Source organism: Paraburkholderia dipogonis, assembly GCF_046027395.1.
Taxonomy (GTDB): Bacteria; Pseudomonadota; Gammaproteobacteria; order Burkholderiales; family Burkholderiaceae; genus Paraburkholderia; species Paraburkholderia dipogonis_A.
In genome coordinates, this window is sequence record NZ_JAQQEG010000047.1 from 1 (window position 1) to 57,444 (window position 57,444).

At 64.1% G+C, this 57,444-nt stretch carries 53 protein-coding genes (1 of these 53 only partly in view); 39 read left to right on the top strand and 14 right to left on the bottom strand.

The genetic code is table 11. The annotated features are described in order from the left end of the window. The first annotated feature begins 149 nt into the window (after positions 1-149). Positions 150-1,913 (top strand): MOSC domain-containing protein, encoded by a 1,764-nt coding sequence (locus PQR32_RS35020; protein WP_408238285.1) that lies wholly within the window; start codon positions 150-152, stop codon positions 1,911-1,913. Between the two features lie 65 nt (positions 1,914-1,978). Here PQR32_RS35020 and PQR32_RS35025 read toward each other — a convergent pair whose 3' ends face one another. After that, complete coding sequence (locus PQR32_RS35025) at positions 1,979-2,563, bottom strand: TMEM175 family protein (protein WP_408238288.1); 585 nt, start codon at positions 2,561-2,563, stop codon at positions 1,979-1,981. After that, positions 2,556-3,635, bottom strand: coding sequence for a PRC-barrel domain-containing protein (locus PQR32_RS35030; RefSeq protein ID WP_408238469.1), 1,080 nt, complete (start codon positions 3,633-3,635; stop codon positions 2,556-2,558). The genes PQR32_RS35025 and PQR32_RS35030 overlap by 8 nt, the downstream gene beginning before the upstream one ends. A gap of 454 nt (positions 3,636-4,089) precedes the next feature. Between PQR32_RS35030 and PQR32_RS35035 the strand changes: the two genes are divergently transcribed. The 4 genes from PQR32_RS35035 (at position 4,090) to PQR32_RS35050 (ending at position 7,288) form a co-directional block, all read left to right on the top strand. Next, positions 4,090-5,472 carry an NCS2 family permease gene (locus PQR32_RS35035; protein ID WP_408238291.1) on the top strand — a complete coding sequence of 461 codons (1,383 nt, stop codon included), beginning with the start codon at positions 4,090-4,092 and terminating at the stop codon, positions 5,470-5,472. A gap of 117 nt (positions 5,473-5,589) precedes the next feature. Continuing rightward, entirely contained in the window at positions 5,590-6,168 is a 579-nt protein-coding gene (locus PQR32_RS35040; protein ID WP_408238294.1) for an ArsR/SmtB family transcription factor, read from the top strand. Next, positions 6,165-6,503, top strand: coding sequence for an SRPBCC family protein (locus PQR32_RS35045; protein WP_408238297.1), 339 nt, complete (start codon positions 6,165-6,167; stop codon positions 6,501-6,503). The genes PQR32_RS35040 and PQR32_RS35045 overlap by 4 nt, the downstream gene beginning before the upstream one ends. Before the next feature lie 47 nt (positions 6,504-6,550). Then, positions 6,551-7,288 (top strand): DUF899 domain-containing protein, encoded by a 738-nt coding sequence (locus PQR32_RS35050; RefSeq protein WP_408238300.1) that lies wholly within the window; start codon positions 6,551-6,553, stop codon positions 7,286-7,288. Between the two features lie 47 nt (positions 7,289-7,335). On the opposite strand, the gene PQR32_RS35055 is transcribed toward PQR32_RS35050, so the two are convergent. Continuing rightward, on the bottom strand, positions 7,336-8,187 hold the full coding sequence (locus PQR32_RS35055) for a helix-turn-helix transcriptional regulator (protein ID WP_408238303.1): 852 nt from the start codon (positions 8,185-8,187) through the stop codon (positions 7,336-7,338). A 194-nt stretch (positions 8,188-8,381) separates the two neighbouring features. Here PQR32_RS35055 and PQR32_RS35060 point away from each other — a divergent pair, with 194 nt between their 5' ends. Together PQR32_RS35060 and PQR32_RS35065 are read left to right on the top strand one after the other, a co-directional pair. Beyond that, positions 8,382-9,218, top strand: a complete 837-nt coding sequence (locus PQR32_RS35060; RefSeq protein ID WP_408238306.1) for a carbon-nitrogen hydrolase family protein — start codon at positions 8,382-8,384, stop codon at positions 9,216-9,218. 195 nt (positions 9,219-9,413) lie between these two features. Further along, positions 9,414-10,772 (top strand): APC family permease, encoded by a 1,359-nt coding sequence (locus tag PQR32_RS35065; RefSeq protein ID WP_408238309.1) that lies wholly within the window; start codon positions 9,414-9,416, stop codon positions 10,770-10,772. A gap of 84 nt (positions 10,773-10,856) precedes the next feature. Here the strand turns inward: PQR32_RS35065 and PQR32_RS35070 are convergent, their stop codons facing one another. Further along, a complete protein-coding gene (locus PQR32_RS35070) occupies positions 10,857-11,039 on the bottom strand; it encodes a hypothetical protein (protein WP_012432554.1) in 183 nt (60 codons plus the stop codon). A gap of 222 nt (positions 11,040-11,261) precedes the next feature. After that, on the bottom strand, positions 11,262-12,185 hold the full coding sequence (locus tag PQR32_RS35075) for an NAD-dependent epimerase/dehydratase family protein (protein WP_408238312.1): 924 nt from the start codon (positions 12,183-12,185) through the stop codon (positions 11,262-11,264). A gap of 106 nt (positions 12,186-12,291) precedes the next feature. On the opposite strand from PQR32_RS35075, the gene PQR32_RS35080 reads away from it, so the two are divergent. From PQR32_RS35080 to hutG, 8 genes are all read left to right on the top strand, one after another. Next, positions 12,292-13,188, top strand: a complete 897-nt coding sequence (locus tag PQR32_RS35080) for a LysR substrate-binding domain-containing protein (RefSeq protein WP_408238315.1) — start codon at positions 12,292-12,294, stop codon at positions 13,186-13,188. Between the two features lie 367 nt (positions 13,189-13,555). Continuing rightward, positions 13,556-15,079 carry a histidine ammonia-lyase gene (gene hutH, locus PQR32_RS35085; protein ID WP_207915640.1) on the top strand — a complete coding sequence of 508 codons (1,524 nt, stop codon included), beginning with the start codon at positions 13,556-13,558 and terminating at the stop codon, positions 15,077-15,079. 25 nt (positions 15,080-15,104) lie between these two features. After that, positions 15,105-15,800 carry a histidine utilization transcriptional repressor HutC gene (hutC, locus tag PQR32_RS35090; RefSeq protein ID WP_012432558.1) on the top strand — a complete coding sequence of 232 codons (696 nt, stop codon included), beginning with the start codon at positions 15,105-15,107 and terminating at the stop codon, positions 15,798-15,800. Positions 15,801-15,862: 62 nt separating this feature from the next. Beyond that, complete coding sequence (gene hutU / locus PQR32_RS35095; RefSeq protein WP_408238318.1) at positions 15,863-17,551, top strand: urocanate hydratase; 1,689 nt, start codon at positions 15,863-15,865, stop codon at positions 17,549-17,551. Between the two features lie 2 nt (positions 17,552-17,553). Further along, positions 17,554-18,192, top strand: a complete 639-nt coding sequence (locus PQR32_RS35100; protein ID WP_408238321.1) for a HutD/Ves family protein — start codon at positions 17,554-17,556, stop codon at positions 18,190-18,192. Between the two features lie 97 nt (positions 18,193-18,289). Further along, entirely contained in the window at positions 18,290-19,513 is a 1,224-nt protein-coding gene (gene hutI / locus PQR32_RS35105; protein ID WP_408238324.1) for an imidazolonepropionase, read from the top strand. An 8-nt stretch (positions 19,514-19,521) separates the two neighbouring features. Then, positions 19,522-20,928, top strand: coding sequence for a formimidoylglutamate deiminase (locus tag PQR32_RS35110; RefSeq protein ID WP_408238327.1), 1,407 nt, complete (start codon positions 19,522-19,524; stop codon positions 20,926-20,928). Positions 20,929-20,984: 56 nt separating this feature from the next. Next, the gene (gene hutG, locus PQR32_RS35115) at positions 20,985-21,800 is read left to right on the top strand and encodes an N-formylglutamate deformylase (protein WP_408238330.1); all 816 of its coding nucleotides are present in this window, start codon (positions 20,985-20,987) and stop codon (positions 21,798-21,800) included. 269 nt (positions 21,801-22,069) lie between these two features. Here hutG and PQR32_RS35120 read toward each other — a convergent pair whose 3' ends face one another. Beyond that, positions 22,070-22,207 (bottom strand): hypothetical protein, encoded by a 138-nt coding sequence (locus PQR32_RS35120; protein ID WP_408238333.1) that lies wholly within the window; start codon positions 22,205-22,207, stop codon positions 22,070-22,072. A gap of 335 nt (positions 22,208-22,542) precedes the next feature. Here PQR32_RS35120 and PQR32_RS35125 point away from each other — a divergent pair, with 335 nt between their 5' ends. Beyond that, positions 22,543-23,208 (top strand): hypothetical protein, encoded by a 666-nt coding sequence (locus PQR32_RS35125; protein ID WP_408238336.1) that lies wholly within the window; start codon positions 22,543-22,545, stop codon positions 23,206-23,208. Between the two features lie 27 nt (positions 23,209-23,235). Here PQR32_RS35125 and PQR32_RS35130 read toward each other — a convergent pair whose 3' ends face one another. After that, positions 23,236-23,796: a hypothetical protein gene (locus PQR32_RS35130; protein WP_408238339.1), complete on the bottom strand. Its 561-nt coding sequence runs from the start codon at positions 23,794-23,796 to the stop codon at positions 23,236-23,238. 108 nt (positions 23,797-23,904) lie between these two features. Between PQR32_RS35130 and PQR32_RS35135 the strand changes: the two genes are divergently transcribed. Both PQR32_RS35135 and PQR32_RS35140 read left to right on the top strand, forming a co-directional pair. Then, the gene (locus PQR32_RS35135; protein WP_408238342.1) at positions 23,905-24,816 is read left to right on the top strand and encodes a helix-turn-helix domain-containing protein; all 912 of its coding nucleotides are present in this window, start codon (positions 23,905-23,907) and stop codon (positions 24,814-24,816) included. After that, positions 24,813-26,726 (top strand): DUF3857 domain-containing transglutaminase family protein, encoded by a 1,914-nt coding sequence (locus PQR32_RS35140; RefSeq protein WP_408238345.1) that lies wholly within the window; start codon positions 24,813-24,815, stop codon positions 26,724-26,726. Before PQR32_RS35135 ends, PQR32_RS35140 begins: the two co-directional genes overlap by 4 nt. 55 nt (positions 26,727-26,781) lie before the next feature. Here PQR32_RS35140 and PQR32_RS35145 read toward each other — a convergent pair whose 3' ends face one another. From PQR32_RS35145 to glgC, 5 genes are all read right to left on the bottom strand, one after another. After that, a complete protein-coding gene (locus PQR32_RS35145) occupies positions 26,782-27,933 on the bottom strand; it encodes a branched-chain amino acid ABC transporter substrate-binding protein (protein WP_408238348.1) in 1,152 nt (383 codons plus the stop codon). 418 nt (positions 27,934-28,351) lie between these two features. Further along, positions 28,352-28,813, bottom strand: a complete 462-nt coding sequence (locus PQR32_RS35150) for a hypothetical protein (RefSeq protein ID WP_408238351.1) — start codon at positions 28,811-28,813, stop codon at positions 28,352-28,354. Between the two features lie 281 nt (positions 28,814-29,094). Then, a complete protein-coding gene (pdxY, locus tag PQR32_RS35155; RefSeq protein WP_408238354.1) occupies positions 29,095-29,961 on the bottom strand; it encodes a pyridoxal kinase PdxY in 867 nt (288 codons plus the stop codon). A gap of 292 nt (positions 29,962-30,253) precedes the next feature. After that, the gene (gene glgA, locus PQR32_RS35160; protein WP_408238357.1) at positions 30,254-31,714 is read right to left on the bottom strand and encodes a glycogen synthase GlgA; all 1,461 of its coding nucleotides are present in this window, start codon (positions 31,712-31,714) and stop codon (positions 30,254-30,256) included. Positions 31,715-31,775: 61 nt separating this feature from the next. Beyond that, entirely contained in the window at positions 31,776-33,038 is a 1,263-nt protein-coding gene (glgC, locus tag PQR32_RS35165) for a glucose-1-phosphate adenylyltransferase (RefSeq protein ID WP_408238360.1), read from the bottom strand. A gap of 406 nt (positions 33,039-33,444) precedes the next feature. On the opposite strand from glgC, the gene PQR32_RS35170 reads away from it, so the two are divergent. Together PQR32_RS35170 and PQR32_RS35175 are read left to right on the top strand one after the other, a co-directional pair. Next, complete coding sequence (locus PQR32_RS35170; RefSeq protein WP_408238363.1) at positions 33,445-34,596, top strand: alpha/beta fold hydrolase; 1,152 nt, start codon at positions 33,445-33,447, stop codon at positions 34,594-34,596. Between the two features lie 110 nt (positions 34,597-34,706). After that, positions 34,707-35,078 (top strand): hypothetical protein, encoded by a 372-nt coding sequence (locus PQR32_RS35175; RefSeq protein ID WP_408238366.1) that lies wholly within the window; start codon positions 34,707-34,709, stop codon positions 35,076-35,078. A 53-nt stretch (positions 35,079-35,131) separates the two neighbouring features. On the opposite strand, the gene PQR32_RS35180 is transcribed toward PQR32_RS35175, so the two are convergent. Beyond that, the gene (locus PQR32_RS35180) at positions 35,132-36,127 is read right to left on the bottom strand and encodes an LLM class flavin-dependent oxidoreductase (protein ID WP_408238369.1); all 996 of its coding nucleotides are present in this window, start codon (positions 36,125-36,127) and stop codon (positions 35,132-35,134) included. 307 nt (positions 36,128-36,434) lie between these two features. Between PQR32_RS35180 and PQR32_RS35185 the strand changes: the two genes are divergently transcribed. Genes PQR32_RS35185 through PQR32_RS35205 form a run of 5 tightly spaced genes read left to right on the top strand, consistent with a single transcriptional unit; the run spans position 36,435 to position 41,675 of the window. Continuing rightward, positions 36,435-37,514, top strand: a complete 1,080-nt coding sequence (locus PQR32_RS35185) for an LLM class flavin-dependent oxidoreductase (RefSeq protein WP_408238372.1) — start codon at positions 36,435-36,437, stop codon at positions 37,512-37,514. Between the two features lie 11 nt (positions 37,515-37,525). Next, positions 37,526-38,350, top strand: a complete 825-nt coding sequence (locus PQR32_RS35190; RefSeq protein WP_408238375.1) for a class II aldolase/adducin family protein — start codon at positions 37,526-37,528, stop codon at positions 38,348-38,350. Between the two features lie 13 nt (positions 38,351-38,363). Further along, on the top strand, positions 38,364-39,434 hold the full coding sequence (locus PQR32_RS35195) for an ABC transporter substrate-binding protein (protein ID WP_408238378.1): 1,071 nt from the start codon (positions 38,364-38,366) through the stop codon (positions 39,432-39,434). A gap of 34 nt (positions 39,435-39,468) precedes the next feature. After that, positions 39,469-40,077: a cysteine dioxygenase family protein gene (locus PQR32_RS35200; RefSeq protein WP_408238381.1), complete on the top strand. Its 609-nt coding sequence runs from the start codon at positions 39,469-39,471 to the stop codon at positions 40,075-40,077. Next, positions 40,074-41,675 carry a rhodanese-related sulfurtransferase gene (locus PQR32_RS35205; RefSeq protein ID WP_408238384.1) on the top strand — a complete coding sequence of 534 codons (1,602 nt, stop codon included), beginning with the start codon at positions 40,074-40,076 and terminating at the stop codon, positions 41,673-41,675. The genes PQR32_RS35200 and PQR32_RS35205 overlap by 4 nt, the downstream gene beginning before the upstream one ends. An 81-nt stretch (positions 41,676-41,756) precedes the next feature. On the opposite strand, the gene PQR32_RS35210 is transcribed toward PQR32_RS35205, so the two are convergent. After that, on the bottom strand, positions 41,757-42,668 hold the full coding sequence (locus tag PQR32_RS35210; protein WP_408238387.1) for a LysR family transcriptional regulator: 912 nt from the start codon (positions 42,666-42,668) through the stop codon (positions 41,757-41,759). Between the two features lie 245 nt (positions 42,669-42,913). On the opposite strand from PQR32_RS35210, the gene PQR32_RS35215 reads away from it, so the two are divergent. The 14 genes from PQR32_RS35215 to astE all read left to right on the top strand — a co-directional run. Then, complete coding sequence (locus PQR32_RS35215) at positions 42,914-43,843, top strand: ABC transporter substrate-binding protein (RefSeq protein WP_408238390.1); 930 nt, start codon at positions 42,914-42,916, stop codon at positions 43,841-43,843. 22 nt (positions 43,844-43,865) lie between these two features. After that, positions 43,866-45,056, top strand: a complete 1,191-nt coding sequence (locus tag PQR32_RS35220) for an acyl-CoA dehydrogenase family protein (protein WP_408238393.1) — start codon at positions 43,866-43,868, stop codon at positions 45,054-45,056. A 534-nt stretch (positions 45,057-45,590) separates the two neighbouring features. Continuing rightward, on the top strand, positions 45,591-46,142 hold the full coding sequence (locus PQR32_RS35225) for a hypothetical protein (RefSeq protein WP_408238396.1): 552 nt from the start codon (positions 45,591-45,593) through the stop codon (positions 46,140-46,142). Positions 46,143-46,170: 28 nt separating this feature from the next. Continuing rightward, on the top strand, positions 46,171-47,124 hold the full coding sequence (locus tag PQR32_RS35230; protein WP_408238398.1) for a patatin-like phospholipase family protein: 954 nt from the start codon (positions 46,171-46,173) through the stop codon (positions 47,122-47,124). 269 nt (positions 47,125-47,393) lie between these two features. Then, positions 47,394-48,083, top strand: a complete 690-nt coding sequence (locus PQR32_RS35235; protein WP_408238401.1) for an ABC transporter permease — start codon at positions 47,394-47,396, stop codon at positions 48,081-48,083. A 4-nt stretch (positions 48,084-48,087) separates the two neighbouring features. Further along, complete coding sequence (locus PQR32_RS35240; protein ID WP_106285972.1) at positions 48,088-48,801, top strand: ABC transporter permease; 714 nt, start codon at positions 48,088-48,090, stop codon at positions 48,799-48,801. 81 nt (positions 48,802-48,882) lie between these two features. Beyond that, on the top strand, positions 48,883-49,674 hold the full coding sequence (locus PQR32_RS35245) for an ABC transporter ATP-binding protein (protein ID WP_408238403.1): 792 nt from the start codon (positions 48,883-48,885) through the stop codon (positions 49,672-49,674). A gap of 37 nt (positions 49,675-49,711) precedes the next feature. After that, positions 49,712-50,761 carry a GlxA family transcriptional regulator gene (locus PQR32_RS35250; protein ID WP_408238406.1) on the top strand — a complete coding sequence of 350 codons (1,050 nt, stop codon included), beginning with the start codon at positions 49,712-49,714 and terminating at the stop codon, positions 50,759-50,761. A 166-nt stretch (positions 50,762-50,927) separates the two neighbouring features. Next, the gene (locus tag PQR32_RS35255) at positions 50,928-52,163 is read left to right on the top strand and encodes an aspartate aminotransferase family protein (RefSeq protein WP_408238409.1); all 1,236 of its coding nucleotides are present in this window, start codon (positions 50,928-50,930) and stop codon (positions 52,161-52,163) included. 41 nt (positions 52,164-52,204) lie between these two features. Beyond that, positions 52,205-53,263: an arginine/ornithine succinyltransferase subunit alpha gene (aruF, locus tag PQR32_RS35260; protein ID WP_408238412.1), complete on the top strand. Its 1,059-nt coding sequence runs from the start codon at positions 52,205-52,207 to the stop codon at positions 53,261-53,263. Then, a complete protein-coding gene (gene astA, locus PQR32_RS35265) occupies positions 53,260-54,291 on the top strand; it encodes an arginine N-succinyltransferase (RefSeq protein ID WP_408238415.1) in 1,032 nt (343 codons plus the stop codon). Before aruF ends, astA begins: the two co-directional genes overlap by 4 nt. A gap of 2 nt (positions 54,292-54,293) precedes the next feature. Beyond that, on the top strand, positions 54,294-55,757 hold the full coding sequence (gene astD, locus PQR32_RS35270) for a succinylglutamate-semialdehyde dehydrogenase (protein ID WP_408238418.1): 1,464 nt from the start codon (positions 54,294-54,296) through the stop codon (positions 55,755-55,757). 9 nt (positions 55,758-55,766) lie between these two features. Beyond that, positions 55,767-57,107 (top strand): N-succinylarginine dihydrolase, encoded by a 1,341-nt coding sequence (astB, locus tag PQR32_RS35275; RefSeq protein WP_408238421.1) that lies wholly within the window; start codon positions 55,767-55,769, stop codon positions 57,105-57,107. Next, a protein-coding gene (gene astE / locus PQR32_RS35280) for a succinylglutamate desuccinylase (RefSeq protein WP_408238424.1) crosses the window boundary here: on the top strand, positions 57,091-57,444 show its 5' end (the start). The gene runs 699 nt beyond the window's last position; the window shows 354 of its 1,053 coding nt (coding positions 1-354); it begins with the start codon at positions 57,091-57,093; the stop codon falls past the right edge of the window. Before astB ends, astE begins: the two co-directional genes overlap by 17 nt.

A 57,444-nucleotide genomic window follows, 5' to 3' on the forward strand; every position in this document is an offset into this window, starting at 1 on the left:
CATCACGCTGTGCAAGGTGCTCGGCGGAGGATGGGAGTCAACGTATGCCAGACAGGACAGTGTGCATTGACGTGGCATGCGCTTGCGTGCGACTGTGAGGTGGCCATGAGCTGACGTTGTGGGCGCGCTCTCGTGATTGCGGAGGAAACATGGCTCGATTGCTCTCGGTGAATGTCGGACTGCCGCGCGACATTGACTGGAAAGGTCGCACCGTCCACACCGGCATCTGGAAGGAGCCGGCGCACGCGCGCTGTTGGGCGGGCCGGTTGAATCTGACCGGCGACGGTCAGGGCGATCTGGCTGGGCACGGGGGCGAGCAGCGAGCCGTGTTCGCTTACCAGATCGAGTCGTATCGCCATTGGCAGGCGCAACTGAAGCGGAGCGACTTCGTCTACGGACAGTTCGGCGAAAACTTCACGATTGAAGGCATGCCGGACTCCGCCGTGTGCATCGGCGATCGCTATCGGATCGGCACGGCCTTGTTCGAGGTGACACAACCTCGCGTGACCTGCTATCGCGTCGGCATCCGGATGAACGAGCCCCGGATGCCTGCCCTGCTGACATCCAGCGGACGGCCCGGTTTCTATTTCCGCGTCCTGCAGGAGGGCGCCGTCGGCGCTGGCGACGACATCGTGAAAGTCGGCGAGGCAAAAGAGCGCATGAGCGTCGCCGAGATCAACGCGCTCCTGTATTCACCTCATCACCCGCGCGATCGGCTGGAGCAGGCCTTGCGCATCGAGGCACTTTCGCCCGGGTGGCGCTGGTCATTCGAGGCCTTGCTGCGGGACCAGGCGACCGGTGCGGCGAGCGGGAACGCAGGACTGGCACCCGCCGCTGCCGCGCATCCTGTTGCACCCGGATTTCGGCTGCTCACGGTGACAACGATTGACCCGGCGTGCGCCGATGTGCTCTCGCTGACCTTGCAAAGCGCGAACGGTCAACCGCTGCAAACGGCGCTGCCCGGTCAGTACGTGGTGTTGCGTCTGCCACGGGCCGCCGGCGGCGCGCCACTCTTTCGCAGCTACTCGCTTTCGGGCGAGGCATCGACGGAGCGCTATCGGATCAGCGTCAAGGTCGAGCCGCATGGGGCAGCGGGAACCTACCTGCAAGAGCATGTCCGTGTGGGCGATGCGCTCGACGTCAGCGCACCGCGTGGCAGCTTTGTGCTGCAACCGGGAGACGGTCCGCTTGTTCTTCTCAGCGCGGGAATCGGCGTGACGCCCGTTCTTGCCATGTTGCACGCGCTAACCGCGGCGGGCTCCACGCGGCAGGTGTGGTGGCTTCACGGCGCTCGCGATCGGCAGCACCATGCATTCGCGGACGAAGCCCGCGCTCTTGTCCACAAACTGATGCACGGGCGCAGTTATGTCTGCTACAGCCGGCCGGATGCGAGCGAGCGCATCGGCGAGGATTTTGATGCGATCGGTCACCTGTCGCGGACGGCGCTCGACAAGGCAGGCGTGCCGCAAGGCGCGGATTTCTACCTCTGCGGCCCAACGCGCTTCATGGCGGACATGAAGACGGCGCTCGCCGCGCTGAGCGTCGCGCCGGGGCGGATTCACGCTGAAATTTTCAACGGCGGTGAGACTTTGAACCCCGGCATCGTCGACGCTTCGGCGCGTGCGCCGCACCGGCCTGAAGAGGATGCCGACACCGGGCCACTCGTTTCATTTGCCCGCAGTGGCGTCGCGGCACACTGGAATGCGGCGCTGTATCCGAACATTCTGGAGCTGGCCGAAGCGTGTGACGTGCCGGTTCGATGGTCGTGTCGAACCGGCGTTTGTCATAACTGTGAAAGCGGACTGGTTTCGGGGACGGTGAACTATAGTCCCGAGCCGCTCGACATGCCCGCGCAAGGGAACGTGCTTGTCTGCTGCGCGCAGCCGGCAGGGGACGTCGTCATTGATTTGTGAGCACGAATCTGCCCGCCTCTTTCGAGGGGAACGGCTCTTTCACGAGCGCAGCCCATGAAGATCAGTCACGCCCTGATCTCGGAGAGATCTGGCCGCAAGTGCAGCGTCAGCGCCACGCATATCAGACCGAAGCCGACGCGCGGGGCGACGACCGCGACCAGCATGGCGGCCGTGAAACCCGCAAGGACGATCAGCGATCGGTATCTCGCTGTACGCCGCATACGCGCGGACACCATGCCGGCGTCCGCCTCGGTCAATACCTGGTGTTCGAAAACGTTGTACGCCGCGTCGATACATATAAACAGGCCTGCGTAAAACATCACGGACGACGACGCGAGCTCGGTCGTTGCTACCCACGCGGTCGCGAACGGCAGCAGCGAGACCAGGAAGAGATGAACGAAGTTGATCCATATCATGCCCAGCGTCGGCGGGCCGACGAACCGCATCAGGTGATGATGATTGATCCAGATGATCGCGACGAAAAGATAGCTCACCGCATAGCTGAGGGCGATGGGCCATAGAGGCAACAGCGCAGAGAACGAATGCTCCTCCGGTGCCTTGAGCTCCAGCACCATGATGGTCACGATCACTGCGAAGACGCCGTCTGAAAAAGCTGCCAGACGTTCGGCGGTTGCTTTTGCTTCACGCATGGCGGGCTCCCTGGGATGAGCAAGAAGTCATTTCAACAGCAACAGCCGCACTCTGACAGTCAGACAGCATACAAACCAAAACATACGACATAAGCAGGACCGGGGGGGGCCCCCGGGGGGGGCGGGGGCCGGGGGCGCCCGGCGCCGCAACAGCGGCGGGTGCGGAAGCAGGAGCGGGCGCGGGCGCGGGCGGCGCCGGCGACACCGCGCGAACCGGTTTGTCGCTGGCGTATGGCGGCGTCGCGTTGATCTGCGCATCGCTCAAATCAATCAGCGGATGGAGCTCCTTGTCCTTCGTCACGAAGCGCAGCGCCGACCAGTTGGCGGCGATCGTGCGCCGTTCGGTGCTGACCATGCCGTTGACGTCGAGCACGACCGCCTGCGGCTGCGCATTCGCATCGATCAACACGTCGATCACGCGGCCGACCTTGGCGCCGTTCGAGCGCTCGACCGTGGCGTCGATCAGCGGCAATTGCACGGCAACCGCGGCGGCTTTGGCGGCGTTCGCCGGAACCGCGGCGGCATTGAGTGTGATGGGGGCGGCCTTCGCGGTCGGCGTGAAGCGGAACGCACTCCACGGGAAGTTCACCTTGCGGTCGCCGACACCCAGGAAGCCTTGCAGATTCACGACCATCTCACGCGGCTTGCCGCCGGCGTCCGCGATCAGATCGACCGCGCGTCCGACCACTTTGCCGTCGGGCTTCTGCACTTCGCTATCGAGCAGCGCGCGCGCCTCGTTGCGCTCGATGGTGCGCAGCACGATCAGCGGCGGAGGCGGCGGCGGGGGCGGCGGAGGCGCCGTGACAACAGGCGGCGGGGGCTCGACCTTGTGCGGCTTGGCGACCGGCTTCTTCGGCTTTCTCGATTGCTCGGGTTCGGCCGCTTCAGTCTCGACCGGTTCGGGCGCGGAGGCGGCCACCGGCGCGCTGGCCGGCTCGACAGGCATCACCGTGGCGTCGACGATCGGCGCCTGCTGCGGGCCCCACAGCAGGCTGCAACCGGACAGCGCGAACAGCGCGAACACAGCAAGAATCAAGAGACGCCAGGCAGGACGCGAAAAACCGCCGCTCATCAAGAAGGACTCCATGGGCCGGTGCGGACGGGTGCAATCGGCCGCCGCAGTTAAGACAGGTACGGGCCAGAGTGTAACCCGCGACGTCGGGCGGCCCCGGTTTTGCAGGCGATCTGACAGGTTGCCCCAAGCACGGTTCATGCCGCGCTTCGCCGATTGACTGGCTCGTCGAACTCAGTTTTCCCGCGTGAAAACCCTCAAAACCCTTTCACATCTTCATGACAAACCGTAGGTGTAAACACGCGGACCGTGAAGCTGGTTTGCCGTCCCTTAAAGGATATAAGCATCGCGACATGTCAGGCATGCCATCCATGCGATGGGAGATATATTTGTGTTGCCCTACATTTCGAGACAGCAAAAAGCCCCATCCCACACTAAACCAACGCAACGAGACGACCCTGATGGCGACCGCACCGGCGGCCGCTTCAGCACGCTGATAAAGGAGGCACTCATCATGATGGAACCCCACGCCCAACCGATTTCTGAAGTCGGCGCCGAATCATTCGACGGAAAGGGCTTTCTCGACCGCTATTTCGAAATCTCTTCACGCGGCAGTTCGCAGCGTCAGGAAATCGTCGCGGGGATCACGACCTTCCTCGCGATGGTCTATTCCGTGTTCGTCGTGCCGGGCATGTTCGGCAAAGCGGGCTTCGACACCAGCGCGGTGTTCGTCGCCGTGTGTCTGACCACGGCTTTTGGCTCGCTGCTGATGGGCGTGTGGGCGCGCCTGCCGATCGCAATCGGCTGCGCGATTTCGCTGACGGCGTTCACCGCGTTCGGCCTCGTGCTCGGCAAAGGCCTGCATCCGAACGTCGCGCTCGGCGCGGTCTTCCTGATGGGCGTGGTGTTCACCGCGATCTCGGTGACGGGCGTGCGTTCGTGGATTCTGCGCAATCTGCCGACGGGCATCGCGCACGGCACGGGGATCGGCATCGGCCTGTTCCTGTTGCTGATCGCCGCCAACGACGTAGGGCTCGTCGTGAAGAATCCGGGTGCGGGTCTGCCGGTGGCGCTCGGCAATATCACGGCGTTGCCGGCGCTGATGTCGGTGGCGGGACTTGCGGCCATCTTCGGTCTGGTGCGCCGCCGCGTGCCGGGTTCGATCCTGATCGTGATCGTGGCGATTTCGGCGATCGCGCTCTTCATCGACCCGGCTGTGTCGTTCCACGGCGTGTTCGCGGTGCCGTCGCTCAGCGCACCGGGTCACGCGTCGCTGATCGGCGCGATGGACATCAAGGGCGCGTTGTCGATGGCGGTTCTGCCTAGCGTGCTGGCGCTCGTGATGACCGCGGTGTTCGATGCCACCGGCACGATCCGCGCCGTCGCGGGACAAGCGGGCCAACTCGATGAAAACGGCCGCATCATCAACGGTGGCCGCGCCTTGACGGCCGATTCGCTGAGCTCGATTTTCTCGGGCCTGCTCGGTGGCGCACCGGCTGCGGCGTATATCGAATCGACGGTTGGCGTGGCGGCAGGCGCGAAGACCGGCATGGCCGCCGCGGTGGTGGGTCTGCTGTTCCTCGTGGTGATGTTCTTCTCGCCGCTCGCCGGCCTCGTGCCCTCGTATGCGACGGCGCCTGCATTGATGTACGTGGGTCTGCTGATGCTCTCGAACGTGAGCAAGCTGCATATGGACGACATGGTCGACTCGATGTCGGGCCTGATGTGCGCGGTGTTCATCGTGCTGACCGCCAATATCGTGACGGGCATCATGCTCGGCTTCGCGACGCTGGTGATCGGCCGTGTGGTCAGCGGCGAATATCGCAAGCTGAACGTGGGCACGGTTGCCATCGCCGTCGTGCTGGTCGGTTTCTATCTCGGCGGCTGGGCGATCTGATCGTCACGTCATAGGCTCGGGCGTTGCCTGGGCCTTGCCATACATCTGTTGAATCTGTGCTGGAAAGCGAGAGCGGAGTGGTGCGATTCTGGCCGCTTTGCCCGAGCCTGTAGTCGGTTGTTCTCCACCTTTGACGCGGCGCGTTGCAGGCTTCATCTGCGGCGCGTCGCGTATCTTTTTTTGCCGCGCTCCCCGCTTAAATTTCCACCTGCTTTACGAAAACGCGTACCTGTCCTTGACATCCATCGCTTCGTTTCTATACTTAACCTCATGGTTAAGTTTAACGAAGCGCTACTGGATCGCACCTTTGCCGCGCTGTCCGATCCGACACGGCGAGCCTTGCTCGCGCGTCTGTCGTCGAAAGATCTGTCGGTCAGCGAACTCGCCGCGCCGTTTGCGATGTCCTTGCCCGCGGTGATGAAACACCTCGACGTGCTGAGCGAGGCGGGTCTCATCACGCGCAGCAAAACCGGCCGCACGGTGGCGTGCAGCCTGTCCGCCGGGCCGATGGAAGAAGCCATGGAATGGCTTGGCCGCTATCAGCGCTTCTGGTCCGAATCACTCGATCGTCTTGCCGCTTTCGTCGAAGAGGAACAAGCCTCATGTCCACCCAGCCCAGCCTCACCCTCCAGCGGCGTCTCAACGCCGCGCCCGCCAAAGTCTTCCGCGCCTGGACGGAACCGGCGCAATTCATGACGTGGATGCATCCGGGCGGTTCGGACGTGGTGCGCGCGGAACTGGATGTGCGCGTCGATGGTCGCTACGCGATCGTGTATCGCAAGCCGGACGGCAACGAGGTCGAGGTCGGCGGCCGGTATCTTGAGGTGGTGCCCGACCGCAAGCTCGTCTTCACATGGGTGTGGCGCTATAGCCCGGAGCATGAATCGCAGGTCACGCTGCTGCTGGAACCGGACGGCGACGCCACATGGCTCACGCTCACGCACGAACGTCTCGCCGACGATGCGCAGTGCGAGGATCATCGCCGCGGCTGGACCGACGGGATCGATTCGCTGGAACGCTACGTGGCGTAAGGTCGTTTGAATTCGTTGCTCTGCACGATGCAGGGAAGGAGACGCAAATGGAACCGCAACACCGTACTGGTTCGAGAGAGGAATGGCTGGCCGCCAGCAAGGCTTTATTAGCCGAAGAGAAAGCGCACATGCGCGCCGGCGACGAACTCGCGCACAAACGCCGCGCGCTGCCCTGGGTCAAGGTCGACAAGACTTATACCTTCGATACACCGCAGGGCCGCAAGACACTGGCCGATCTGTTCGACGGGCGCAGCCAGTTGATCGTCTATCACTTCATGCTGGGCGCGGATTGGGAAGAGGGCTGCGTGGGCTGCTCGTTCCTGTCGGATCACATGACGGGGATTGTCACGCATCTCGAGCATCACGATGTCTCGTACGTGACGGTGTCGCATGCACCGCTCGCGAAGATCGAAGGTTTCAAGAAACGCATGGGCTGGACCTTCCCGTGGGTATCATCGGCTGGCAGCGATTTCAATTTCGACTATCACGTGTCGTTCACGCCTGAACAGCTGGCGAGCAAGAAGGCGTTCTACAACTTCACCGAGCAGGACGTCGGCATCGACGAGCAACACGGCCACAGCGTGTTCTACAAGGACGAGAAGGGCGACGTGTATCACACGTATTCCTGCTATGGACGCGGCGACGAACGCTTCATCAACACCTACGCGCATCTGGACGTCACGCCGAAGGGTCGCAATGAAGACCGCAGCCTGACCGACTGGGTCAGGCATCACGACCGCTATGAAGAGAAGGCGCAAGGCGGCTGCGCCGCGTGCGGTTCTTGACGGACCGCGGCGCTAACTCAGGCTTGCGTTAAAAAAGCGCGGGGACGTCATGCACCTTGGCGTCCCGCTTCGTAAAACAGCGCGAACAGTTCCGACTGTGAATTGACGTTCAGCTTCGTATAGATGTGCTTCTTGTGCGCGCGCACGGTTTCGAACGAGATCGTCAGTTTCTCCGCGATAGCGCGCGTCGAAAATCCGCTCAAGGTGAGCATCGCCACTTCCACCTCGCGCGCCGTGAGCGATGCGCGGCCGCCCGACGATGCGACCTGTTCGAAGCGCGCGGCGTAGGCGGGGGTGTCCGTAGGCACGAGCGCTTCCGTTTCCATTGCCGTTTCGGCGCTGGCCTCGCTCAGGGCCGACTGCGCCGCATCGAATGCCTCGTAGGGCAAACGTTGCCGCAAGAGCGCAATCACCCACGGCGCGCACAGCGCGAGCACGGCCAGATCGCGCTCGCCATAGCGATGCGTCGCGCCGAGCGAAAAGGCGAGCGTGTGCCTCGCGTCGATCATGTGGTTGAAGTGCACCTCGTCGCCGACGATATTCTTCCTGAAGTACCGCTGGTAGTAATCGGTCATCGAGAAGTTGTCGGGCGCGACATCGGCCAGCGTGACAAAGCCCGACGCGGGCTTCTCGGTGGCGGCGATATAGAACGGATCGAGTTGATAGAGTGCGGCCAGATAGTCCTGGAACATCGCGTCCACGGTGCCGTCCGGCATCGGCGATTCGGCGCACACGAGCGGCGCCTCGCCGGGTGTGAAGCGCAACGCGACCCAGTTGTCGAAGGCCACATAGCGTTCCAGCGCGCGCGTGAGGCGAGTCCAGAATTGCGCGCTATCGAGGGCTTCGATAACCGCGCCGATCTCGCGATGAAAGGCCAGATCGCGCCATTCGAGTTCCATGCGTGCTCCGATGAGGGTAACCCAGCAGGGTAATTACGAACAAAAATATGTCTGGTAATAATAGGCCCAACCTGATCGCGAGGCGGCTTAAAACAGCCGCTATTGAACGCGAAGCGAACCGGCATGGACCGCAGTTAAATTGCATGGGACCAGAGTAAGCGCTAAAGCGCTAACTCTGGTCGACAGGAGACACAATGCTTCAACTCGAACTGGCACAGATTCCCGTCGTGGACGGCGCCGTGGGCGTCGGCGGCGCGAACGTGCAACGCGTGCTGCAAATCATCGGCCAGCGTTCGGCCGAAACCGATCTGATCGTGTTTCCCGAGACGACGCTGTCGGGCTTCCCGACGCGGCATAACGTTGGCGAAGTGGCGGAAACCATCGACGGTCCTTCGCTCACCGCCGTGCGCCACGCGGCGCGTGAAGCACGCGTGGCGGTGGCGGTAGGCCTCGCCGAGCGCGACGGCAGCCGCTTTTTCAACACCACGGTGCTGGTCGACGAACGCGGCGAGATCGCGCTGCGCTATCGCAAGACCCACCTGTGGGCGTCGGACGTCGGCGTGTTCGAACCGGGCGACCGCTACGAAGTATGCAACTTCAAGGGCATGACCGTCGGTCTGCTGATCTGCTACGACATCGAATTTCCCGAAACAGCGCGCGCGGTCGCCTCGCTAGGCGCCGACCTGCTGGTCGTGACCAACGGCAACATGGACCCGTTCGGGCCAGTGCATCGCCGGGCCATCGTGGCGCGCGCCATGGAAAACCAGATGTTCGCGGCGCTCGTCAATCGTATCGGTCCAGGCGACGACAACCTTACGTTTCCCGGCGAATCGGCATTGATCGATCCGTTCGGCGACGTGGTGTGCGACGCCGGCCAGCAGGAAACCGTGCTGCGCGCGACGCTCGATCGCGCGCGACTCGAAGGCGCGCGTGAACACTACCGTTACCTGCATGACGCGCGCATCCCACTTGATCTCGCTACCGTTGATGGCGCGCAGGGACAACAGGCGCGCGTGATTCGCACGCGCTGAAGCGAACACTCAGACAGATATGCGGCCGGGCCCGCGTGTCGCTCCAACGGCGGCGCGCACAGGCCCGGCACGTCAGGCAAAGACCATCGGCGCTAATTTCGCGCTGCCAGCAGATCCGATCGACCCGGCTCGACCGGGGCGCGTGCCATATCGCGCCCGGGGCGACGCTTGTCCATTCGCAAGAGGAGACACCGTATGACTTCATTATCATCCGCCGCCGAACCCGCGGCCCCACGCAGCGCGCATCTGAAACGCACACTCGGCCTGCCTTCCGTCCTGCTGTTCGGCCTCGCCTACATGGCACCGCTGATCGTCTACGGCACATATGGTGTGCTGGCGAGCGCCAGCCAGGACACAGCGGCGCTCGCCTATCTGATCGCGCTGATTGCGATCGTGTTCACCGCGCTCAGTTACGGCAAGCTCGCGCGGCTCTTCCCGGTGGCCGGTTCGGCCTACACGTATACGCGCAAAACCTTCAATCCGCATCTCGGCTTCATGATCGGCTGGGCCACCTTGCTCGATTATTTTTTCCTGCCGATGGTGATCTGGCTGATCGGCGCCGCTTATCTGAGCGCCGCTTTTCCGCACGTGCCGAGCTGGATCTGGATCGTCGCGTTCATCGTGCTGACCAGTGCGCTGAACATTCTCGGCATCGAACTCGCGAACCGTTTCAACATCGTACTGATGGTGGTGCAACTGGCGATCGTCGCGTTGTTCGTCGTGCTGTGCTGCCACTATGTGACGGCGGCTGTCGGACCCGGCGGTCTCATTTCGGCCGAGCCGTTCTTCAAGCCGCACGTGCCGCTCTCCGCGACGATGGCGGGCGCCGCAATCGCCGCCTATTCGTATCTCGGTTTCGATGCGGTCTCGACGCTGACGGAAGAGACCATCGCCCCTGAAAAGACCATGCCGCGCGCCATCGTGCTGATCGCGCTGATCGGCGGCGCGATCTTCGTGATCGCGGCGTACACGGTGCAGCTCGCGCATCCGGGCGCGGTGTTCAAGGACCCGGATTCGGCGGCCTTCGAAGTCGCGCGCAAAGTGGGCGGCGATATTTTCGTCACGGTGTTTCTGGCGGGCCTGATTCTCGCGCAGTTCGCCTCGGGCATCTCGGCGCAGGCGAGTGTGGGACGTCTGTTGTATGCGATGGGCCGTGATGAAGTGCTGCCCAAACGCATCTTCGGTTTCGTGCATCCGAAGTTCAAGACGCCGGCGCTGAACATCGCGATCGCGGGTGCCATCGGTCTCGTCGCCTTGAAGCTCGATGTGGCGACGTCGACGTCGTTCATCAACTTCGGTGCATTCCTTGCGTTCACCGCTGTCAATCTTTGCGTGATCCGCCAGTTCTTCAACGCGAAGGGCAGTGCAAATGCAATGGGCGTGATCGGCGGGTTGCTGTTCCCGCTGGCCGGTGCACTCGCGGACGTGTGGTTGCTGGTGAGTCTGGAGAAGACGGCGCTGGTGCTCGGCGCGGTGTGGTTCGTGTTGGGCTTGTGCTATCTCGGCTGGATCACGCGCTGTTTTCGCCAGGCGCCGCCGGAAGTCGCGGTTTGATGGAACGGTTTGCGCTCGTAGCTGAGCGGTGCCGTAGTGAGAGTGATGTCGCCGCGTGCGGCGTCACTCTCCAGGCGCTCATGTTCAAAGCGACATGTCAAAGGCGGGTCTGAGGAATAGCTCGATCGCCATCACGACGAGTCCCATCGCGGCCGCTGACAGCGTCAACGTACCGTATTCGTCGTAGCGTGCATCGTAGAGACATGCCACGACGAAGAGAATCGCCAGCAGATTAGTTAGCCAATCGAAATTCAGCGCCAAAGTCATCGATCAAATCCGGGCTCATGTGCGGCTCGGATTGTCGAATCGCACGATCAGGTGTGCGCGATTCTATCGAGTTGAGCTTACGGATTCGCAACGGCGACGCTTACACTAATTACGCCCTGGAGGGCGCCGCAGGCGCCCGCAAGAAGTCCTCTTGGGGGGCGCCCGGAAGAAGTCCTCTTGGGGGGGCGCCCTGGAGGGCGCCCCAAAGAAAATCCCCTTGGCTTACGCCACGGACGAAGCACGCTCGGGGGACATCATGTCGTGCTCGATCCAGTCGATCACTGACGTACGCTTCGGTTGCCACCCAAGCAGCTTGCGGGCGTGCTCGCCGCGCACGCGGCTATTCGAGCCGAGGCCGTACGAGGCCATTTCGTAGCCCCATTCCTTTTGCGCTTCTTCGAGCGGCCAGTCTTGCGGTTCGCCGAGCTTCATCGCGCGTGCAATCGCGGCGCTCATGTCGCGGAACGACGCCTCGCCGCTTTCGACGAAGTAGAAGGTGCCCGCCGGCGTTTTATCCAACGCGAGGCGATACAGTTCGGCGACGTCGTCGATATACACGTTCGACCAGATGTTGCCGCCGCTGCCCACATGACGCACCACGCCGCTCTTCTGCGCCTGACGCACGAGGCGCGGCAGTTGCACGCTCGCGCTGCCCGGCACCGCGCCGTGCCCGTAGATCAGCGTGTTGCACAACACGGCCGAGCGGATGTTCAACTGGGCCGAATTGAGCACCAGCAGATCGATCGCGACGCGCGCCACTTTGTCGGGAGTCGGCTCAGGCAGCGCGTCTTCGTGATAGATGCGGGCCTGACCGGCTTCGCCGCCCGACGCATCGCCGACGATGCTCGAACCGCTCGTATGCAGAAACGTTTTGCCGGAGCCCGCGAGCCCGTCGATCAGCGCCTTCACCGCGCCTTCATGATCGCTGCTCGCGGCATTGATGACGGCGTCGGCGGCTTGCGCTTCGGCGATCAGCAACGCGCGGTCGTCGAGCGTGCCGATCACGGGTTCGATGCCGAGGCGTTGCAACTCGCCGCTATGTTCGGGGTTGCGGATCAAACCGCGCACGGTGTGGCCGGCGCGCGCCAGATGCGCCGCAATCGAACCGCCGATAAAACCGCTTGCACCAGTGATGAAAATCTTCAAGACGTTCTCCTTGATGAGAAACACGATGACATGCACGCAGTATCCGCTCACTTGATTCTCGCAAAAACCGTGTTAGTCTCAAATCAATCTTGATTTGAAATCAACAATGAAAACTTCCACGGACGAGTTGCTGGTGTTCGTCACGGTGATCGACAGCGGCTCGATCACCGCGGCTGCGGAGAAATTGGGCCAAACCGTCTCCGGCGTGAGCCGCGCGCTCACGCGCCTCGAAAAGAAACTTGATACCGCCCTGGTGCGGCGCACGACGCGCCGTCTGCAACTGACCGAAGAGGGCGAGACCTTCCTGCAGCGCGCGCGGGCGATTCTGGACGCGATGGAAGAGGCCGAGGAGTCCGTCACGCGCGGACGCGAGCGGCCCTCGGGGCGCCTGCGTGTCGATGCGGCGTCGCCCTTCATGCTGCATTGCGTGGCGCCGCATATGACAGCGTTTTCGGCGCAGTATCCGGAGATCAGGCTGGAGCTGACCAGCAACGAACGGATCGTGGATCTGCTGGAGCAGAAGGTGGATATCGCGATCCGTATCGGCGAATTGCAGGATTCGACTTTGCATGCGCGTGCCCTCGGCACCAGCAAGCTGAGAGTGCTCGCGAGTCCGGCGTATCTGGCCGAATATGGCGAGCCGAAATCGGTGGAAGCCTTGCGCGAGCATCGGCTGATTGGCTTCACGGCGCCGGAGCATCTGAATCGCTGGCCGTTGCGGGAGGGGCGCAAGGGCGGGGCCGAGTCGCTGAAAATCGAACCGGCGATCACCGCCTCGAGCGGCGAGACATTGCGGCAACTGGCGCTGTCGGGCTGGGGCATCGCCTGTCTCGCCGATTTCATGAGCGCGGCCGATGTGCGCGAGAGGCGTCTCGTGCCGATCCTCGGCAATGTGCTGGCGGACGAGCGGCAACGGGTGAGCGCGGTGTACTACCAGAGCGCGTCGCTGGCGGGGCGCGTGCAGTGCTTCCTGGATTTCATCGCGGCGCGCGTGACGCTTTAGCTCCGCTGTCGCATCACTAGTCCAATAAGAAGCCCGCGGCTCGCCTTGGCACGCGGGCTTTTTTGCGTCACAAGCAGCCTCTCCTATAACGCTCTTATAGACAGCGAAGCGCGCCGGTTCGCGGGCGAAATTTTTTTGTCCGCCTCGCACCTGCCTTTTTTAACGTGTATATACAAGTTGAGATCCGTAGCGCCTGGCAGACGGTCCGCAGCGCGCGGCCGCCGGAAATCACGGCAGTGGCAAGGTCCAAGCCAAGCCTGCATCCCGCCCTAATGGAAACCCCTGGGCCAAAACCTCAAAAAACAAGTTGTATATACAAGCCGACGTCGCTAGACTTCTCTCAAATTGTATAGACAGGACGACAACCATGATGAATCTGAAGCCCGGCCACCTGACCCTCCCGCAACTGCGCCAGATCGCTCGCGAACATGTCGCGTTGCAGCTCGATCCCGCCAGCCATGCCGCGATCGACGCCTGCGCGCAAGCCGTCGCCGATATCGCCGCAAAGGGCGAGCCGGCCTACGGCATCAACACGGGCTTCGGGCGCCTCGCCAGCACGCATATCCCGCACGACCAGCTCGAACTGCTGCAACGCAATCTGGTGCTCTCGCACGCAGTCGGCGTGGGCGAGCCGATGTCGCGTCCGGTCGTGCGTCTGTTGATCGCGCTGAAGCTCTCGAGCCTCGGCCGTGGTCACTCGGGCATCCGCCGTGAGGTGATGGAAGCGCTGATCACGCTGTACAACGCCGACGTGCTGCCGGTCATTCCGGTGAAGGGCTCGGTCGGCGCATCGGGCGACCTCGCGCCGCTCGCGCATATGTCGGCAACGCTGCTCGGCGTCGGCGAAGTGTTCGCCAAGGGCGAGCGCATGCCGGCCACCGAAGGCCTCGCGCTCGTCGGCCTCAAGCCGCTCACGCTGCAAGCCAAGGAAGGTCTGGCGCTGCTGAACGGCACGCAGGCTTCGACCGCGCTCGCGCTCTACAACATGTTCGCCATCGAAGACCTGTACCGCACCGCGCTGGTGTCGGGCGCGTTGTCGGTGGACGCGGCAATGGGTTCGGTCAAGCCGTTCGACGCACGCATTCACGAACTGCGCGGCCACCAAGGCCAGATCGACGCTGCCGAGGCATACCGCTCACTGTTGCAAGGCTCGGGCATCAACGTCTCGCACGCCGATTGTGACAAGGTGCAGGACCCGTACAGCCTGCGCTGCCAGCCGCAAGTGATGGGCGCGTGTCTGGATCAGATGCGCCACGCCGCCAACGTGCTGCTGCTGGAAGCGAACGCCGTCTCCGACAATCCGCTGATTTTCCCGGACACCGGCGAAGTGCTGTCGGGCGGTAACTTCCACGCCGAGCCGGTCGCTTTCGCCGCCGACAACCTCGCGCTCGCCGTCGCTGAAATCGGCGCGCTGGCCGAACGCCGCATCGCGCTCCTGATCGACGCGACGCTGTCGGGCCTGCCGCCGTTCCTCGTGCGCGACGGCGGTGTGAATTCGGGCTTCATGATCGCTCACGTCACGGCCGCCGCGCTCGCTTCGGAAAACAAGACGCTCGCGCATCCGGCTTCGGTCGACTCGCTGCCCACTTCCGCGAATCAGGAAGACCACGTGTCGATGGCGACGTTCGCTGCGCGCAAGCTCGGCGACATTGCGGAAAACACCGCGAACATTCTGTCGATCGAGTTGCTCGCCGCCGCGCAAGGCGTCGATCTGCGCGCGCCGCATAAGACCAGCCCGAGCCTGCAGAAAGTGATGGACGCAGTGCGCAAGGACGTCGCGCATTACGAGCTCGATCACTATTTCGCACCGGATATCGCGGCGGTCACGCGCCTCGTGCAGGACGGCACGATTGCGAAGCTGAGCCCGTTCTCCTTCGTGTCCGAACAGTAAGCAGTCAGCCAGGCAGAACAAGCCAATGAACGCACCGGCCTATCAGGGCATCAAGGACTTCATCCTCGCGCGCATTCATGCGGGCGAATGGGGTGAAGGCGACCAGGTGCCCTCCGAAAACGAGCTCGCGCGTGAATTCAACGTGGCGCGCATGACGGTCAACCGAGCGTTGCGCGAGCTGACCTCGGAGCAGGTGCTCACGCGTGTGCAAGGGTCGGGCACCTTCGTGGCCCGTCCCAAGTACGAATCGACGCTGGTGGCGATCCGCAGCATCTCCGACGAAATCGTCGCGCGCGGTCATCGCTATCAGGCGAACGTGTTGCACATCGGCGCGAGCATCGCCGACGAAGCGCTCGCCGAGGAGATGCAGGTGAGCGCGGGCAGTCCGGTGTTTCATTCGCGTGTGCTGCATTTCGAGAACGACGAGCCGGTGCAACTCGAAGAGCGCTGGGTCAATCCCGCGGTCGCTCCCGAGTACGCGCTGCAGGACTTCACGAACACCACGCCGAATCAGTATCTCGTGCGCGTCGCACCGCTGCAGCGGGTCGAGTACCGCATCGAAGCATTGGCCGCTGATGGCGATACGCGCGAGTTGCTGACCATGGACGAACTCGAGCCGTGCCTCGTGCTGCATCGGCGCACGTGGTCGCAAAGCCAGGTCGCTTCGATCGCCAATCTCTGGCATCCCGGCAGCCGTTATCGCTTCACCGGACATTTCTGACACCGCCGTTTTTGCCGTACCCGAATCTTTTTCGACCATCTTCAAGCATTCCGAGGGCCATCATGAACAACCCGAAACACATCGACCCGCGTCTCGATCCCACCCGCACGATTCGCGCACCGCGCGGCGCGGAAAAGACCTGCAAGACCTGGATCGCGGAAGCCGCGTACCGGATGATCCAGAACAATCTGGATCCGGAAGTCGCCGAGCATCCGCATGCGCTGGTCGTGTACGGCGGTATCGGCCGGGCCGCGCGCAACTGGGATTGCTTCGATCAGATTCTCAAGTCGCTCAAGGATCTCGAAGAAAACGAAACGCTGTTGATTCAATCGGGCAAGCCGGTCGGCGTGTTCCGCACGCATGCCGACGCGCCGCGCGTGCTGCTGGCGAATTCGAATCTGGTGCCGCATTGGGCGACGTGGGAACACTTCCACGAACTCGATCGCAAGGGCCTGATGATGTACGGCCAGATGACGGCGGGCAGCTGGATCTACATCGGCAGCCAGGGCATCGTGCAGGGCACCTACGAGACGTTCTTCTCGGTGGCGAACCAGCATTTCAACGGTGATCCGTCGGGCCGCTGGATTCTGACGGGCGGCTTGGGCGGCATGGGCGGCGCGCAACCGCTGGCAGCGACGATGGCCGGCTTCTCGATGATCGCGGTGGAATGCGACGAGACGCGTATCGACTTCCGTCTGAAGACGCGTTACGTGGACAAGAAAGCGGCGACGCTCGACGAGGCGCTCGCCATGCTCGAGGAAGCGAAGAAAGCAGGCAAGCCGGTGTCGATTGGCCTGCTCGGCAACGCAGCGGATGTGTTCGCTGAATGCGTGACGCGTGGCATCACGCCGGATTGCGTAACCGACCAGACCAGCGCGCACGATCCGATTCACGGCTACCTGCCACAAGGCTGGAATGTCGAAGACTGGCGCGAGCGTCAGAAAACCGTGCCGGACAGCATTGTGCTGCCGGCCAAGCAGTCGATGGCCAAGCAGGTGCAAGCCATGTTGACGCTGCAGGAGCGCGGCGCGGCCACGCTCGACTACGGCAACAACATCCGTCAGATGGCGCTGGAAATGGGCGTGGAAAACGCCTTCGATTTCCCGGGCTTCGTGCCGGCGTATATCCGCCCGTTGTTCTGCGAAGGCAAGGGCCCGTTCCGCTGGGTCGCGCTGTCGGGCGATCCGGAAGACATCTACAAGACCGATGCGAAGGTCAAGGAACTGATCCCCGACGATCCGCATCTGCACAACTGGCTCGACATGGCGCGCGAACGTATCGCGTTCCAGGGCTTGCCGGCGCGGATCTGCTGGGTCGGCGTGAAGGATCGCTATCGTCTGGGCCAGGCGTTCAACGAAATGGTCAGGAACGGCGAGCTGAAGGCGCCGATCGTGATCGGCCGCGATCACCTCGACACCGGTTCGGTGGCGAGCCCGAATCGCGAAACCGAATCGATGAAGGACGGTTCGGACGCGGTCAGCGACTGGCCGTTGCTCAACGCGCTGCTGAATACGGCAGGCGGCGCCTCGTGGGTCTCGCTGCATCACGGCGGCGGAGTCGGTATGGGCTTTAGCCAGCACTCGGGTGTCGTGATCGTTGCGGACGGCACGGATGCGGCGAAAGAGCGCCTCGGCCGCGTGCTGTTCAACGATCCGGCAACCGGCGTGATGCGTCACGCGGATGCGGGTTATGAACTCGCGCAGGAAACGGCCCGCGAGGCAGGCCTCAATCTGCCGATGCTGGCCCGCTGATCGTGCCGCTTCACAGCACGCTTGTCGGCAGCGGGGCAACCCTCACGCTGATTCGCGGCGCCGACCTCGTGGCGGCGCCGTGGAAGAACGGCGGCGGCGTCACGCGCGAAGTGGCCGCGTTTCCCGAACGCGCGGGGCTCGATGCCTTCGTGTGGCGGGTGAGCGTTGCCGACGTCGCGCAAGCCGGGCCGTTTTCGCGCTTTGCTGGTATCGATCGCACGCTCGTGTTGTTGTCGGGCGCGGGCATGTTGCTCGATGAAGTGGACGGTGCGCAAGGTGCGCACGGCGTGAAGACCCACGCGTTGACGCAAGCGCTCGACATGGCCCGTTTCACCGGCGAGGCGCAAATCGACGCGCGGCTGGTCGACGGCGCGACACGCGACTTCAACCTGATGGTGCGGCGTGACGCGGCGCAGGGTGAAGTAGAAGTATGGCGCGGCGCAACGCAACGCACGCTTTCCGCCGACGCAGTCCTCCTGTATTGCGCGGAAGGGTCGGTGTCGGCCGCACCGGGCGACGCGCGAGCGCTGTCGCTCGACACCGGCGACACGCTGCGCATCGACACGCCGAACGCGCTTTCATGCGCAGTTGAAGGCGAGGGCACGTTGCTCGCAATCAGCATCCGCTACACGCAACGATGACGACGATTCGCGTGTGTGCTCGCCGCATATGGCACCGCAGTCACGGCGCACGCACGCGAACCACCACAGACACGCAACAAGCTGCAAAGAGCACGCGATGAAGCAAACCGTCTGGCATCACCTGAAACTTTGCCCGCAGGGCGATCCCCAACACACGCTGCCCGACGCCGCGATCGCCGTTGAAAACGGCACGATCGTGTGGCTTGGCGCGGCTTCCTCATTACCCGCCGACTACGCCGCATGGCCGCGTGAAGATCTGCACGGCGCGTGGGTGACGCCGGGTCTCGTCGATTGCCACACGCATCTCGTGTACGGCGGGCAGCGCGCGGACGAATTCGCGCAGCGCCTCGCGGGCGTCAGCTATGAAGAAATCGCGCGGCAGGGCGGCGGTATCGTCTCCACGGTGCGCGCCACGCGTGCCGCCGACGAAGCCTCGCTGTTCCGTCAATCAGCCGCACGCCTCGAACCCTTGCTTGCCGAAGGCGTGACCACGGTCGAGATCAAATCCGGCTACGGCCTCGACCTCGCCAGCGAGCGCAAGATGCTGCGCGTCGCGCGTCAATTGGGCGAGCGCTATCCCGTGACCGTCTACACGACGTTTCTCGGCGCGCACGCGTTGCCGCCCGAGTTCGCCGGCCGCGCCGACGCGTACATCGACGAAGTCTGCAACACCATGTTGCCCGCGCTCGCCGGCGAAGGCCTCGTCGACGCGGTCGACGTGTTCTGCGAGCGCATCGGTTTTTCGCTGGAACAAAGCGAGCGCGTCTTCGAGGCGGCGGAGCGTTACAAGCTGCCGGTGAAAATGCATGCCGAGCAGTTGTCGAACGGCGGCGGCACGGCACTCGCGGCGCGCCATCATGCGCTGTCCGCCGATCACCTCGAATTTCTCGACGAAGCCGGCGTCGCCGCGATGAAGGACGCCGGCACGGTGGCCGTGCTGCTGCCGGGCGCGTACTACTTCATCCGCGAGACGCAGTTGCCGCCGTTGGAATTGCTGCGGCGCTATCAGGTGCCGATCGCGATTTCGACCGACAGCAACCCCGGCACGTCGCCCGCCACCTCGCTGCTGTTGATGATGAACATGGCCACCACGCTGTTCCGCATGACGGTGCCGGAAGTGCTGCAAGGTGTGACGTCGCACGCGGCGCGCGCGCTCGGCAAGGCGGATCGCCACGGCTCGCTGGAAGCGGGACGCGCGGCCGATTTCGCGGTGTGGTCGGTCGACTCGCTGGCCGAGCTGGCTTACTGGATTGGACGTCCGCTGTGCGCGCGAGTCGTGCGCGCGGGCGAGACCGTTTATACGCGGCGTGAATTGAGCTAGGGCCTGAGATGACTGAACCGCACAAGCAATCGAATCAATCGCTATTCGCCGAGCATGCGTACCTGCCGGATGGCTGGCGCCGCAACGTGCTGCTGGAGTGGGACGCAAACGGCACGCTCACCGCCGTCACGCCCGATACGTCGACGCCGCCCGCCGGCGTGCGGAAAGCCGCTGGTCCGGTACTGCCTGGCATGCCGAATCTTCATTCGCACGCATTTCAGCGCGCGATGGCCGGCCTCACTGAATATCGTGCATCCGGCGCGGGCGCCACGGATAACTTCTGGAGCTGGCGCGACCTGATGTATCGCTTCGCCGCGCGCATCACGCCGGAAGGCCTGGCGAGCGTCGCGCAGTGGCTGTACATCGAAATGCTGAAGGCGGGCTATACGTCGGTGTGCGAGTTCCATTACGTGCATCACACGCCGGAAGGCAGCCGTTATGCGAATCAGGCGGAACTCGCGCAACGCGTGGTGGATGCAGCATCGGCGAGCGGCATCGGCATGACGATGCTGCCGGTGCTGTATCAGTACAGCGGTTTCGGTTCGCGCGCGCCGCGTGAGGATCAGCAGCGTTTCATCAACACGCCGGAGAGTCTGCTCGATCTGCTCGGCACGTTGCGCGCGGCGCGTCCCGAAACTGCCGCGTTGCGATATGGCGTGGCGCCGCATTCGCTGCGCGCCGTATCCGCGGATTCGTTGCGTGCGCTGCTCGGCGGCATCGAGGGCACGGCGCCCGTTCATATCCATATCGCCGAGCAGACCGCCGAAGTCGACGCCTGCCTCGAAACCGAAGGCGCGCGTCCGGTGCAATGGCTGCTCGACCGTTTCGATGTCGACAGCCGCTGGTGCCTCGTGCACGCCACGCACGTCGACGCGAACGAAACGCTGGCGCTCGCGAAGAGCGGTGCGGTTGCCGGATTGTGCCTGACTACCGAGGCCAATCTCGGCGACGGCATTTTCCCGGCACAGGAGTATCTCGATGCGCACGGGCGCATCGGCGTGGGCTCGGATAGCCATATCGGCGTCGACTGGCGCGCGGAACTGCGTTTGCTCGAATACGGCCAGCGTCTCACGCGCCGGCAGCGCAACGTACTGGCGTCGGCGCAGGCCACGCATGTCGCGGACCGTCTCTTCGACGCCTCGCTCGAAGGCGGCGCGCGCGCGACGGGCCGAGCGGTCGGTGCGCTGCAACCCGGCCGCCGCGCCGATTGGCTCGTGCTCGACGCGGATCACTCGAGCATCGCCGAGCATGCGCCGGACGCCTGGCTCTCGGGCGTTGTATTCTGCGAGCATGGCGAAACGCCGATTCGCGACGTCTACGCGGGTGGCGACAAGGTCGTCGATAACCGTCGGCATCGCGATGAGGAGGGCGCGTACGCGCGCTATCGCGTGGCGCTGGCGGACCTGCTCAAATGAGCGGCGCGCGTTGACCTGCTGAACTGATCCTTCGATCCTATCGCTTCCGGACTGACATGACTGCTTCCAACACTCCGCCGGTTTTCTCGCTGCATCGGGGAAGCCTGCCGTTCCTCATTTCGATTCCGCATCTGGGTACGCAAATCCCGGCCGACATCGCCGCGACGATGACGCCCGTCGCGCAGCGCACCGACGATTGCGACTGGCATCTGGACCGTCTCTATGCGTTCGCGAAACGCATGGGCGCGTCGATTCTCGCGCCCACCTACGCGCGTTACGTGATCGACCTGAACCGTCCGCCCGACGGCGCGAATCTGTACCCGGGCCAGGACACGACAGGTCTGCTGCCGGTCGATACGTTCGACAAGGAACCGTTGTATCTCGACGGCCATCTGCCGGACGACGCCGAAGTCGCGCGCCGTCGCGAGGCTTACTGGAAGCCTTACCACGAGGCGCTGCAAGGCGAACTCGCGGCGCTGAAAGCGAAACACGGCAAGGTGCTGCTGTGGGAAGCGCATTCGATCCGTTCGCATGTGCCGCGTTTTTTCGAGGGACGTCTGCCCGATTTCAACTTCGGCACCTCGAACGGCGCGAGCGCGGTGGCGGGCTTGGCCGAGGAGATGGCGGCTATCGTCGAGCGATACGACGGCGGCTATACGGCTGTCGCCAACGGCCGCTTCAAGGGCGGCTATATCACGCGCGAGTATGGCCAGCCGTCGGAAGGCGTGCATGCCTTGCAACTCGAGCTTTCGCAGATCACGTATATGGAAGAGCACATGCCGTATGCGTACGACGAAACCCTGGCTGCGAAAGTCGAGCCTCTGCTGGAAGCGCTGGTCGTGAAGGCACTGGAGCGCGTCAAGGCCGCGTGACGCGCGTGTCGTCGCCCGTCCTCTTTCCGTCTTTTCCACGCGATGCACGGTGCCGCGCAAGTTGCGCGGAGCCGTGTCCGCGTCGGCCGACACCGCAAAGGTGTAACAGCATGTGTCCGTGATTGCATGCTGCCGTTTTCGCGCAGAACGTATATAGCGCGTTGAAGAAATCTGCCTGCTGCGCGTCGACTGGATGGCGAAAAAAAGCCCCGCATTTAACGGGGCTTTACGATGTGCCGTGCCGTGCCGGTCAGGGCCTGGCACCGCCATTAATGGCAGCGTTTTTCCCAGTGATGATGAACGCGCACCTTGTGGCACTCGGCGTGATGATGCTCATAAGCTTGTGCGGGAGCGATGGCGCTCAGGGCTGCAACGGCTGCGGCGATGGCGAGGACGATCTTCTTCATTACAAAATCCTTAAATCAGTGTTGGGGTACAAACGGTGCAGCACGGGGCGTGCCGCGACCGCCTGCAAGCATGCCACATTGCGCGCGCGCAGCGGAGGAACGCTGAACAAATGCAGGTGTCAATTCACAACGACGATCGTCGTGCGCCGCCACCGGCAATGGATAGCGGGCAATGGCGCGTAATAGCGCAGTGGCGTGTAATTACGACAGATCGACGCTCACGCAATGGCATGCCGGGATTGCGCGCCATGCGGTGAAGCGGCTACCCTTTCAAAACGATAACGCGCGAGTGGCGCGTGATCTCTACATCGGGCAAAAAGATGGATGACCCAGCGATGGAAGATTCCGACGAATTGCTGCTCCCGGTCTGGCGAGCAAACCTGGTGCTGTTGACCCGCGAAGTCGGCGCGGCGACGCGACTTGCGCGCATGATGACCTTCTCCGCCAGCTATCTGAAACTCATGTTGTCCGGCCAGCGCGAATTCAGCGAGGAATTCGTGCGCGGCATCGAAGCGGTCACCGGACTGCCGGGCGGCTGGATGAACGTGCCGCACACCGAGCACGACATCCCACCCAACGCGCGTGAAGCGATCGACAACGAACAGCCGCTCGCGCGGTTTCGCGGCACGGCGCATCCGGTGCGAAAGAAGACGGTGCTGCGGCCGCCCGAGCCCATTTTCGGTCAGCCGGGGCCGGCCAAGCGTGTCGAGGAAGAAATCCTCGACGCGGAAGCGCATCGGCGTCAGGCGCACTTTCGCAAGGTCCGCGACGTGGCGATTCAGGACGTGCGGCGTTTCGAGCGGCATCTGACTCACGCGCCGGTGGAGGTGGCGACGATGCGTGCCAAGGTGGAAGACGTGATCGCCGCCGCCGATCTCGACGACCCGATCCAGGCCGATCTCGCGGGACGGCTCGAGCAGATCGAAAAGCATCGGCATCTGCTGCTCAGGCACGTCGAGCGATTGCAGGCTTTGCTCGGGCAACTCGGTGAAACGGAGTGATGCAGCGAGTCGCGAGCCAGCGCTCGCTTACGTAGGCTGAGACGAGCTCCTGCGGCGGGCGTGAAACTCGGCCTCGAGTGTCCACGTCAGGCCGTCCTGCGCGAGCGCCACGCCGGTCCAACGGAACGAATCCGGCGTGATGTCGGTGAAGTTCCATCGAATCGGCGTGCCGTCGGCGTGTGTGCCGATCTGCACGAGATGCTCGCCGATACGACGGCCCACCAATTCGTCACGCTGACCGGTCCGCGGATTGATGTACGTGACCCGCCATGCCCGCAGCGCCGGGTCCCAGACACGCAAGGTCGTGCCGTACGTCGCGTCGCCGGCCGTCGGCGAGTCGCATGGGTCGGCGAGCGGCGGCATGATCCAGACGTCCTGCACGGCGCGGCCTTCCAGCACCCAGCCGAAATGAATTTCGCCGCGGCGGCGCGCGCTGCCCAGGTCGACGCGGTAATGCACCACGTCCATGTCCCAACTGCCGATCAGCCAGCCGTAGAGGTCGTCGGCGGCGGCGATGTCCGTGGCCCGCGCGGGCGCGCTCAGGGCGGCGTGAAAGCCGCTGTCGAGGTTGTGCTCCAGTCTTTTCATGGTGTGCGCTCCTTCGGTGCATAGTGGGATCGGCATCGGCGGAGTCAACGGAAACGCGCCGGCCGCCGATGTGCTAAAACCACGATACGGACTCAGCCGAGGTGCATCTTGGGGAAAATTGCCGTCACGCTGCAACAGGCGCTGGCCCGCCGCGAACAGGAAGGCGCGCGCGGCGGCACATCGGCGCGTGCGCTAGCCGGTGGCGCGGGATGGGCCGTCGAGGATGTCCTATGCACCTTCGGCCCGCGCGACCAGCCATTCGAGGAGCGGCACAGCGGCGTATGCATCGCGATGGTGGTGGCGGGCTCGTTCGGCTATCGCGCGGCGACCGGCCGCGAGTTGCTCACGCCCGGCGCGCTGCTGCTCGGCAACACGGGTGATTGTTTCGAATGCGGGCATCGGCATGGCGCGGGGGACCGTTGCATCGCGTTTCACTACGCGCCGGCATACTTTGAAAGGCTTGCCGTGGATGCGGGTCTGGCAAGCGGCAATATGCAATTCAAACGCGCGCGTTTGCCGTCGCTGCGTGCGCTGTCACCGTTGATCGCGCGGGCATGTGTCGGCGCAAGCGCGAGCGCCAACGGTCCGGGTGCAGCAGCATGGGAAGAACTCGCCGTCGAACTGGCCGCCGCGACACTGCAGGCGGCCGGCGCCTCGACGCGTCCCGCCGCGCCCGCCAGCGCCACGGCGTGTTCGCGCGTCGCGCAGACCGTGCGGCTGATCGACGACACGCCGGGCGCGCCGCATTCGCTCGCGAGCCTCGCGGCCGCCGCGGGCCTGAGCGAGTTCTACTTCCTGCGCACGTTTCAGCGCGTGACCGGCGTGACGCCGCATCAATACCTGTTGCGGGCGCGTTTGCGCGCCGCGGCGCTGCGTCTTCAGGACGGCGGCGCGAAGGTCGTCGATATCGCGTTCGATTGCGGCTTCAACGATCTGTCGAATTTCAATCACGCGTTTCGCGCGGAGTTCGCTTCGAGTCCGCGAGCCTGGCGCGCGCGGGACAGGGCGCGGCGCACATGACGCGGTGCGTGGCGTTTTTTCTCAGGCTGGCTTGTGGGTCGGCGCTAGGCGCGTGCCTCGCGGTCAGCGCGTTCGCCGACGACAATGCGTCCGCCGCATCCGGCGACGATCACGCGCCTTCCACGATCGAGCGCGACGTCCATCTCTTCACGATCCAGAAAGACGGCTCCGTCGAGGAACACGACGACACCGTTTTGCGCGCCAACACGACGAGCGGCGTCGACGATATCGCGCAACGCTACGTGTGGTTCAACAAGGACATCGAGCAGGTGCAGTTGCTGGCCGCCGAAACGATCGACGCGGACGGCGCCGCGCATCCGGTCGGTCCCGAGGCGATTCGCGACGTGCAGGAGCCGCGCTCGGCAGGCGCGCCGAGTTTCGAGGATGGGGTGTTGCGCACGGTGATCTTCCCGGGCGTGGAGCCGGGCTCGCGCGTGCACCTGGCGTTTCGCAAGACGCGCACGCGGCCCTTACAGGCGGGCACCTTCGCGTATCTTGTCGAACCGACGCGCGACCCGGTCGAACTGCAACGCCTGATTTTCGATCTGCCCGCCGACGTGCCGCTCTATGCCGACGCGCGTGGCTACGTCGCCGTGCCGCCGGTTACGGCAAACGGCCGAACGCGCTACGAGTTCGACTACCAGCACGGGCCGTATGCGCCGCTCGAAGCGGGCGCGGTCGGCTACGCGAACTGGGGCGACCGCCTGATGGTATCGACGGTGCCGGACTTCGCGAATTTCGCCGCCCGCTATCGCGGGCCCGCTGCCGACGCGACGACGGGCGATCCGGCGATTGTCCGCCTCGCGCAAGCGCTGACTGCCGGCACCGACGATCCGCGCGTAAAAGCGCAACGGCTATACGACTGGATGCGTTTGAATATCCGCTACGTCGCCTTGTTTCTCGGCGAAACGGCGGCGATTCCGCACAAAGCGATCGACATCCTGCGCAACCGCTACGGCGACTGCAAGGATCACGTCGCGCTCTACGGCGCGTTGCTGGCCGCGGTCGGCATCCGTAGCGAGGCGGTGCTGCTCAATCTCGGGCCGTACTACAGTTTGCCCGGCGTGCCCGGCTACGGCTCAAGCGCGATCAATCACGCGATTGTCTGGATTCCTGAGTTGTCGTTGTACGCGGATACGACGGCGGGCGGCACGGCTTTCGGTTATCTGCCGCCGAGCGTGATGGACCGGCCGGTATTGCTGGTCGGCGAGGGCGTGCTGTCGCGAACGCCGGCCACTCAGTTGCGCGAACGCAGCGCGCGCGTGCAGATCGACATCGATGAAAGCGGAGCGGCGAATTACGCATACCGCGCGGAGGACGCGGGTTTTACCGCCGAGATCGAGCGCAACACGTTTCGACGCGCGACGCGGCAACGCACGCAGCAGATCGCCGCGAACCGTCTATTGCAGACGGGTTTGCACGGCACGACGCAATTGCGCACGGCGGAGCTCAGCGCCACGAATGGACCGTTCGCCACGTCGATGCAGGGAAAGGTGGAGCACTTCGTGTGGACTGACGGCACCACGGCGGTGCCGGCCTTGACGAGTTTTTCCGGCGGTACGGGCTCGCAGGTGCAGGCGTGGCTCGCGGAGCCTGCGAGGACTCAGCCATGGACGTGCATCGGCGGAGAGTTCGACGAGACCTTGGAAATGACGCTGCCGCGCTTCGTGCGGGTGACGGATTTGCCGTCCGACACCGCGGTGCAAGACCGCTTTCTGACCTTTTCATCCAGCTACGTCTACGATCCGGTCGCGCGGGTCCTGCAGGTCAGGCGGCACCTGCGCGCCGCCTTTGGCCATCAGATGTGTTCCGCGAGTGAGTTCGCCGAGATGCACGACGATCTCGTGCGAATCGAACGGGATCTCGAGGCCGAACTGGTGGTCAAGGCCGCCAATTCGAAAAACCCGTAGCGATTGCGCCGGCACGGGCGCAAGCATCGAAACCCGTGCCGGGATCAAACGTGGCTTAACTCCCGCTCTTGGTCACGATGGGCACCCACGCTCCATTCTTGATCTGGTAGAGCGTCGATGCGCCGCTCTTCAACGCGCCGGTGTTGTCGAAGGAAATCTTGCCGGTCACGCCTTCGAAATCGATGGCCTTCAGCGCGGGCCGGTAGTCGTTCGGCGAACTGGACCTGGCCTTCTGCATCGCCTTGATCGCGGCCCATGCGCCGTCATAGCCGAACGGCGCATAGGACAGGATATCCACCCCGAAGCGCTTCTTGAATTTCGAGGAGAAATCCTTGCCGCCAGGCAACTGCGCGAGTGGCCGTCCATATTCCCAGGCCATCACGCCTTCAGCAGAATCGCCGGCCAGCTTGATGAAATCCTGATCCATCACGCCGCCGCCGCCCACCAGTTGCGCGTTCATGCCCAGTTGCTTCATGCGCTTGGCAAAGCCCGCGGCCTGCGTGTCCAATCCGCCGAAGAAGATCAGATCGGCATTGGTCGATTTGATCTTGGTGATCTGCGTGCTGAAATCGACCGCTTTGTTGTCGGTGTACTCACGCGTCACGATGTTGCCGCCGTGCGCTTTCACCGCTTTCTCGAACTCGTCGGCCTCGCCCTGGCCGAACGCGGTCCGGTCGTCGATGATCGCGATGCGTTTGGCCTTGGTCACTTCCACGGCATACACGCCCGCGTTGCCGGCGTTCTGCGCGTCGGTGGAAATCACCATGAAGGTGTTTGCGAAGCCGCGTCCGGTGATGATCGGATTGGTGGCGGCCGGGTCGATCACCGGAATGCCGGCCTGCTCGTACACCTGCGAGGCGGGAATCGTCGTGCCCGAGTTGAAGTGGCCCACCACGGCCGACACGCCCGCGTCGACCAGCTTCTGCGCAGCCTGCACGCCGATGCGCGGGTCGGCCTGGTCGTCTTCGGAGACGATCTGGAATTGGGCCACCTTATCGCCGATCTTGATCTTTTGCGCGTTGGCTTCCTCGATCGCAAGCCGGACGCCGTTCTCCAGGTCCTTGCCGTAGCCGGCGTTGGCGCCCGTCAGCGGCGCGGCAAAGCCGATCTTCACCGGCAGGTCGTCGGCGTAGCTGGCCGGCGGCACGATGGCGAAGATAGCGCCAACGAACAGGGCAAGCGGTTTCAGCGTGTAGCGAAGACTCATGGTCTCTCCTTCCATCGACAGTTTCAGGTTGTGAAAGCGGCAAGGCAGTAACGCTGGATCGACGCGCAAGCATGGACTTCGCATGGCGCGCATCGAGAGACTACGGACGATCGGTCGCTTTGAACAATGCGGGAATGCGCGCACTTGCGTTCGAGCGGCGGTCAATCTGGCGCGAATATAGAAAGCCAATTTGCCGCCGTCTTGGCAGTTCGAGGCGCTTTGAATGAGCATTTCGGCATAGCCGGCGCAGCGCGTTCGCTGGCGGCGTGTCAGTGCCGGCGCGCGGGTGCGCATTGCGGCATATGCTTAAGAGACCGGCGCGAACGCACCGGCCGTGATTGCGGCGCAGCGGCGGGAGCGAACTCGCGCCTGCGTAATGCGCCGAGGTAAAGCTTGGCTGTGAGCTAAAGCCGGGCGCTCAGTGCTCGCCTTGCTGGCGCAACAATTCTTCGCGCAGACGCAGCAGCGGCGCCTTGGTATCGTCGTCGGCCCAGGTGTCGAGGTCGTCGATAGCGCGCTGGCAGCCGTCGAGCACGAGGTCGAGATCGACCGGCACACCGTTGTTCAGCGCGAACTCGATGGTCTCGGCGAACTGCTGGCATTCGTCCTCGCCGTACGAGATGTCGAGGTTGTCGGCGATCACTTCGGCGATATTGCTGCGCGCCTTGTCGTCAGCCGTCACCATGTCGACGATGCCGCGCGCGACGGCCGGCGAATAGTACAGCGCGATGTCGAGCCACTGCGCGGGATCGAAGTCGGCTTGGTCGAACTGGCTCTCGAAGAACTCGATCGCTTCCTGTTCGTGCGTCTCGTCAGCGTCGACGCTGATGCACAACTGCTCAAAATATTCTTCCCGCTCGCTGCGGATATAACCGTCCATCGATGCCTCGTCTGCTGAATGCCGGATGCCTGAAAAGTGCGGTGTGGGCGGGCAGGTGCCTCGTCCACGCGGCACGCATTATAGGACGGGCGGCTGACAGTCGAGAGATGCGGCGCGAATCGACTGCCACGAGGCGCACATTACGGATTGCCTGCGTTGCGCAAAAAAGTGCCTTGGGGACACGGGATGATCCGACGCACGTTACGCGTTCAGGCGCGGCGACCGCAGCCCACGACGATGACGCGCGCCGCGTTCCGCACAAGATGCGTCAAACACGCCACCTACGCCGTATCCGCCACCCAGGCATCGAACCACTCGCGCGGCTGTGCGATTTCATTTTGCGCGGCCACCAGTTCGAGCTCATAGCGGCCGGCCTGCCAGGTCGTCTTCACCACCGCGTTCACCGCAGCCAGCGTGTGCTCGAAGGCCGCGCGAATCGAATCGCCGAGCAGCGTACGCGCGACGAACACCGCGCTCGTCAGGTCGCCTACCCCCACCGGTTGCCGCGCGAACGGATAGAGCGGGCGTTGCCCCATCCACGATTCGCGTTCGGTGACGACCAGCATGTTGAAGCGGTCGGCGGGACTGTTGCGATCGAGCAGATGTTTGACCAGCACCAGCTTCGGCCCGCGCGCGATGAGTTCGCGGCATGCCGTCACGGCTTCTTCCAGCGTCTCGATCTCGCGGCCCACCAGGCGCTGCAATTCGGTGTGGTTCGGCGCCATCGCGTCGGCCATCTCGGGCATGATGCGCACGAGAAATTCCTGGATGCCCGGCTCGACCTTGCAGCCGCTCGCCGCGCCCATCACCGGATCGCAGAAGTACCAGGCGCGCGGATTGGCGGCCTTCACGGCCTTGACGATTTCCAGCACCGACTGCGCCTGTTCGGGCGTGCCCAGATAGCCGGACAGCACGGCATCGCAGCGCGGCAGCATGCCGATCGCGCCGATGCCGTCGACCAGATCTTCCATTTGCGAGCCGTCGATCGCGCTGCCGGTCCAATGGCCGTATTGCGTGTGGTTCGAGAACTGCACGGTATTGAGCGGCCAGACGTTGACGCCGAGCCGACGCATCGGAAACACGGCCGCGCTATTGCCGGCGTGACCGAAGACGACATGTGACTGGATGCTCAGAACGCTTTTCGTCATGGTGTGGCCCGCGCAAACGGGTATGCGCGATCAATGAAAACGGGAAAGGTGCGCCGCGGCGGCGATCCGGCTAGCACCCGGACGCCTCATGCGGCAGGACTGCTTCAGATGGTGCAGGAAATCGGCACACTCTGCATCGTCAGGAAACAATACATGAGTTTGCGTTGCGCGAGTCGATCGGCCCCGTGTTGTTGCGCCGATCCATCAGACATGGACGTGGTGAAGGACGGTTGCGAAGCCGCCGCCGGCTCGTAAAATCTGCGTCGCCTGGTTGCCCAGCAGCCGTCCGGGCTCAGGCGAGCTCGCGATACAACGCCAGATAACGCTCCGCCGAGGCGCCCCAGCCGAAGTCCTGACGCATCGCTCGCCGCTGGGTCGCCTTCCACTCGGTGCGGCGTCCATAGAGCGCGAAGGCGCGGCGGATCGCCGCGCCGATACCCTTCGGTTCGAATCGCTCGAACACGAAACCGGTGGCGAGGTCGTCGGCGAGATTTTCGAGCGACACGTCCACCACCGTGTCCGCGAGACCTCCCACGCAATGCACGAGCGGCAGCGATCCATAAGCCAGCGCATACAGTTGCGTCAGACCGCACGGCTCGAAACGCGAGGGCACCGCGATCACGTCGCTGCCCGCGACGATCGTGTGCGCGAGCGTTTCGTCGAATCCCAGTTCCACCGCCACGGATTCGGGATGCGTATGCGCGACGCGTTTCAAACCATTCTCCAGCGCCGGGTCGCCGGTGCCGAAGACGATCAGTTGTCCGCCGTGTTTGACGATCTCGGGCACTGCCTCGAGCAGCAGGTCGAGGCCTTTCTGCTCGGTCAGGCGGCTCACCACGCCGAACAGCAGCGCATCGCTTTTCTGTGCGAGGCCGAAGCGTTTTTGCAACGCTTCCTTGCACGCCAGTTTGCCGGCGAGCCGCGTCGCGCTGTAGTGGTTCTCGAGCAGCGTGTCCGTGCTGGGACACCAGACCGTGTAGTCGACCCCGTTCAGAATGCCGCTCAGGTCGTGCGAGCGATGGCGCAGCAGACCGTCTAGCCCGCCGCCCTGAGCTAGCGTCTGGATTTCGCGTGCATAGGTCGGGCTGACGGTGGTGATGCGGTCGCTGTAGTAGAGGCCCGCCTTGAGGAACGACAGTTGCCCGTAGAACTCGACGCCATGCACGGCGAAATAATCGTCTGGCAGGCCGAGCTGACCGAACTGATGCGCGGGAAACACGCCTTGATACGCGAGGTTGTGCACCGTGAAGACGCTGCGCGCGAAGCGGCGGCCATGCTGGCGTTCGGCGGCTTTCAGATAGGCCGGCGCGAGACCCGCGTGCCAGTCGTGCGCGTGAATGATCTGCGGCGACCATGCGGGGTCCAGTTGCTGCGCGAGTTGCGCGGCGACCCAGCCGAGCAGCGCGAAACGTTGGGCGTTATCGCCGTACGGCACGTGTTCGTCGTTCAGATAGGGATTGCCGGGCCGATCGTATAGCGTGGCCGCGCGGATCACATAGACCACCAGACCGTTCACCGCCAGCGTGCCCCGTTCGAGTACGACACCCGGCGCGTCGAAGCGGCGGCCGAGTTGCGCGACCGGCGTCAGGTCGGTCAAACCCGCGACCACCGCCGGGAAGCCGGGCAACAGCACCCGCACATCGGCGCCGCGCTCGATCAGCGCAGGCGGCAACGCGCCCGCGACGTCGGCGAGACCGCCCGTTTTGAGAAGGGGATACAGCTCGCTTGCGACGTGCAGGGCGCGAATCGTCATAGGCTCCGTCTCTGTCCTGTTAGTGCGGGTTGGGTGGGCCGGCGGTAACCGGCCTGACTGACTACGCCTTCTGCCGCAATGCTTCCGGCGTGACCAGCACGACGCCGTCGTCGGTACGGTAGAAGCGTTCGGCGTCGCTCACCGGATCTTCGCCGATCACGGTCCCGTCCGGTATCGCGCAGCCGCGGTCTATCACCACTTTCTGCAGCCGGCAGCTCGCGCCGACGGTGACCTGCGGCAACAAGACTGCCTCACTAATATTACAGAACGAACTCACTTTCACATTCGACGACAGCACCGAGCGCGAAATCTGCGAGCCCGAGATCACGCAGCCGCCGCACACGATCAGATTGTTGCCCGAGCCTTGCAGCCCCTTCAGGTCGCGCACGAACTTGGCGGGCGGCAACTGTTCCTGGTACGTCCAGATGGGCCAGTTGCGATCGTAGAGATCGAGCGTCGGGATGGTGGAAGCGAGGTCGAGATTGGCGGCCCAGTAGGCGTCGATCGTGCCGACGTCGCGCCAGTACGGCTCCACGTTCGGATCCGACGATACGCACGACATGCTGAACGGATGCGCGATCGCCGTGCCTTGGGTGACGACGCGCGGCAGGATGTCCTTGCCGAAGTCGTGATCGGTGTCGACGGTGGAGATGTTCTCTTCGAGCAGCGAATACAGATAATCCGCGCTGAACACGTAGATGCCCATGCTGGCGAGCGCCGTATCCGGGCGGCCCGGAATGCAGGGCGGATCGGCGGGCTTTTCCAGGAAGTCGGTCACGCGGCGGTTTTCGTCGACGTGCATCACGCCAAAGGCCACCGCCTCCATGCGCGGCACCTCGATACAGCCGACTGTGCAATCCGCGCCGCTCTCGGCGTGGTCGGCGATCATGCGCGTGTAGTCCATCTTGTAGATATGGTCGCCCGCCAGCACCACCACGTATTTCGGCCGGATCGAACGGATGATGTCGAGGTTCTGGAACACCGCGTCCGCGGTGCCGCGATACCAGTGCGCGCCTTCCACGCGCTGTTGCGCGGGCCACAAGTCGATGAATTCGCCCATCTCGCCGCGCAGGAAACTCCAGCCGCGCTGCAGATGGCGTAACAGCGAGTGAGCCTTGTATTGCGTGACGACCGCGATGCGGCGGATGCCGGAGTTCAGACAGTTGGAGAGCGCGAAGTCGATGATCCGGTATTTGCCGCCGAAGTGCACGGCCGGCTTGACGCGTTTGTTGGTAAGCGGCCCAAGCCGCGTGCCCCGTCCGCCCGCAAGGACGATGGCGAGGGTGGTGCGTTGCAGATCGTTCAGCCGTGCCGGAGTGTCCATGTCTGTCTCCTGATTAGTATGCCCCGGATGGTTGGGTCGCTTGCTCTCCCCTGATGAATCGTGCTGCGAGGCGGCTCCGTCTTCGCGGGCCCGTCTGCTAGTTCTAGCACTGATTTGCCGCGGGCGAGTAGTCTGAATTGTGCGGATGCCGCTCGTGCGCCCACCCTGCGCACGATCACCCCTTGCATCGCGGCGATCCGTGCGCCACGACACACATAGAGCGTGAGGGGCCGAGCCGCAATATGCGTGCCACGGCCGCCATGCCGCTGTCAGCCAGCACCGGCGGCGGCAGAGTCGGGCGGCGCGTCGTAGAATCGTGCGCTCCCGGCCGGAGGTTCGGGCGTTGGTCTCACCGTGCGTTTGCCTCGCATGCCTTCCGTGTGTTCTCCCTTTAGAAAAAACTTCGATGAGTTTTCGCCGCCTGTCCTTGCTCGCCACGCTGAGCGTTTGCGCGCTAGCCGCCACCTCCGCGCCCGCCGTTTTGGCGGCGTCAGCCGCCACGCCGGCGAGCGCCGCCGCGCCCGCGAGTGCCGCCGCGCGGAGCCAGGCGAGCGTGGCTAGTCCGGCCAGCCAGGCCGCTTCCGCCGCGACGAGCGCCGCCGGCGATACCGGTCAGGCTTACGGTCCCGAGTTGCAAGGGTTCAACTATCCGGCGCCGGTCGAACAGTACGACTTCACCTCGCAAGGGGTGGCGCTGCATATGGCGTACATGGATATCAAGCCGGCGAAGGCGAACGGCCGCACCGCGGTGCTTTTGCACGGCAAGAACTTCTGCGCGGCGACGTGGGACGTGACCATTCATCGGCTGAGCGACGCCGGCTATCGCGTGATCGCGCCGGACCAGATCGGCTTTTGCAAGTCGAGCAAGCCCGAGCACTATCAGTACAGTTTTCAACAGCTCGCGCGCAATACGCATGCGTTGCTGGAATCGCTCGGCGTGACCGATGCGACCATGATCGGCCATTCCACCGGCGGCATGCTGGCGATCCGCTACGCGCTGATGTATCCGCGCGAGACGCAGCAACTGGTGCTGGTCAACCCGATCGGTCTGGAGGACTGGAAGGCGAAGGGCGTGCCCTCCTTATCCGTGGATCAATGGTATGAGCGGGAACTGAAGACGACCGCCGAAGGCATTCGCCGCTACGAGCAGACCAACTATTACGCAGGGCAGTGGCGCGCCAACTACGAACCGTGGGTGCAGATGCTGGCGGGCATGTATCGCGGCCCGGGCAAGCAGATCGTCGCGTGGAATTCCGCGTTGCTGGACGACATGATTTATACGCAGCCGGTAGTGTACGAACTGGGGCAGTTGAGCGTGCCGACGCTGTTGCTGATCGGGCAGAAGGACACCACGGCGATTGGCAAGGACGCCGCTTCTCCTGAGGTGCGCGCGAAGATCGGCCATTACCCGGAACTCGGCAAGGCCACGGCGAAGGCGATCCCGCATGCGACGCTCGTCGAATTCGCCGAGTTGGGGCATGCGCCGCAGATGCAGGATTCGCAGGCGTTTCATAAGGCGTTGCTGGATGGGCTGGCGGCGGTGCCGGCGAACCGGTGAGAGTTCAAACGGCTTTCTGTCCTAGCCACCGTATTCCCACGTTGTTCACCGCTAGGCAAAACTGCTGGGGGATCCAAACTGGAAGATTCCATTTTGAGGGAGTAGAGAGGATGGAAAAAGGCCAGCTTTACGGGGTCTTCATTGAGCGCGCAGCGGTGCAACTCGGTATCGAGATATTTTTGAGGTATGACGAAGCGCGGCAGTTCGTCTCTGCCTGCCAGAATGCCGGAATGGCAATTCTTGGAATCGACGGCGTACGCATTGATTCCCGCCAGGTGATGCCCTATATCGACGCTATTGCCGACTATTCCCCGACAAGGGTTCTGGAATGGGATGAGTATCGTGATCGATGCAATCGGCTCGCCCTGGAATTTCTACGGCAAGCAGCTGCGGAGAAAGGCGCGGATACGTGCTTCTGTTTTGAAGTTCTCGATCACGCTGAATACGTTGACTGTTTGAAGAAAATCGCCGTCGCCCGATAGGGGCTGACAGAAAAGGGCAGCCACGAGCTGCCCTTTTTTACATTTCAACGAGGTTACTTACCCGCCGCCAACTCCTCCCGCACTTGCGCGCCAATCTCAAACGAGCGCAACCGCGCCTTATGATCATAAATCTGCGCGGTCAGCATCAACTCATCCGCACCGGTTTGATCGATGACCGACTTCAAGCCTTCGCGCACCGCCTCACGATCGCCCAGCACCGTGCAGGCGAGCGAGTGCGCCACGCCATTCAATTCCATCTCCGACGCCTCGAGCCTTTCAACCGGCGGCTGCAACTGCCCCGGCGTGCCGCGTCGCAGGTTGATGAACTGCTGCTGCAACGAGGTGAAAAGACGCTGCGCCTCTTCGTTCGTATCGGCGGCGAACAGATTGACGCCGACCATCGCATACGGCTTGTCGAGCGTAGCCGACGGACGGAATTGCGAGCGATACACCTGCAACGCCGTCAGCATGTAATCCGGCGCGAAATGCGAAGCGAACGCGAACGGCAACCCCAACGCCGCCGCGAGTTGCGCGCTGAAAAGCGACGAGCCGAGCAGCCACAGCGGCACGTTCAGCCCCGCGCCCGGCACCGCGCGAATGCGCTGGCCCGGCACGGGGTCGGCGAAATAACGCTGCAATTCGACGACGTCATCCGGGAAAGAATCCGCGCTGTTCTGCAGATCGCGGCGCAGCGCGCGAGCGGTGCTCTGATCGGTGCCGGGCGCGCGGCCGAGGCCCAGGTCGATGCGGTCGGGATAAAGCGAGGCGAGCGTGCCGAACTGTTCGGCGATGACGAGCGGCGCATGGTTCGGCAGCATGATGCCGCCCGAGCCGACGCGGATCGTTTTCGTGCCACCCGCGACATAGCCGATCACCACTGAGGTCGCCGCGCTGGCGATGCCCGTCATGTTGTGATGTTCCGCGAGCCAGAAGCGGCGGTAGTTCCAGTTTTCCGCATGCTGGGCGAGGTCGAGCGTATTCCTGAACGCGTCCGCCGGCGTGGCGCCCGCGGTGACCGGCGAGAGGTCGAGGACCGAGAAGGGGATCATTGTCTGTTCACTTGTTGTTTCCGGCGCTGTCGCGCGATGGGGCATTCTCGCAAAGGTTGTGCTTTTCTGCTGACGGCCTCGCGATGTCCACGTTCGTGAAAGGGGGTTTGCTCGCACGCCGTGCCGGGAAGGCAAAACGCTGTGCCAGAAGCCCCGAGCGTTACATGCAAATCCGATATAGATATGGCCGATCAATATTTAACAAGCGCATGTCGCGCTGCTACCTTAACCCCTCGCACGAAAGCCATGCATCCAGCCAGTCACGTCACCGCCCCGCCGGGCAGAAACCATTCAGGGAGACACGAACGTGTCCATCGAATTCATCGGCATGATCCAGACCCGCAAGGTGTCCGAAACCCACGCGGCGCAAGGTCCCGTCATCGACATCGATTACGTCGAACAGTTTGCCCGCGCACATGAGGAAGCGGGCTTCGATCGCATCCTCGTGCCGCATCATTCCACCAGCCCCGATGCGCTGTTGACGATCGCGCACGCGGCGAGCGTGACCAGCAAGGTGCACTTCATGCTCGCGCATCGGCCGGGCTTTGTCGCGCCGACGCTTGCCGCGCGTCAACTGGCGACGCTCGATCACTATTCGGGCGGCCGTCTCGCGGTGCACATCATCTCCGGCGGCGACGACACGGATCAGCGCCGCGACGGCGACTTCCTCTCGCATGACGAACGCTACGCGCGCACAGACGAGTATCTGCACATCCTGCGGCGCATCTGGACCGAAGCCAAACCGTTCGATCACAACGGCCAGTACTACCGCTTCGAACAGGGCTTCTCCGAAGTGAAGCCGGTGCAGCAGCCGCATATTCCGGTGTACTTCGGCGGCGCGTCGGCGCCCGCGCTCGAAACCGCCGGCCGTCACGCGGACGTTTACGCGCTGTGGGGCGAGTCGAAGGCGCAAGTGCGCGAACAGGTCGCCCGCGTGCGGGCGGAAGCCGCGAAGCACGGCCGCAGCGTGCGCTTCTCCGTGTCGTTCCGGCCCATTCTCGCGGCCACGGAAGCGGCGGCCTGGGAGCGTGCGGAACACATTCTCGAAGAAACCAGGCGGCTGCGCGCGGCGCAGGGGATCGGCGTGGGCGGCCCGGCCCAAAGTGAAGGCGCGCGGCGGCTGCTCGCGGCATCGGGCGATTCGGATCGCGTGGACGAACGCTTGTGGACCGGCGTCGCGAAAGAAATCGGCGGACGCTCGAATTCGACCGCACTCGTCGGCACGCCGGAACAGGTGGCCGATACGCTCGCCGAGTATTACGCGCTCGGCGTCTCGACGTTCCTCGTACGCGGCTTCGATCCGCTGGAAGACGCCATCGACTACGGTCGTGAACTGATTCCCGCCACCCGCGAACGCGTTACGCGCGTCGAGCGCGTGGCGGCGTGAACGGAGGCGCGATGACCGATCTTTCTCTCACTACGTTTGCGAAGGAACCACCAGCAATCCAGCGTCATGCGCCGCAACGCAAATTCTGGTTCGACGACGTTGCGCCGCGCGAGAGCGTCGCCGCTGAACGCCGCTATCGGCAGGAGCGGCTCGCCGTGGCGTTTCGTCTGTTCGCGCGCTACGGTTTCGATCAGGGGCTCGCCGGCCACATCACCGCGCGCGATCCGGAATGGCCCGATCACTTCTGGGTGAATCCGTTCGGCAAGCATTTCAGCCGCATCCGCGTGTCGGATCTGTTGCTCGTGAATGCCGAGGGCGAGATCGTGGTCGGCGAGGGGCCGGTCAATCAGGCGGCCTTCGCGATTCACGCGGCGATTCACGAAGCGCGCCCCGACGTGGTTGCGGCGGCTCATACGCATTCGCTGTACGGCAAGGCGTGGTCGACGCTGGGCCGCACGCTCGATCCGTTGACACAGGACTCGTGCGCGTTCTATCAGGATCACGCGTTGTTCGACGATTTTCGCGGCGTCGTGCTCGATACCGATGAAGGCGCGCGCATCGCCGCCGCGCTCGGCGAGCGCAAGGCGGTGATCCTCAAGAATCACGGCATTCTCACGGCCGGTCCCAGCGTCGAAGCGGCGGCATGGTGGTACATCGCGCTCGATAACGCGTGCCATGCGCAACTGCTCGCTGAAGCCGCGGGTACGCCGCAAGCGATTCCGCACGACATCGCCACGCTCACGCATGAGCAGGTCGGCCGCGCGGGCGGCGCGTTGTTCGCGTTCCAGAGCCTGCTGGAAGGGCTCGTCGAAGCCGAGCCCGACGTCCTCACCTGAACGCTCACACACGATGACTCAACGTTCGAATCCGTCGGTTTCGCACCGGCGCCGCCGGCTCGTGGCTGCGCTGTCAACCGCGTTACCGGCTGCGGCATGGCTCGGCGCCGGTAGCGCTTTGACTGCCCGAGGCGCCATTGCTGCCACACCCGCGTCCGCGCCGAGCAGCGCCACCACCGATGCGCGTCTGGATCCAGGGAAAGTCCGCCTGCGTGTCGCCACTTACAAAGGTGGCGACGCCACGCTGCTGAAAACCGCGGGCCTGACCGATACGCCTTACACGATCGACTGGTCGGAATTTCAATCGGGCAACGCGATGGTCGAAGCGATGAACGGCGGCTCGCTCGATATCGCCTCGGGCAGCGAGATTCCACCGATTTTCGCGCGCCTGCAGAACGCGCAGGTCCGCGTAATCGCCGTCTACAAGGACGATGTGAACAACCAGGTCGTGCTGGTGCCCAAAGGCTCCACGATCCGCTCGATCGCCGATCTGAAGGGCAAGCGCGTGGGCTATCTGCGCGCGACCACCACGCATTACTACTTGCTGCGCATGCTCGAGGAAGCGGGACTTTCGTTCAACGACATCCAGGCGACGTCGCTCGCGCCGCGCGACGGCTTCGCCGCTTTCAACGCCGGTTCACTCGATGCCTGGGCGATCTACGGCTACAACGTGCCGCTCGCGATCTCGCAGGCCGGCGCGCGCGTGCTGAAAAACGCCAACGGCTATCTGTCCGGCAATTACCTGTACTACGGTCATCCGGCAACGCTCGCCGATCCGCTTCGGCGCGCCGCGTCGGCGGATCTGCTGGTGCGCCTGCAACGCGCGTGCACCTGGTTCAGCCAGCATCAGGACGCGTACGCGAAGGTGCTGTCCGCCGAGTTGCGCGTGCCGGAGGAGGCGATCCTCTCGCTTTATCGCAATCAGAGCCAGGCGCGCCGCGTCACCGGCATCACGGCGGCGGATATCGCCAGCGAGCAGCAGGTGGCCGATACCTTCGCGCGTGCCGCCGTGATCGAACGGCGTGTCGATGTCGCACCGCTGTGGACCGACACCTTCAACGCCGCGCTCGCCCACGGTGCGTGAGCGCGCCATTCGAACCTATCTTCTGAAACACTCGATGACTCACGCCCTGAGGCCGGACCGCCTGCGCGCGTTCGCCGGCCGGATTGCGTCGCTCGTCGACGAAGCGGCGCCCGAAGCGCATCTGCTGGAGACCGGCGGCGCCGCACTGCGCGAACTGATCGCCCACGACGATTGGCTGCCCGATGCCTTCGCGCAACCCGATCCCGAACGGTATCAACAGTACCTGCTGTACGCCGACGCGCGGCAGCGTTTTTCAATCGTCAGTTTTGTGTGGGGACCCGGGCAGGCGACGCCGGTGCACGATCACACCGTCTGGGGTTTAATCGGTGTGCTGCGTGGCGCGGAAATTGCACAGGGTTACCGTATCGCCGCGGACGGCGCGTTGCAGGAAGACGGCGCGGCAAAGCGACTCGGCGCCGGCGCCGTGGATGCGGTGTCACCGCGCATCGGCGATATTCATCGCGTGAGTAACGCTTTTAGTGACCGTACGTCGATCAGCATTCACGTGTACGGTGCAAATATCGGTGCGGTGAAACGGTCCGTCTATCCGGGCGGTGCCGCCCGCAAGCCGTTTATCTCCGGCTACGCGAACGACGTGTTGCCGAATATCTGGAATGTGGCAAAGGAGTCCCCGATCTCATGAGTTTCGTTCAGGCATTTCGTACCCGATCATTCGAAGACGTGCGCCGCACACTGCTCGAGCGCGAGGAGATCGCGCTCGTCGACGTGCGCGAGGAAGATCCGCACGCCCGCAGTCATCCGCTGTTCGCCGCCAATCTGCCGCTGTCGCGGCTCGAACTCGACGCGCCCGTGCGCTTGCCGCGCCAGGCGGTGCCCATCGTGGTGTTCGATTCCGGCGAAGGACTCGCCGAGCGCGCCGCGCGCCGTCTGGGCGAGCTGGGCTATACCGACGTCGCCCTGCTTGAAGGCGGTTTGCAAGGTTGGCGCGAGGCCGGCGGCGAACTGTTCCAGGACGTCAACGTGCCGAGCAAGGCGTTCGGCGAGCTGGTGGAAAGCGTGCGTCATACGCCGTCGCTGGCCGCGCCGCAAGTGCAGGCGCTGCTCGATCATGAAGCCGACGCGGTCGTGCTCGACGCACGCCGCTTCGACGAATATCACACCATGAATATTCCCGGCAGCATCAGCGTGCCGGGCGCGGAGCTGGTGCTGCGCGCGCGCCAGCTGGCGCCGAACCCGGCGACGCGGATCATCGTCAATTGCGCGGGGCGCACGCGCAGCATTATCGGCGCGCAGTCGCTGATCAATGCGGGCGTGCCGAATCCGGTCGCGGCGCTGCGCAATGGCACCATCGGCTGGACACTGGCCGGCCAGGCGCTCGCGCACGGCAGTTCGCGCCGCTTCGAGCCGATTGCCGACGATCAGTTGCGTCTGGCCGCCGCCGACTCGGCGCGCACGGTGGCGGATCGCGCGAAGGTGGGCCGCACTTCACGCGACGAAGCGCGCCGCTGGGCCGGCGAAGCGGTACGCACCGTGTATCGCTTCGACGTGCGCACGCCGGAAGAATACGAAGCGGGCCACGTGCCCGGTTTTCGCAGCGCGCCGGGCGGCCAGCTCGTGCAGGAAACCGATATGTTCGCGCCGGTGCGCGGCGCGCGCGTGATCCTCGCGGATAACGACGGCGTGCGCGCGAACATGACCGCGTCGTGGCTCGCGCAGATGAATATCGAGGTGTATGTCGTCGATGGTTTGATGGCGGCGGACTTCGGCGAGAAAGGTGCGGCGCCCGCGGTCCGCCATGCGCCCACGCCGCCCGACGCCGATGAGATCACGCCGGCCGGACTGGTCACGCTGCTGCAATCGCGGGGCACCGCCGTGCTCGATTTCACCAGCAGCGCGAACTATGTGAAGCGGCATATTCCCGGCGCGTGGTTCGTGATTCGCGGCGAACTCGAGAAGGCACTGCACAAGCTGCCGGATGCGCAGCGTTTCGTGGTGACCTGCGGCAGCAGCGAACTCGCGCGCTTCGCCGCTCCCGAAGTGGCGGCATTGACCGGCAAGCCGGTGCAGGTGCTGAGCGGCGGCACGACGGCGTGGATCGAAGCGGGCTTGCCGCTCGAGGGTGGCGAGACGCGCATGGCGTCGCCGCGCATCGATCGTTACCGGCGGCCTTACGAGGGCACCGATAACGCGCGCGAAGCGATGAACGCGTATCTGGAATGGGAGTATGGTCTCGTCGCACAACTCGGGCGCGACGGCACGCATGGGTTTCGCGTGATCTGAGCGGTTTGCCTGGATGAAGCCGTCGAACAGGCGAGGCGGTCGAACCCGGCGAACCAGGCGAAGTGAGCGAGGCGGCGCGGCTCAAGCCGCGCGCTGCGCGCGCGCTTCCTTGAACTGCCGCTCGACGGCCGCGCCGAAGCGCTCGACAGGCTGTTGCAGTTTGCCGAGCACGCGCGGCTGCACGAGCCAGATGTCGATCAGCGGCTTGAAGTCGCTGACCGGGATGATATCGAGCGTGTCCGCGTGCGCGCTCGCCTGGAGTAAAGGCAGCGGCACGAGACCAAGACCGTTGCCATCCGCGACGAGTTGCAATTGCAACTCGGTGCCGAGCGTTTCCAGGTTCAGCTTGAGGGCAAGCCCGAGACCGGTCAGCGCGCGTTGCAGGCCATCGCGGAAACCGCAGCCGTCCGGATTCAACACCCAGCCGATCGACTGGCATTCCGCCAGCGTGTGCGCACGCTTTTTCAGCAGCCCTTTCTGCGCGACCACCGCCAGTTTGATGCGGCCTAGCGAGCGCGCCGACAGCGCGTCGTCGAAGGTCTTGTTGCTGGGTAGCAGGATCGCCGCGGCGTCGAGTTCGCCCTGTTCCACGCGTTGCAACAACTGGCTGCCCCAACCGGTCGACGCGCGCGCCTGCAGATCGGGATAGTCCGCTTTCAGGCCGCGTATCGCCTCGGTCAGCGCGATATCCGCGATAGTCTGCGCGACCCCGAGACGCAGCGTGCCGACCGGCGGCGTGTCGGTGGCGACGATCTCGCGCAGCACGTCGAGTTCGCGCTGGATCACGCGGCACTGTTCGTAGACGATGCGTCCCGTGGCCGTCGCCTTGAGCGGGCGCGTATTGCGGTCGAGCAGTTCGACGCCGAGCGCTTCCTCGAAATTCTGCAGGCGGCGCGTGATCGCCGGTTGCGTGAGGCCGAGCGAGAGCGCTGCCTGCTGCAGCGATTGACAGCGAATCACGGTGACGTAAGCGTCGATTTCGTCGATCTTCATGATGAGCGGTGAGCGGATAGAGGCGCAAAAGAATGCGCTCGATGATACCCGCGCCGGCATCTGATCGTGTCGGGTCATGCAAGAAAATTTCGCATATTTGCTTAGCAGAATAATGCGTTTGTCTTATACAAAGGGCTGCCTTATCGTCGATGGCAAATCAACTCGTTGCCACGACGTACGCGCTGCCCATGACGACCTTCCGTTTTTCTTTCGCAATCCGATCTGTTCTGCGACACGTGTCGTCCATGACGCCCGGCGTTGCCGCGCTTGCTGCGTCAACGTTGCTGTGCGCCGCGCCTTCGTATGCCGCCGATGTGCCGGTGCTCAAAGTCGGCGATCAAGCCTTGCAAACGCGCGGCATTCTGGAAGCGTCCGGTCAGTTGAAAGACCTGCCGTACAAGATCGAATGGTTCAACTTCCCGGCAGCGCAGCCGCTCGGCGAAGCATTGAATGCGGGCGCGGTCGATGTCGGTGGACTCGGCGATGCGCCGCTCGTCTTCGCGCTTGCCGCCGGCGCGCGGGTGAGGGCGGTCGCGGCGACGCGCTCGAATCCGCTGGATCTGGCGATCGTCGTCGGCGCGCAGTCACCGCTAAACGACGCGGCGAGTCTGAAGGGCAAGCGCATTGCCACGACGCGCGGCTCGATCGGTCACTACCTCGCGCTCGCCGCACTGAAAAAGGCCAACGTGCCACTCACCGACGTCACCTTCGTATTCCTCGCGCCCGCCGATGCGAAAGCGGCGCTCGCCTCGGGCAGCGTCGACGCATGGTCGGTGTGGGACCCGTACACCGCGCTCGGTGAAGCGCGCGATCACGACCGCATCATCGCCAACGGCGTCGGTCTGTCGGAAGGGCTGAGCTATCAGGTCGCGACCGAACGCGCGATCACCGAGAAACGCGCGCAACTCGCCGACTTTTTACGGCGCGTGGCGATCGGCCAGCGCTGGGCGCTCTCGCATCCCGACGAAGTCGCGACGATGCAGTCGCGTGTCACGGGTCTGCCGACTGATGTGCTGAAGACCGTCTATCAGCGCGGCCAGGTGCATCCGGTGGCGATCGACGACAGCGTCGTGGCCGCACAGCAACGCACGGCGGACACCTACGAAGCCGCCAATGTGATTCGCGCGCATCTGGACGTGCGCCCGAGCTTCGATCGCAGCTTCCCTTTGCCTTGACGCGGCCAGCCGGAGTCTCCGCATGAATGCCCCGGTTGCCGACAGCGCCGTGACGCGGCGTCATCCGCCGCTCGATAGCGATGCATTCGACGCATTGCTGGCGCAACTCACGAATGAGTTCGCCGCGAGCGCCGCGCAGCACGACCGCACGGCTGAATTCCCGCATGCGAATCTCGCGCGCCTGCACGAGTTCGATCTGCTTTCGCTGACGGTGCCCGCCGCGCTCGGCGGCGCGGGCGCGAGCCTTCTGCAGGCCTTGAAGGTGGTGCGCGCGGTGGCGCGCGGCGAGCCGTCCACGGCGCTAGTGCTGGTGATGCAGTATCTGTTTCATCATCGCTTGCAGGGCAATCCGCATTGGCCGCTCGAACTGCGGGAACGTGTCGCGCGTGATGCCGTGCGTGAGGGCGCTTTGATCAACTCGCTGCGCGTCGAACCCGAACTCGGCAGTCCGGCGCGCGGCGGCTTGCCGTCTACGCTCGCGAAGCGCCGCGCGGACGGCTGGGTGATCGACGGCAGCAAACTGTATTCGACCGGCAGTCCCGGTCTCACCTGGCTCGCAGTGTGGGCGCGCAGCGACGAGACGCCGCCGCGCGTCGGCGTGTGGCTGGTGCACCGCGACACGCCCGGCGTGCGGGTGGGCAACGAGTGGAATCATCTCGGCATGCGCGCCACCGGCAGTCACGAACTGGTGTTCGACAACGTGTTCGTGCCGGCCGCGCATGCAGTGGACGTGCATCCGCCGGGCGCGCCGGGTGCCGGGCTCGATGCGCTCGGCGTGGCGTGGATGAGCGTGCTGTTGTCGGCGGTCTACGACGGCGTCGCGCGGGCCGCGCGCGACTGGTTCGCGCAATGGGCCGCCGAGCGCACGCCCGGTAATCTCGGCGCGCCGCTGTCGAGCCTGCCGGCCTTCCAGCAGACGCTCGGCCGCATCGACGCGCTACTGTTCAGCAATCGCGTGCTGCTCGACGCGAGCGCGCGTGCCGAACACGTGACGCTCGACGAAGCGCCGCTCGTCAAATACACGGTGACGAATCAGGCGATCGAGGCCGTGCAACTGGCGATCGAAGCGAGCGGCAACCCCGGTCTTTCGCGCGACAATCCGCTCGAGCGTCACTATCGCGACGTGCTGTGCGCGCGGATTCATACGCCGCAAAACGACTCGGTGCTGCAGGCGGCGGGACGCGCGGGCTTTGCATCGTTCCCGCGCGATTAAGACTCTTTCTAACGTCGCTGAAGGCCGCGCCAACCGACGCAAATCATCTGCCGATTCGGTGTAAACGCGCTCTCGTCTAAACCCGCCAATGCGTTTAGATTAACTGCACTTGGAAGGCTTATCGAGGGACCAGGGCGGCCAATCAAGCAGCGGTTTGCCATTCCGGCGATGGCGCAAGGTCAGCAGCCAAGGTTGCTCACCGCTTCGCCCGGGACCAGACCGCTGCGCGTCGTCCGCGGTGCTTCGTTTTCAGGCGGCTAGCTGGCCGCTGTCACTTTCCCGGTTGACCGTATCGACCGACCCGGCGACGCTTTGCACAGCGTCGCCTTTTTGCTTGTGGCGACGGTTTTTCACGTGGTTTTGCCACGCGGCCTTCCGCTGTCGCCGTCTCTTGCCTGCGCCATCGTGTACGACCGCGCACACCGCTGTGCCGCGCTCGCTCGCGGTTTTCCTCGTGCGCGGTTATCCTGTAGTAGACACTACACAACCGGATGCGGGCCTTCGCAGCCTGCGTCCGTACAGGAAAAACTCGCTGTGAGCCTCAAACTCATTACTGTCGCCATGCTGGCCGCGTGCATCGCGTTGACCGGTTGCGACGACCAATCGAGCGACCGCGCCGTGCAAAAACTCAAGGAATTCTTTAACGCCGTCAAACCGGATGCGCTATTGCTCAAGGACATGACGCCGGGCGTCACGACCGAAGCGCAGATTCGCGATCAGATGGGCAAGCCCGAAACCGAGCGCACGTTCACCGACGGTTCGAAGCGCTTCGAATATCCGCGCGGCCCGCAAGGACTGAACACGTACATGGTCGACATCGATCGTGACGGCAAATTGCAGGCGATCACCCAGGTGCTGACGGCGGCCAACTTCGCGAAGATCCGCATGGGCATGAGCGAGGACGAAGTGCGCCGCCTGCTCGGCAAGCCCGGGCAGATCGCGGTTTTTCCGCTCAAGCCGGAAACCGTGTGGAGCTGGAAGTGGCGTGAAGGCGGCGTCACCGAAGAAGGGATTTTCAACGTGCATTTCGACCAGTATCAGAAGGTGTACACGACATCGCGCTCCGACGTGATCCGAGGGCGATAGAAGTTAGAAGACAGAAGCGGGGAAGAAGATGATTCGTCGACGTCGATACAGCCGGATCGGGCTGGTGTTAGGGGGCGGCGCCGCGCGCGGCTGGGCGCATATCGGCGCGATTCGCGCGCTGCACGATGCGGGCATCAAGCCCGATGTGGTCTGCGGCACGTCGATCGGCGCGCTGGTGGGCGCGGTGTACGCGAACGGCGATCTCGACTGGCTCGAGGAGTGGGTCGCACGGCTCACCTGGCAGACGGTGGTGCGGCTGCTCGATCTGCGTCTCTCGGGCGGCCTGCTCGGCGGGCGCAAGGTGATCCAACTGTTCGCCGACAAATTCAACGGCCGTTCGATCGCGCAATTGAACATGCCGTTCGCGGCGGTCGCCACCGAACTTGATTCGGGCCGCGAAAGCTGGCTGCAGGACGGCAGCGTGGTCGACGCGGTGCGCGCCTCGATTGCGATTCCCGGGATTTTCACGCCGGTGTGGCACAACGGTGTCTGGCTGGTGGACGGCGGCTTGAGCAACCCGGTGCCGGTTTCGGTGGCGCGCGGGATGCGCGCGGACTGCGTGATCGCCGTCGACCTGAACAACGATATTCTGAACGGCCGCGATTTCGGCGGCGCGGTGGTCGACACGCCCGCCATCGATCCGAACGCGCCGCCGCCGCTCGCATTGCGCCGCAACGGCAAGCCCTGGCCGCGCTGGCTCGCGCCCGCCGAGGCGCGCGCCACCGACGACGTGCGCGTGCCGCCCGCGCCGAGCGCGCGCGTGCCGTCCATGCTGAGTTCGATCGCGCAGAGTATCGACATCATGCAGGTGCGGATTACGCGCAGCCGCCTCGCGGGCGAGCCTGCGGATATCCTGATCCAGCCGCGTCTGGGCGGCATGGGGATTTTCGACTTTCACCGCGCGGCGCCGGCCATCGAGGAAGGGCGCGCGGCGGTGGAATATATGCTGCCCGCAATTCGGGCAAGGCTGGGGATTGACTAACGTCTATCGAAAAAGCGACCCGAAACTTGCTAAATCGCGGCGGCGCTCGCCGCGCGCTTCTCGCCTTACAAATCCCAATTCCCCGCAAAACCAAGCGCTGCAAGCCGCGCGGCACGCCAAAGCACGTCTTGCTGCGTCGCAGCAAAGCGCTGGCGCGCCTTTGAGAAATTAATTTTCACTTGCGAGACTCCGCGCCATGCTGGACGAGTGGGGCAGATACAAGCCGACACCGTCCGAGACGTCCTCAAACAACCTGGATGGAGACACGCGTGTTCCTATACGGCTTTGGTCCGGTGTTGCTGGCCGGCACGATCCAGACGATCGAGCTGTCCGTCCTGTCGCTGGCGGCCGCCGTGCTGCTCGGCCTCGCGGGCGCGGCGGCGAAACTCTCGTTCAATCGTCCGCTGCGGGCGATCGCGACCGGCTATACGACGCTGATCCGCTCGGTGCCCGACCTCGTGCTGATGCTGCTGCTGTTCTACAGCATCCAGATCGCGGTCAACAATCTCACCGACGCGCTGACTCTCCCGCAGTTCGATATCGATCCGTTCGTGGCCGGCGTGCTGACGCTCGGCTTCATCTACGGCGCGTACTTCACCGAGACCTTTCGCGGCGCCTTTCTCGCGGTGCCGCGCGGCCAGCTCGAAGCGGGTAGTGCGTACGGCATGAGCGGCGCGCGCGTGTTCACACGCGTCCTGTTCCCGCAGATGATGCGTTTCGCGCTGCCGGGCATCGGCAACAACTGGCAGGTGCTGGTGAAGGCGACGGCGCTGGTGTCGATCATCGGTCTCGCCGACGTGGTCAAAGCCGCGCAGGACGCCGGTAAAAGCACCTTCAACATGTTCTTCTTCATCCTGGTCGCCGCGCTGATCTATCTGGCGATCACCACCGCGTCGAATCTCGTGCTGATCTGGCTGGAAAAGCGCTATTCGATCGGCGTGCGGCACGCGGAGCTCTAAGACCATGATCGACATCCTCAATCAATTCTGGCGCGCGTTCCTGTACTGGGACGGCCAGCGCATGTCCGGGCTCGCGGTCACGCTGTGGCTGCTGGTGGCGTCGATCGGAATCGGTTTCGTGCTGGCGATTCCGCTGGCGGTGGCGCGCGTGTCGAAGAAGCGCTGGCTCTCCACGCCGGTGCGTCTTTACACTTACGTGTTTCGCGGCACGCCGCTGTACGTGCAGTTGCTGCTGATCTATACCGGCATGTACAGCCTCGAATTCGTGCGCTCGCATCAGGTGCTGGACGCGTTTTTCCGCAGCGGTTTTCACTGCGCGATTCTCGCCTTCGCGCTGAACACCTGCGCCTACACCACGGAGATTTTCGCCGGCGCGATCCGTTCGACCTCGCACGGCGAAGTGGAAGCGGCACGCGCCTACGGCATGAGCTGGTTCACGATGTACCGGCGCATTGTGATACCGTCCGCGCTGCGCCGGGCCTTGCCGTTGTACAGTAACGAAGTGATCCTGATGCTGCACGCCACCACGGTCGCTTTCACGGCCACGGTGCCGGACATCCTGAAGGTGGCGCGCGACGCGAACTCGGCCACCTACCAGTCGTTCGACGCGTTCGGCCTCGCGGCGCTGATTTACCTGGTGGTGTCGTTCGCGCTGGTGGCATTATTTCGCCGCGCCGAGCGTCATTGGCTGGGTTACCTGGCGGTGCGCACGCATTGAAACGCGCCGTGTTTGCAGTGGGCGGCGCGGCATCCGCGCGCCGTCACGAAGATTGATCCGTATTTTCAAAGGGAGAGCATCTTGCTCCACACGACTCAAACCGAAGCTTGCAAGCTCGCCGTACAGGACATCCACAAGCGCTACGGCGACAACGAAGTGCTCAAGGGCGTGTCGCTCAACGCGAACAAGGGCGACGTGATCAGCATCATCGGCGCGAGCGGGTCGGGCAAGAGCACCTTCTTGCGCTGCATCAATTTCCTCGAGCGGCCGAACGCCGGGCAGATCGTCGTCGACGGCGAAACGGTGAAGACCAAGACCGATCGCGCCGGCAATCTCGAAGTCGTCGATCACAAGCAGCTGCAGCGCATCCGCACCAAGCTCGCCATGGTGTTCCAGCATTTCAACCTGTGGGCGCACATGAATGTGATCGAGAACATCGTCGAAGCGCCGATTCATGTGCTGGGTCTGAAGCGCAAGGAAGCCGAAGACCGCGCGCGCGAATATCTCGAGAAGGTCGGTCTCGCGCCGCGCCTCGAAAAACAGTATCCGTCGCATCTGTCGGGCGGTCAGCAGCAGCGGGTGGCGATTGCCCGCGCGCTCGCGATGAACCCGGACGTGATGCTGTTCGACGAGCCGACTTCCGCGCTCGATCCCGAACTGGTCGGCGAAGTGCTGAAGGTCATGCAGAAGCTCGCCGAAGAAGGCCGCACCATGATCGTCGTCACGCACGAAATGGGTTTCGCGCGCAACGTGTCGAACCATGTGATGTTCCTGCATCAAGGCCGAACTGAAGAAGAAGGCTTGCCCGCGGAAGTCCTGACCTCGCCGCGCAGCGAGCGGCTCAAGCAGTTCCTCTCCGGCAGCCTGAAGTAACGCGCGGCTCGCGCCGTAGCGTTTGACTCGCTCAGCGATGGCTCGCACGTCCAGCCCGGCTCGCACCACGCAGGTCGCAATCGTCGCCTTGCCGCCCGTGTCGATGTCGGGCGTCGGGCCGATTGTCGACGCGCTCAATCTCGCCAATGAAATCGACGGCCGCGCACTGTACCGCGTGCAGGTGTGCTCGTGGGACGGCCGCGCGGTGCCGCTCGCGGGCGGCGCGCACTGGCCGGCCGACGCCGCCTTCGGCGATGCGATCTTGTGCGACTGGCTGATCATCGTCAGCGAGCGCTTTCAGCAATTCGCCGATTACCGCCTCTTTCTCGCCAGCCTGTCGCGCGTCGGCCAGCGCACGCCGCTCGTCACCGGCATTCATCACGGCGTGTGGTGGCTCGCCATGGCAGGGCAGTTGTCCGGCTATCGCGTGAGCGTCAATTGGGAAACCTATCAGCAGTTCTCCGAGCAATTCGAGCGCTCCATCGTCACGCAACAGATCTTCGAAATCGACCGCGATCGCGCCACCTGCGCGGGCGGCCAGGCGACCGTCGACTTCATGCTGGCGATGATCGGCCGTGAGCACGGTCCCGAACTCGCGGATCGCATTGCGGATACGCTCGGCGTGGGCGTGTTGCGCGCGGGCGAGGAGCGGCAGCGCATTCCGTTCGTGACCGCGCCGGGCGAACGCCATCCGCGCCTGAACGACGCGTTGCTGCTGATGGAAGCGAATATCGAAGACCCGCTCACCACCGACGAGATCGCGGGTCTGGTCGGCGTGTCGCGGCGGCAACTGGAGCGCCTCTTTCGCCAGTATCTCGGCTCGATGCCGTCCAAATACTATCTGGGACTGCGGCTTTCGAAAGCGCGCACGCAATTGCAGCGCACCAGCAAGTCGGTGGTGCAGATCAGTCTCGCTTGCGGATTTTCGTCGGCGGCGCACTTTTCGAATGCGTACCGCGAACGCTTTGGTGTCACACCGCGCGAGGATCGTCGTAACTGGATCGACAAGCAGACCGGCGCGAGCGGCGCCGCGGCCAGCGAGCCACGGCCGGGCGCGCTGATCGAGCGGCCGGATCAGGCGGATTGAAACGGACTGAAAGGCGGACCGAAACGCGGCCCAAAGCGCCTGGCCCGGCGCTCAACGCCCGCCGTTCGCGTGGAACCTCATAGAAAGCGTCGCGTATGCGCAAGACGTATCGCGTGCGGTTTCCTACACTACCTGTATTACCTCTCACCTGTAACGAGGATTTGCCATGAACGACCTGACAGTGACACGCCAGACCTTCGACGAAGTCATGGTGCCGGTGTTTTCGCCCGCCGCCTTCGTGCCGGATCGCGGTCTCGGCTCGCGCGTCTGGGATACGCAAGGCCGCGACTATATCGACTTCGCCGGCGGCATCGCCGTCACCGCCCTCGGTCATGCGCATCCCGAACTGCTGAACGTGTTGCACGAGCAGGGCGGCAAGCTGTGGCACATCGGCAATGGTTACACCAACGAGCCGGTGCTGCGCCTCGCCAGGCGCCTCGAAGACCTGACTTTCGCCGACCGCGCATTCTTCGCCAACTCGGGCGCGGAAGCGAACGAAGCCGCGTTGAAGCTGGCGCGCCGCGTCGCGTTCGACCGTCACGGCGCGGATAAATACGAAATCATCTCGTTCACGCAGTCGTTCCATGGCCGGACGTTCTTCACGGTCAGCGTCGGCGGCCAGCCGAAGTATTCGGAAGGCTTCGGCCCGGTGCCGGCCGGCATCACGCATCTGCCGTACAACGACATCGAAGCGGCAAAGAAAGCCATCGGCGCGCAAACCTGCGCGGTGATCGTCGAGCCGATTCAGGGCGAAGGCGGCGTGATCCCGGCGGATCCGGCGTTCCTGAAGGCGCTGCGCGAAGCCTGCGATCAGCACGGCGCACTGCTGATTTTTGACGAGGTACAAACGGGTGTGGGCCGCAGCGGCTATTTTTACGCGTACGAGGAAACCGGCGTGACGCCGGACATCCTGACCACGGCGAAAGCGCTCGGTAACGGTTTCCCGATCGGCGCGATGCTGACCACCAACGAACTGGCCGCGTATTTCAAGGTTGGCGTGCACGGCACGACGTACGGCGGCAATCCGCTTGGCGCGGCGATCGCTGAGAAAGTGGTCGAGCTGGTCAGCGATCCGAAGCTGCTCGAAGGCGTGCGCTCGCGCAGTGAAGCGCTGAAGGGCCACCTCGCGAAGCTGAACGAACGCTTCGGTCTGTTCACGGAAGTGCGTGGCCGAGGTCTGTTGATCGGCGCGGAATTGACCGATGCATTCAAGGGCCGCGCGAAAGATTTCGTCACGGCAGCAGGCCAGCACGGCGTGATCATGCTGATGGCCGGTCCTGACGTGCTGCGTTTCGTGCCCTCGCTGATCATGCCGCTCGACGATATGAACGAAGGCTTCGAGCGACTCGCCAAGGCCATCGAAACGATCGTCGGCGCGAAGGCTGAAGCGGCGTCGCATTGATTCACGGCATTGATCACGCGTCACATTCAACAGGAACGATGATGCTCTTCGTACGCCCAGGCCGCCTCGCCGATCTCGACGCGCTCGAACACATGGCGCGCACCGCGCAACCGGTGCTGCATTCCCTGCCGCACGACCGGCGTGCGCTCGAAGCGCGCGTCGCGTTGTCGGAAGACTCGTTTCGCGCGGAGGTCGATTTTCCGGGCGAGGAGTTCTATCTGTTCGTGCTCGAAGATGCGCTAAGCGGCAAGCTGATGGGCACGGCGAGCATCGTCGCCGCAGCCGGTTACTCGGACCCGTTCTACGCGTTTCGCAACGACGCGCTGATTCATGCGTCGCGCGAACTGCATGTGAATCGCAAGATTCACGCGCTGACCATGTCGCATGAACTGACGGGCAAGAGCCGCCTCGCGGGCTATTACATCGATCCGTCGCTGCGTGGCGACGCCGCCGCGCATCTGATGTCGCGCGCGCGGATGATGTACATCGCCGCCAATCGCAAGCGCTTCACGCCCGAAGTGTTTTCGCTGCTGCTCGGCGTCACCGACGAGAACGGCGTGTCGCCGTTCTGGGAAGCGGTGGGGCGCAAATTCTTCGGCCGCAACTTCGCCGACATCGAGATCGAATCGGGTGGCCGCAGCCGCACGTTCATCGCCGAAGTGATGCCCACGTATCCCATCTATGTGCCGTTGCTGCCCGAGGCGGCGCAGCGCGTGCTCGGCGAGCCGGATTCGAAGGCCTTGCTCGCGTATGACATCCACCTTGAAGAAGGCTTCGAGACGGATCGCTACATCGACATTTTCGACGCGGGTCCGGTGTTGACTGCACAGGTGGATCGCAGCGCCTGCGTCACGCGCAACGAAACTCGCACGGTGCACGAGAGCAATGCGGCCGCTAACGGTTCGACGTATCTGATCGCGCATAACGACGCCGATGGCGAGTTCCGCTGTGTGCTCGCCGAATTAACAGCGGGTAAAGAAGCTGGCGCCTCGATGTCGCACGCGGCGCGCGCCGCGCTCGGCGTCGAAGAGGGCGACACGGTGCGCTGCGTGCCGCTGCACCAGCCGCAGCAGGAAGAACAATCGGGAGAGGCACGATGATCGTCGTTCGCGTTGTGCAACGAGGCGATGTGGACGCGCTCATGCGGCTCGCGCAGGAAACCGGCCCGGGTCTGACCACCTTCAAGCCGGACCGCGAGGCGCTCGCGGCACGCGTGGAACGCGCGCGCCGCACGATGGAAGACAAGGCCGAGCCGCACGAAGCCGGCTACTTCTTCGTGATGGAAGACACCGACACGGGCGACGTCGCCGGTGTGTGCGGGATCGAAACCGCGGTCGGCTTGCAACAGCCGTTCTACAACTATCGCGTGAGCACGGTGGTGCACGCGAGCCAGGACCTCGGCATCTGGACGCGCATGCGCGCGCTGAATATCTCGCACGACCTGACGGGTTATGCCGAAGTATGCTCGCTGTTCCTGAGTCCGCGTTATCGCACGAGCGGCGTGGGCGGCTTGCTGTCGCGTTCGCGTTTCATGTTTCTCGCGCAGTTTCGCGAGCGCTTTCCGCAGCGTCTGTGCGCGGAATTGCGCGGCCATTTCGATGCCGAAGGCACCTCGCCGTTCTGGCGCGCGGTCGGCTCGCATTTCTACCAGATCGATTTCAACGCGGCGGATTATCTGAGTTCACATGGCCGCAAGGCGTTTCTCGCCGAGCTGATGCCGCGCTATCCGGTGTATGTCGAGTTGTTGCCGGAAGAGGCGCAGGAGTGCGTTGGCCTCACGCACAACGACACGATTCCGGCGCGCCGCATGCTCGAATCGGAAGGGCTGCGTTACGAGAATCACGTCGATATCTTCGACGCGGGTCCGGTGCTCGAATGCCATATCGCCGACTTGCGCACGGTGCGAGAGAGCGTGGTGGTGCCGGTCGAAATCGGCGCGTCGGCCGCGCCGCAGGATGGACCGAAATCGATGGTGTCGAATACGTCGTTGGGCGATTTTCGGGTCGGCGTGGTGGCGGGCGTGCCGCAGGACGGCGTGTTCCGCCTGAGCGCGACTGAAGCCGCGGCACTCGACGTCAAGGCAGGCGACCTCGTGCGCGTGCTGCCGCAGAAACACAAACAGGGATGATCATGAGCGAGCTTTTCATCGACGGCGAATGGGCCGCCGGCACAGGACCCGCATTCGCGTCGCACAACCCGGGCACGGGCGCGACGGTGTGGGAAGGCAACAGCGCTTCGGCGGACGACGTCGATCGCGCGGTGCGCAGTGCACGCCGCGCCTTCGCCGCGTGGTCGGCGTTGAGCCTCGACGAACGTTGCGGCGTGGTGCGCCGCTTCGCCGCGCTCGTGACCGAACGCAAGGAAGCGCTGGCTGAAGCGATCGGCCGCGAAACCGGCAAACCGCTGTGGGAAGCGCGCACCGAAGCGGCTTCGATGGCGGCCAAGGTCGAGATCTCGATTCAGGCTTATAACGAGCGCACCGGCGAAAAGAGATCGGCGATGGCGGACGGCACTGCGGTGCTTCGGCATCGTCCGCATGGCGTGGTGGCGGTGTTTGGGCCGTACAACTTTCCGGGCCACTTGCCGAACGGGCATATCGTGCCGGCACTGATCGCGGGCAATGCGGCCGTATTCAAGCCGTCGGAACTCGCGCCCGGCGTGGCCGCGCTCACCGTGCAGATCTGGCGCGATGCCGGTTTGCCCGCGGGCGTGCTGAACCTCGTGCAAGGCGAGAAGGACACCGGCATTGCGCTCGCGAATCATCGGCAGATCGACGGTCTGTTCTTCACGGGTAGTTCGGATACCGGAACATTGCTGCACAAGCAGTTCGGCGGCCGCCCGGAAATCGTGCTGGCGCTCGAAATGGGCGGCAACAATCCGCTCGTGATCGGACCGGTGGCCGATGTCGATGCCGCCGTGCATCACACGATTCAGTCGGCGTTTCTGTCAGCGGGGCAGCGTTGCACGTGCGCGCGCCGTATTTTCGTGCCGAACGACGCGGGCGGCGATCGTTTCATGGAACGCTTCACCGAAGTCACGTCGCGCATCACCGTCGGTGAATATAACGTCGATCCGCAGCCGTTCATGGGTGCCGTGATTTCGGCGCGTGCTGCGTCGCGACTTGTCGCCGCGCAAGAACGCTTGCTGGCCGATGGCGCCAAGGCTTTGCTTAAGATGGAGCAGCGCGATCCGAAACTCGGTTTCGTCACGCCCGCGATCCTCGACGTCACGAACGTGAAGAACCTGCCCGACGAAGAGCACTTCGGGCCTTTGGCGCAAATCATCCGCTACGGCAGCTTCAACGAAGCGCTGGAACAGGCTAACGACACCGAGTTCGGTCTCTCCGCCGGCCTCCTCGCCGACGACGAAGCGCTCTGGACGCACTTCCAGCGCACCATCCGCGCGGGCATCGTCAACTGGAACCGGCCGACCAATGGCGCATCGTCGGGCGCGCCGTTCGGCGGGCCGGGCCGCTCGGGCAATCACCGGCCGAGCGCGTATTACGCCGCCGACTACTGCGCGTTCCCGATGGCATCCGTCGAAAGCGCGCAACTGCAAATGCCCGCGAGCGTTTCGCCGGGCCTTCAATTCTAAGGATCGACGATGCAAGCCACTGAAGCCAATTTCGACGGCCTGGTCGGCCCGACCCACAACTACGCGGGGCTCTCGTTCGGCAATGTCGCGTCGCAGAACAACGACAAGTCGGTTGCGAATCCGAAGGCGGCCGCGCGGCAAGGCCTGCGCAAGATGAAGCAACTCGCCGATCTCGGCTTTCATCAAGGCGTGTTGCCGCCGCAGGAGCGTCCGTCGATGCGTCTGTTGCGCGAGCTCGGTTTCTCCGGCGACGACGCGACCGTGATCGCGCGCGTGGCCAAGGACGCGCCCGAGTTGCTGGCCGCGGCGAGTTCGGCTTCAGCGATGTGGACCGCGAATGCGGCGACCGTGAGTCCGTCCGCGGATACGCACGACGGGCGCGTGCATTTCACGCCGGCCAATCTGTGCAGCAAGCTGCATCGCGCGATCGAACATGAATCGACGCGCCGCACGCTGCGCGCGATTTTCAACGACGCCGACCGTTTCGTGGTGCACGAAGCGCTGCCCGGCACGCCCGCGCTCGGCGATGAAGGCGCGGCGAATCACACGCGATTCTGCTCGGAATATGCGGCACGTGGCGTCGAATTCTTCGTGTATGGCCGCAGCGAGTATCGTCGCGGGCCGGAGCCGAAGCGCTTCCCGGCGCGTCAAACCTTCGAGGCGAGCCGTGCGGTCGCGCATCGTCATGGCCTCGCGGATGCGGCCACGGTGTATGCGCAGCAGAACCCCGACGTGATCGACGCGGGCGTATTCCATAACGACGTGATCGCGGTCGGCAATCGCAATACGCTGTTCTGTCATCAACTGGCGTTCGTCGAACAGAACGCGGTGTACGACGAACTGCGCTCGAAGCTCTCCGGCCTGAAAGCGGACTTCAACGTGATCGAAGTGCCGGACGCCCAGGTAAGCGTGGCCGACGCCGTCACCTCGTATCTGTTCAACAGCCAGTTGCTGACACGCCCGGATGGTAAGCAGGTGCTGGTGGTGCCGCAGGAATGCCGCGAAAACCCGCGTGTTGCCGCATACCTCGACGATCTGACGTCGCACACGGGCCCGATCGACGACGTGCTGGTGTTCGACCTGCGCGAAAGCATGAAGAACGGCGGCGGCCCGGCGTGCCTGCGCCTGCGTGTCGTGCTCGACGACGCGGAACGCGCGGCAGTGACGCAAGGCGTGTGGATCAACGATACGTTGTTCGGCCGTCTGGATGCGTGGATCGAAAAACACTATCGTGACCGCCTCGCACCGGCCGATCTGACCGATCCGCATTTGCTCGCCGAATCGCGCACCGCGCTCGACGAACTGACGCAGATTCTCGGTTTGGGTTCGCTGTATGACTTCCAGCGCTGAGCGCGATATGCCGGTTTCGATGCTCGACGATTTCCTCGCCTACACGCTGGCGGGCACGCGGCCGGCCGCTAGTGAAACACAGGGTACGTGCGCCGGCGGCGTGCGCTGGTCGTGGCTGGACGACGGCGTGCTGTTGATGGAACCGGCGGCGCAGGAAGAGGGCGTGCGCAGTGTGCTCGTTTCCGCCGGCGTGCATGGCGACGAGACCGCGCCGATCGAACTGCTGGGGTTTCTGGTGCGCGACATCGCGCGAGGTGCCGCCTCGCTGACTTGCCGCCTGCTGGTAATTCTCGGCAACGTCGACGCCATGCGCGACGCCTGCCGTTATCGCGATGAC

Excerpts from the sequence above, each read along its gene's own strand:
- PQR32_RS35020 (WP_408238285.1), top strand. The coding sequence starts at position 150 with ATGGCTCGATTGCTCTCGGTGAATGTCGGACTGCCGCGCGACATTGAC.
- PQR32_RS35025 (WP_408238288.1), bottom strand. The coding sequence starts at position 2,563 with ATGCGTGAAGCAAAAGCAACCGCCGAACGTCTGGCAGCTTTTTCAGAC.
- PQR32_RS35030 (WP_408238469.1), bottom strand. The coding sequence starts at position 3,635 with ATGAGCGGCGGTTTTTCGCGTCCTGCCTGGCGTCTCTTGATTCTTGCT.
- PQR32_RS35035 (WP_408238291.1), top strand. The coding sequence starts at position 4,090 with ATGATGGAACCCCACGCCCAACCGATTTCTGAAGTCGGCGCCGAATCA.
- PQR32_RS35045 (WP_408238297.1), top strand. The coding sequence starts at position 6,165 with ATGACGTGGATGCATCCGGGCGGTTCGGACGTGGTGCGCGCGGAACTG.
- PQR32_RS35050 (WP_408238300.1), top strand. The coding sequence starts at position 6,551 with ATGGAACCGCAACACCGTACTGGTTCGAGAGAGGAATGGCTGGCCGCC.
- PQR32_RS35055 (WP_408238303.1), bottom strand. The coding sequence starts at position 8,187 with ATGGAACTCGAATGGCGCGATCTGGCCTTTCATCGCGAGATCGGCGCG.
- PQR32_RS35060 (WP_408238306.1), top strand. The coding sequence starts at position 8,382 with ATGCTTCAACTCGAACTGGCACAGATTCCCGTCGTGGACGGCGCCGTG.
- PQR32_RS35065 (WP_408238309.1), top strand. The coding sequence starts at position 9,414 with ATGACTTCATTATCATCCGCCGCCGAACCCGCGGCCCCACGCAGCGCG.
- PQR32_RS35070 (WP_012432554.1), bottom strand. The coding sequence starts at position 11,039 with ATGACTTTGGCGCTGAATTTCGATTGGCTAACTAATCTGCTGGCGATT.
- PQR32_RS35080 (WP_408238315.1), top strand. The coding sequence starts at position 12,292 with ATGAAAACTTCCACGGACGAGTTGCTGGTGTTCGTCACGGTGATCGAC.
- hutH (WP_207915640.1), top strand. The coding sequence starts at position 13,556 with ATGATGAATCTGAAGCCCGGCCACCTGACCCTCCCGCAACTGCGCCAG.
- hutC (WP_012432558.1), top strand. The coding sequence starts at position 15,105 with ATGAACGCACCGGCCTATCAGGGCATCAAGGACTTCATCCTCGCGCGC.
- hutU (WP_408238318.1), top strand. The coding sequence starts at position 15,863 with ATGAACAACCCGAAACACATCGACCCGCGTCTCGATCCCACCCGCACG.
- hutI (WP_408238324.1), top strand. The coding sequence starts at position 18,290 with ATGAAGCAAACCGTCTGGCATCACCTGAAACTTTGCCCGCAGGGCGAT.
- PQR32_RS35110 (WP_408238327.1), top strand. The coding sequence starts at position 19,522 with ATGACTGAACCGCACAAGCAATCGAATCAATCGCTATTCGCCGAGCAT.
- hutG (WP_408238330.1), top strand. The coding sequence starts at position 20,985 with ATGACTGCTTCCAACACTCCGCCGGTTTTCTCGCTGCATCGGGGAAGC.
- PQR32_RS35120 (WP_408238333.1), bottom strand. The coding sequence starts at position 22,207 with ATGAAGAAGATCGTCCTCGCCATCGCCGCAGCCGTTGCAGCCCTGAGC.
- PQR32_RS35125 (WP_408238336.1), top strand. The coding sequence starts at position 22,543 with ATGGAAGATTCCGACGAATTGCTGCTCCCGGTCTGGCGAGCAAACCTG.
- PQR32_RS35130 (WP_408238339.1), bottom strand. The coding sequence starts at position 23,796 with ATGAAAAGACTGGAGCACAACCTCGACAGCGGCTTTCACGCCGCCCTG.
- PQR32_RS35140 (WP_408238345.1), top strand. The coding sequence starts at position 24,813 with ATGACGCGGTGCGTGGCGTTTTTTCTCAGGCTGGCTTGTGGGTCGGCG.
- PQR32_RS35145 (WP_408238348.1), bottom strand. The coding sequence starts at position 27,933 with ATGAGTCTTCGCTACACGCTGAAACCGCTTGCCCTGTTCGTTGGCGCT.
- PQR32_RS35150 (WP_408238351.1), bottom strand. The coding sequence starts at position 28,813 with ATGGACGGTTATATCCGCAGCGAGCGGGAAGAATATTTTGAGCAGTTG.
- pdxY (WP_408238354.1), bottom strand. The coding sequence starts at position 29,961 with ATGACGAAAAGCGTTCTGAGCATCCAGTCACATGTCGTCTTCGGTCAC.
- glgA (WP_408238357.1), bottom strand. The coding sequence starts at position 31,714 with ATGACGATTCGCGCCCTGCACGTCGCAAGCGAGCTGTATCCCCTTCTC.
- glgC (WP_408238360.1), bottom strand. The coding sequence starts at position 33,038 with ATGGACACTCCGGCACGGCTGAACGATCTGCAACGCACCACCCTCGCC.
- PQR32_RS35170 (WP_408238363.1), top strand. The coding sequence starts at position 33,445 with ATGAGTTTTCGCCGCCTGTCCTTGCTCGCCACGCTGAGCGTTTGCGCG.
- PQR32_RS35175 (WP_408238366.1), top strand. The coding sequence starts at position 34,707 with ATGGAAAAAGGCCAGCTTTACGGGGTCTTCATTGAGCGCGCAGCGGTG.
- PQR32_RS35180 (WP_408238369.1), bottom strand. The coding sequence starts at position 36,127 with ATGATCCCCTTCTCGGTCCTCGACCTCTCGCCGGTCACCGCGGGCGCC.
- PQR32_RS35190 (WP_408238375.1), top strand. The coding sequence starts at position 37,526 with ATGACCGATCTTTCTCTCACTACGTTTGCGAAGGAACCACCAGCAATC.
- PQR32_RS35195 (WP_408238378.1), top strand. The coding sequence starts at position 38,364 with ATGACTCAACGTTCGAATCCGTCGGTTTCGCACCGGCGCCGCCGGCTC.
- PQR32_RS35200 (WP_408238381.1), top strand. The coding sequence starts at position 39,469 with ATGACTCACGCCCTGAGGCCGGACCGCCTGCGCGCGTTCGCCGGCCGG.
- PQR32_RS35205 (WP_408238384.1), top strand. The coding sequence starts at position 40,074 with ATGAGTTTCGTTCAGGCATTTCGTACCCGATCATTCGAAGACGTGCGC.
- PQR32_RS35210 (WP_408238387.1), bottom strand. The coding sequence starts at position 42,668 with ATGAAGATCGACGAAATCGACGCTTACGTCACCGTGATTCGCTGTCAA.
- PQR32_RS35215 (WP_408238390.1), top strand. The coding sequence starts at position 42,914 with ATGACGCCCGGCGTTGCCGCGCTTGCTGCGTCAACGTTGCTGTGCGCC.
- PQR32_RS35220 (WP_408238393.1), top strand. The coding sequence starts at position 43,866 with ATGAATGCCCCGGTTGCCGACAGCGCCGTGACGCGGCGTCATCCGCCG.
- PQR32_RS35230 (WP_408238398.1), top strand. The coding sequence starts at position 46,171 with ATGATTCGTCGACGTCGATACAGCCGGATCGGGCTGGTGTTAGGGGGC.
- PQR32_RS35240 (WP_106285972.1), top strand. The coding sequence starts at position 48,088 with ATGATCGACATCCTCAATCAATTCTGGCGCGCGTTCCTGTACTGGGAC.
- PQR32_RS35250 (WP_408238406.1), top strand. The coding sequence starts at position 49,712 with ATGGCTCGCACGTCCAGCCCGGCTCGCACCACGCAGGTCGCAATCGTC.
- PQR32_RS35255 (WP_408238409.1), top strand. The coding sequence starts at position 50,928 with ATGAACGACCTGACAGTGACACGCCAGACCTTCGACGAAGTCATGGTG.
- aruF (WP_408238412.1), top strand. The coding sequence starts at position 52,205 with ATGCTCTTCGTACGCCCAGGCCGCCTCGCCGATCTCGACGCGCTCGAA.
- astA (WP_408238415.1), top strand. The coding sequence starts at position 53,260 with ATGATCGTCGTTCGCGTTGTGCAACGAGGCGATGTGGACGCGCTCATG.
- astD (WP_408238418.1), top strand. The coding sequence starts at position 54,294 with ATGAGCGAGCTTTTCATCGACGGCGAATGGGCCGCCGGCACAGGACCC.
- astB (WP_408238421.1), top strand. The coding sequence starts at position 55,767 with ATGCAAGCCACTGAAGCCAATTTCGACGGCCTGGTCGGCCCGACCCAC.